Source organism: Micrococcus sp. IITD107, from assembly GCF_041927415.1.
Lineage (GTDB): Bacteria > Actinomycetota > Actinomycetes > Actinomycetales > Micrococcaceae > Citricoccus > Citricoccus terreus.
In genome coordinates this window covers 225,569-283,239 of sequence record NZ_JBHFFN010000001.1, presented here as the reverse complement: position 1 = coordinate 283,239, position 57,671 = coordinate 225,569, and the positions used below count along the sequence as shown (strand labels likewise).

Below are 57,671 nucleotides of genomic sequence, written 5' to 3'. Positions count from 1 at the left end.
GTGGGACCACGAAGACGTCCAATGCTGAGTGATAGGCCCTGGCCAGAGAACGGTCGACCCGCCCCGTGACGATCAGGCGATCGTCGATGCCCAGCTGCTGGGCCCGGGCCTGGATCGAGGGCAGCGCCGTGCCGTCCCCCACGATCAGCAGGCGCAGGTCCGGCCTGCCCGGGGCCAGGACGGCCACGGCGTCGACCAGGGTGTCCAGCCCCTCGTAGGGGACGATCGAGCTGACCGTGCCGACATAGTGGCACTCCGGGTCCAGTCCCACGGACTCGCGAGCCGCCCGCTGCGGCAGCGGCTCCTCCAGGAACGCTCCTCCGACGGCATTGGGGCAGACCACGAGTCGCTCCGGGCTGACCCCGGCCTCCAACAGGGTTCGGCGCATGCTCTGAGCCAGGGTGATGACGGCGTCGGCTGACCGGGCCGCCTCGGCCTCACGCTCGGTGAAGAGCCGGTACCTCTCGGAGGACAGCGCCTCCTCGCCGCGCAGTGACGCCCAGGTGTCAGCTCGCTGCCCGCGGACCTCGTACACCCAGGGGATGCCCAGGGCCTCGGCCACCGCCCGGGTCACCACGGCATTGGTCCATTCGGTGGTCGTGTGCAGGATCTGAGGGCGTTCGTCCAGGCAGATCTGCAGCAGCAGCTCGGCGTGCTGCTGCAGCCGTGGTCCGAATCCCTCCTGGAGTCGTGCCGGCAGGAGTCGTCGGTACTCGATGCCGTCCACCCGGTCGCGCGGCCCGGCGGTCAGGACGCCGGTCTGGACCGGCCAGCCCAGGCGGGTCACTCCGGAGACGTCCCAGCCCAGATCGCGCAAGGCCAGCAGGGTGGAATGCGTGCGCTGTGCATAGCCGGCCCCGGTGTGCGGAAGCGAATTGGTGAGCACATGCAGGACGCGTCCTGGGACAGGACGGTAGTGCGGCACCGCTGTCAGCTGTGGCCGCTGCCCGAGGTAGCCGGAGTGCTCGGACTGCAGTCGGCTCCGCAGCCGGTCCATGCGCGGGCCCGGTGGGAGTGCCTGGATGGCCGCGCTCATGTCTCCGCGGAAGGCGAGCGCCCGCGATCGGACCTGGGCGGCCCCCGGAGTGCCGTCAGGCACCCGGGACAGGACGGCCTCGGCCTCGGCGACCTGGCCGTCGGCGACCAGGACGTCGGCCAGGGAGATCAGGGTCCGCGATGATGCCCCGTCCTGCAACGCGGTTTGCGCACGGCGCATCAGCTCCTCGGACTGTCCGCTCATCGCCAGTCCCAATGAGCTGGGCCCGGGCGAGACGCCCCGCAGCCATCTCGCCCCCAGCCGTCCTGCTCGCGCACGCACCCCGCTGGGCATCCTTCTGGAGATCTGCAGACCCAGCTCCACAGGATCACGGTCCAGGTGCTCGCGGACCGTGGCGGCCATCAGGCGCAGGTTGGTCCCACCTTGACGCAGCCGGTCCAGAGGCCCGTCCGTGCCCCCGGTCGCTGCCGGCACGGGTGATCGGTCTGCTCTCTCCGCGGCTGCGCCGGCCAGATCCACGAACCGGTCCCCCAGCAGGCTCAGGTCGGCATGCTGCTCGACCCAGGCCCGGCCGGTTCCTGCGGTGGTGACCTGCTGCTGCTGGGCCAGCCGGCGCCACAGGGCGGCCAGGGCCTCGGGTGAGGGATCCACCAGGTCGGCCTCGGTCTGCTGCAGGATCTCCGCGGCCTCACCCGTGACGATGCCGGTGATGTGCCGTCCCACCGCCAACAGGTCATAGGTCTTGGACGGAACCGTCCAGGCGAAGCTCGGCCAGTCCGGTCGCAGCGAGATCACGCAGGTGTCGGACCAGGCGTACTGGGCCTGGAGCCCCTCGCCATGCACAGGGTCCAGCATCTGCACCGGCGATCCCAGTCGTTCATTGAGCTCGGCCAGGGCCTCTTTCCGGGTGCCGGACCCCACCAACCGGACGACGATGTCCTCGGGTGCGTCGACCAGCAGTCCAGCCGCCTGGATCACGGTCTCCAGCGCCTGGCTCTCACCGTGGTTGCCGAGGTAGAGCACGTGCAGCTCGCCGGGTTCACGGTCTCTCGGCGGCACCGGAGTGACCTCGTTCAGGTCCACGCCGTTGCCGACCACCTCCACCGGGTGGATGCCTCGTTCCCGCAGGCGCTCGGCGAAGCCGCGCGTGACGGTGACGACGAGATCGGCGGAGGTCTGTGCCCGCGTGACCAGCCGCTCCATCACCAGACCCAGCGGACCCGGGCCCACACCAGCCTCACGGGCCAGGTCCGGCCAGGCGTCACGCATTTCCACGATCATCGGCGTGCGCCGCAGAGCCCTCAGGACCAGGCCGGACACCACGGTGGGCAGTGCCGGGATGGTCACGACCATCAGGTCAGGACGAGGCAGAGCCATCGAGACGGGGACGGCGGCGATCGCGTGGACCGCGTTGGCCAGGAACCTGCCGCGACGGGTGGACTGCCTTCCCGGGAGCAGCGGTGTGCGGATGATCCGTTCACCGGACGGTCCGACCGAGCTCGGCCGAGCCTGCCGGTCACCCTCTGCGCCCACCGTCGACGATCGGGACGGCAGGTGGGCCGGGTCCGGTGTCGGTGCGACGACGTCGACCTCCCACCCGGCGCGGCGGAACGCCGCCACCAGATGCTGCCACCGGCGCTGCGGAGGAGTCCTTTCAGGAAGATAGGAATGCGTGATCAGTACCAGGCGCATCGGTGCGCACCGCCTCTCTGCAGCTCCGGTCATGACCGGGGAGAGCTCTGTCGCTTCGCCCACAGCCCTCGGGTGTCCACGACCGGCTTCGAAGCCGCCACCTCCTGAAGTGCGGCGAAGTCGTCATGGTCCACGAGCATCACCACGATGTCTGCACGCTCGATGGCGTCTCTGCCATCGGCCAAGGTGACCCCAGGATGACCCGTCAGTGCCGGAGGAAGGCGGTCCACATGCGGCTCGACCGCAAGGATCTGGCTGTCGGAGAGCTGACGAGCCAAGGCGTCCACGATCGCCACGGCCGGCGACTCCCGCAGGTCGTCGATGTTCTTCTTGAACGCCAGCCCGAGGGCGGCGACGACCGGCGGACGGCCCGTCGACTGGAGGACGTCGTAGGCCCGAGCCTTCACCTGGTCCACGACCCAACCGGGCTTGGCGTCATTGACCTGCCGGGCGCTGCGGATCAGGCGGGCACTCTCCGGAGCCGCGTCCACGATGAACCACGGGTCCACCGCGATGCAGTGTCCGCCGACCCCGGGCCCGGGCTGAAGGATGTTCACCCGAGGATGATGGTTGGCCAGCTCGATCAGCTCCCAGACGTTGATGCCGAGTTCGGCGCAGATGACCGAGAGCTCGTTGGCGAAGGCGATGTTGACGTCTCGGAAGGAGTTCTCCACGAGCTTGGTCATCTCCGCAGTGCGGGCGTCCGTGAGCAGGATCTCGCCGCGGCAGAAGGTCCGGTACAGCTCAGCGGCCGCTTCAGCGGCCTCAGTGGTGACACCGCCGACGATCCGGTCGTTCTCCACCAGCTCCCGCATCACGCTGCCGGGGAGCACCCTCTCTGGGCAGTGGGCGAACTTCAGGTCGCCTGAGGTGGCCAGGTCGGGCCGTTCCTGCTGGATGACCTGCGCCAGACGCTCGGTGGCCCCGGGGGGCGAGGTGGACTCGAGGATCACCAGCTCGCCGCCGCTCAGGGTCGGTGCCAGGGCTCGCCCAGCCGACTCGATGAAGGACAGGTCGGGAGAAAGGTCCTCTCGGAACGGAGTGGGGACGGCGACGATGTAGGCCTCGGCTGACGGCGTCTGGGTCGAGGCCGTCAGTGTTCCACGGGCCACCGTCCGGCTGACGTACTCACCGAGCTCAGGCTCGACGAAGGGAACGGTTCCCGCACGGACAGCGGCCACGGTCTGGGCATTCACATCCACACCGGTCACCTGCAGACCGTGCTCGGCCAGGATGGCGGCCGTGGGCAGGCCGATGTAGCCGAGGCCGATCACGGCGACATGGGCGATGGAGGTCATTCCGTCAGTCCTTCTTTCACGAGATCCTGCACAGGGCGGTCGAGGCTCACCGTTGCGCTCAGCCGCAGACAGAGCGTGGCGCAGGTTCTGCACTGGCCGTCGACGAGGGATCGGCGTCGGTGGTCGATGAGGAGGTGGGGCTGGAGGACCGTCCACCCATGGTCGGAGAGGGTGAGGCCGTGCCACTCGGGGATGTGGTGGCCTCGGCCGGGTCCGTGGGGTCACCGGACGGGGACGGACTGGAGTCAGCGTCGTCACCGGTCGAGAGGAAGGTGTCCACCGTGCCGGACCGGAACGCCTCCTGCAGGCGTTCCATGGCCTCAGGATCCTGCTCCACGATGGAGGCACCGCCCTCCGTGGTGGCCGGCGGGCCATGCGGGACGGTGAACATCTCGATGTCACGAGGACGGATCTCACGCATGGACCAGGCGTGACCGGCGATGGTGGCGGCATCCAGCCCCTCGTCGACCGTGATGAAGGGCGTGAACCCGTTGACGACATCCATGATCCGCTTCGGGTTGGCCAGTGTCTCCACCGTGAGGATCCGACCGGCGATCGCGTTGACGAAGCGCTGCTGGTTCTGCACCCGTTCGAAGTCGCCGTCCAGGAAGGCCTTGCGCTCCCGGACGTACCGGAGGGCGTCGCTGCCGTTGAGGAGGATGTCGCCCTGCGGGAAGAAGGAGGGGTTGACCACGCCGGAGGAGAACGCATGGGGGTTGCACAGTTCGACCCCGCCCAGGGCCTCGGTCAGGCCGTTGAAGCCCTCGAAGTCGATCACGGCCAGGTGGTCGATGTCCATGCCCACCAGCTCCTCGACGGTCTGGGTCACCAGCGGGTAGCCGCCCAGACCCAGCGCGCCGTTGATCTTCCGCTCTCCATGGCCGGGGATGTCCACCCACAGATCGCGCACGATGGACATGACGTACACGCTCTGCCGATCCTCCGGCACGTGCATGAGCATCATGGTGTCGGACCTGATGCCGTCCTCACCCTTGACGTCAGCGGTGTTGCGCCCTTCGCCACGGGAGTCCGACCCGAGCAGCAGGACGTTCAGGACGCCGTCGTCCCCCGCGGTGATCCCGGCATCGACGGTCTGACGGCGATCGTTGAAGGCCGCCCCGATGAACCCGACATAGACGAGCACACAGATGATCAGAACCGCCAGCAGGCCGCCGACCAGCAGGAAGGCATTGCGCCAGGTGTGCCGCTTGGCGCGGTCGCGAGCGGCGCGTCGCGGCGAGAAGTGCTGCGAGTCAGACGACACAGTGGTTCCCATCGACGGATTCGGATCTGTCCCATGGTAGCGCGGGATCATCGTCGAGCTCGGCGCGGAACCGGCTGGCAGACGGGGCAGAAGGCCGAGGAGCGGTTCATGAACTTCTCTCGTCTGATCAGCGTCTCACGACCAGCACCGGCGCACCGTGAGCACAGCTTTCCGGCTCGGCCATAGACCTGCAGCGATCTGTCGAAGTATCCGGAGGCGCCGTTGACGTTGACGTACAGGGAGTCGAAACTGGTTCCCCCCTCCGCCAGGGCCTGCTTCATCACCTCTTGGACGGCGGCCAGCAGACGTGAGGACTCCGTGCGGTTGATGGTGTCCGTCGGCCGGGCATAGTGCAGACGTGCGCGCCACAGGGCCTCATCGGCGTAGATGTTGCCGATGCCGGAGACCAGAGACTGGTCCAGCAGCGCCCGCTTCAGTCCGGTCCGACGTCTCCGGAGGCGATCATGCAGAGTGGACAGGCTGAAGTGCTCGTCCAGGGGGTCTCGCGCGATGTGGGCGACGCTCGAAGGGATGCTCTGCCCAGCGACATCGCCAGCGGGGACCAGTCGGTCCAGGTAGAGGCCGCCGAACAGGCGCTGGTCCACGAACCTCAGCTCCGTCTCGGTTCGTTCCTCACCGTGCGGCGAGGCGGCGTCGGACACCTCGGGGCCGCTCAGCTGGAGTCGCACCCGCAGGTGCCGCTGATCGGGCGTGCTCGTTGTGTCCACGAGCAGCTGTCCGCTCATGCCCAGATGGACCACCAGCGCATGCTCAGGACGGTCCGTCGACGGACGGTGACCGGAGGCACCGTCGGCCAGCAGCGGGATCCACAGGTACTTGCCTCGGCGGCATGGCTCCTGCAGGACCCTGCCGATCAGCCCCGCCGTGAAGGACTGGACTCCACCGACCTGACGGCGCACAGACCGCTGATCCACCACCTCGAGGGAGTCGATCCGGGCTCCGGGGACCCACTGCTGAAGTCCACGACGGACGACCTCGACCTCGGGGAGCTCAGGCATCGGCCGCCGCGCGCACATCCTCCCAGGATGCCGCCGCAGCGCGCCGTTCGGCCTCCTTCTTCGACGGCCCGGTGCCCGAGGCATAGGAGACCCCGCCGACCACCAGGGTGGCGGTGAAGGTCTTGTCATGATCCGGGCCGATCGAGTCCATGCGGTACTCGATGTTGCCCAGATCCCCAGCGGCCACGGCCTCCTGGATATGGGTCTTCCAGTCCGTCCCGGCCCCCATGGCGGTCTCATCGTCCAGCAGGGGGATCACCAGGCGGTGGACCAGCGCGCGGGCCTCATCCAGCCCATGGTCCAGGAAGGTCGCGCCGATCAGGGCCTCCATGGTGTCGGCCAGGATCGAGTCCTTGTTCCGTCCGGCTGTCCTGATCTCGCCCTCGCCCAGACGAATGTGGTCGCCGACCTGGACCTGCCGTGCGACCACGGCCAGTGCCCGGGTGGAGACCAGGGCGGCGCGCATCTTGGCCAGCTCCCCCTCGGGCTGCTCGCCGAAGACCCGATACAGGTGATCGGTGACCACGAAACCGAGCACAGAGTCACCCAGGAACTCCAGGCGCTCGTTGGTCGGCAGTCCACCGTTCTCGTAGGCGAAGGACCGATGAGTCAGGGCAAGCTCCAGCGTCCCGGGGTCGATGACGACCCCGAGACGCTGAGAGAGCTCTTCAGTTGACGGGTGCCGGCGAGCTGCCGACGCCCCGTGGGATGCTCGACGCGGTGCCATGGGCACCTCAGGCGTCGGCGACCTTGCGGCCCTTGTATTCCAGGAACAGCGCGGTGCCGGCCGAGTCGGTGACCACCTGTGCCTGATGCGGCAGGCGGTAGGTGACTCGACCGTTCTCCACCGACTTCACCAGGGTCGGCGCGGTGGCCTTCCACTGAGAACGGCGGGCACGGGTGTTGGAACGGGACATCTTCCGCTTCGGAACTGCCACGGCTATCTCTTCTCTGTCTCGTCGGATGTGGTCTGGTCGGCATGGTCGGAGTGCTCCAACGACGCCATGGTGGACAGTGCGCTGAGCGCGGCCCACCGGGGGTCCACCTGGTCGTGCACGTGTCCGGGGGGCGCATCCTCCAGGCGGATGCCGCAGTCCGGGCACAGGCCCTTGCAGTCCGGACGGCACACCGGCTGGAACGGCAGGGCGGTGACCACGGCATCGCGCAGCACCGGCTCCAGGTCCACGGTGTCGTGGACCACCAGACGCTCTTCGTCACCGTCTCCGTCGGAGGCGGTGATGAACAGCTCCTGCAGGTCCACGGTGATCCCGTCGCGGATGGGGTCCAGGCACCGGCTGCACTCCCCCACCAGCTCCGCGTCGGCGGTGCCGGTGGCCAGGATCCCCTCGTGGACGGATTCGAGCCTGAGCTCGACGTCCACGGGTGATCCTGCGGGGATGCCCAGCAGGGGAATGGACAGCTCCTCCGGAGCCGGCCACGTATCCTCGAGGGTCCGCATGGACCCCGTGCTGCGCATCAGGTCCTGGACGGCCACGACCCACGGACTCTCGGAGCGGACTGACGACGATGCAGACACCAGCGTCTCCTTTCCAGACCGACAGTGTGGGCGGTGGTCCTTCTCCGGAACACCCCAAGGCGTTCCGGGCAGGGTGCACCCCAGGACCGACTGTCCAGTCTACGCGTTCAGCGTCGAGGCCGCCACACGGCTGACGCTCGGCGCGTCGACCGTGGCCCCGGCGTGGGCTGCGTCTCAGAGCTGCGCGGCGAACTCCTTGATCCAGGCGCGCAGGTCCGGACCCAGGTCATCACGGGCTGCGGCCAGGGTGATGACCGCCTTGAGGTAGCTCAGCTTGTCACCGGTGTCATACCGACGTCCACGGAAGACCACGGCGTGGACGCCGAAGCCTTCGCCTGTCCCCTCGGCGAGCACCTGGAGTGCGTCGGTGAGCTGAATTTCATTGCCGCGGCCAGGCTCGGTGCGCTCCAGGACGTCGAAGACCGCAGGATCCAGGACGTACCGCCCGATGATCGCCAGATTCGAAGGAGCCTCCCCCGCCGCCGGCTTCTCCACCAGTCCATGGACCTTCACCAGGTCATCGTCAGCACCCTGCACGGGCCTCGCCTCGGCCACGCCGTAGGCCGAGATGTTCTCCTCCGGGACCTCCATCAGCGCGACCACCGACCCCCCGTACTGCTGCTGCACGTCCAGCATGCGGGTCAACAGGTGGTCCTGTTCATCGATCAGGTCGTCTCCGAGCAGCACGGCGAACGGATCGTGGCCGACGTGGTTGCGGGCACACAGCACGGCGTGGCCCAGGCCCCGGGCGTCACCCTGGCGCACATAGTGGATGTCGCCGAGGTTGGTCGCCTCCTGGATCAGCGAGAGCCGGTCGAAATCGCCCTTGAGCTCCAAGGTCTGCTCCAGCGCCGGGACCCGGTCGAAGTGGTCCTCCAGGGCTCGCTTGGACCGCCCCGTGACCATCAACAGGTCATCGAGACCGGCCGCCGCCGCCTCGGCCACGACGTACTGGATCGCCGGCTTGTCCACGACCGGCAGCATCTCCTTGGGCATGGCCTTGGTGGCGGGAAGGAACCGGGTCCCCAGGCCGGCGGCCGGGATGACCGCCTTGCGGGCGCGAGGGCGTCGAATCTGGTCCATGGCTGTTCCTGTCTGGCGAGCGGATGGGGAAGGAGGCTGGGTCAACCGGTCACTGTTCACTGAAGCGGCGCATGACGGCACGCGGCACGAACTCGGAGATGTCTCCTCCGAGCTGGCTGATCTCCTTGATCAGCGACGACGACAGGTGCGCATACCTGCCGTCTGCAGGCAGGAAGACCGTCTCCACGCCCGTGAGGTGTCGGTTCATGGTCGCCATGGGCATCTCATAGTTCAGGTCCGTGGAGTTGCGCAGCCCCTTGACCACAGAGTTCGCACCGACCTTCCGGCAGAACTCCGCCAACAGGCCCTCCCCCATGGCCACCACGCTGATGCCCTGCAGGGACGAGACGGTCTCCTGGATCATGGCGATGCGCTCGTCCACGTCGAAGCGGTGGGTCTTGTTGTAGTTGGTGGAGACGGCCACGATCACCTCGTCGAAGAGACTGGTGGCACGGGCGATGATCTCCACATGACCGTGGTGCAGCGGGTCGAAGGATCCAGGGCAGACGGCGCGGCGCATGTCTCGAACATACTATGGACCGCATGGCAGACGCACAGGAGCATCCTCGAACGTCATCTCCGGAGTCGGTGCCCCTCGCCCACCCGCCGGAGGGGCCGTGGCGGCGCGCCTCCCGAGCCACCGGTCTGCTGCGCGGAACGGCACCCACGCCGACGGTGTTCGAGACGATGACCGGCTGGGCCCGCGAGCACGATGCGGTCAACCTGGGTCAAGGCTTCCCCGACCAGGACGGCCCGGCCTGGATCCGGCAGATCGCCGCCCAGGCGATGCTGACCGAACCGACCTCCGGCGCCGCCTCTCTGAACCAATACGCCCCCGGGACCGGACTGCCCAGCCTGAGGGCCGCCGTCGGGCATCACCTGGAACGGCACCGCGGTCTGCAGCTGGACCCGGACCGCGAGATCCTGATCACCACCGGGGCCACGGAGGGGATCGCCGCCGCACTGCTCGCCCTGGTCTCACCGGGCGACGAGGTGGTCGTCTTCGAGCCGTTCTACGACTCCTATGCGGCGATGATCGCGCTGGCGGGCGCCGTGCAGGTCACGGTTCCCCTGAGCGCGCCGGACTTCCAGCCCGATCCGCTCGACCTGGAGTCGGTGGTCACCGAGCGGACCCGGATGGTGGTGCTCAACACCCCGCACAATCCCACGGGTGCCGTGCTGGCCCCCGGTGTGCTGGACCAGCTGATCCAGGTCTGCTCCCGGCACGACCTGCTGGTGCTCAGCGATGAGGTCTATGAGCACCTGGTGTACGACGGCGAGAACCACGCCGTGGCCAGCACCCCCGGAGCCTGGGAGCGGACGATCACGGTCTCCTCTGCCGGCAAGAGCCTGTCCCTGACCGGCTGGAAGGTCGGCTGGCTGACCGGCCCCGCTGAACTGGTGTCAGCGGTGCGCGCCGTCAAGCAGTTCCTGACCTACTCCTCCGGTCCCGCGTATCAGGAGGCCGTGGCCGAGGCACTCCTGAATGACCGGGGATTCCTGGCGGACCAGCGTGACCGATTCCGCAGCACCCGCGACCTGCTGGTGGACGGGCTGCGCCAGGCCGGTCTGGACCCCGTGGTGCCCGCCGCCGGGTACTTCACCGTGGTGGACCTGGCGCCGTGGGGAGTCCAGGATGCAGCCCATGCCGTCCGAGAGCTGACCGTGCAGGCAGGCGTCACCGGGATCCCCGTCAGTTCGCTGTGCCGACCGGATCAGCCGGGGCCGCTCCACAGCTGGGTGCGGCTGGCCTTCTGCAAACGACCGGAGGTGCTGCAGGAGGCGGTCCGCCGGCTCGGAGCAGCCGCAGACCTGGCACAGGACGGGGCCTTCGCTCAGCCCACCCGCTGACAGTAGAAGACCGAGGTCTCTCCGTAGGTGCGCTGTTCCACCGGCTCCAGACCGGCTGGCCAGGACGGTTCCGCCGAGCGGGCCGAGCGCTCCAGCACCAGCAGCCCGTCCGTGACCAGCGCCCGGACGACCCGCTCCAGGGTGGCATGCAGCTCCTCCCCCTCGACCGGGTACGGAGGGTCGGCCAGGATCAGATCCCAGGGACCGGCAGGCCCGGTGGCGGCCTCGGCGGGGTGCCCGGCCGCGATGAGCTGGTCCAGCACGGCGTCCACCGGGCGGACGATCACCTGCGGGACCGGGGAGCGCAGTGCCTGTGCCACCGCCCGGACATTGGCAGAGCACACCGACGCTGCACGTCGATCCTTCTCCACGAACAGCACCGACGCGGCCCCACGGCTCCACGCCTCCAGGCCGAGGGACCCTGAGCCTGCGTAGAGATCGGCCACGGCGGTCCCGTCCAGCCAGCCGCGGGAGGAGAGCCAGGAGAACATCGCCTCCTTGGTGCGGTCCGTCGTCGGGCGCGTGCCGGTGCCCGGCACCGACCGGAGCGGGAGGCCCCCCGCTCGTCCGGCGATGATCCTGCTCACTGTGACCGCCCTTCCACTCAGCCTCGCTCCAGATAGTCTGCCGCCTCGGCGTGCCCCTGCTCCCAGCGGCGCACTGCGGTGAGTAGTGCTGGGTGCCCGTCCAGCCCCCCGTCCTGCTCGAGTCGGACGGCGACCCAGTCAGCGCACAGCTCGATCACCGCCGCATGCCGCAGCACGGAGAGCACCTTCAGTCGGCTGCCTCCGTGTTGTGCGGCACCGGTGATGTCGCCCTCACCACGCTGGTGCAGGTCCGCGCGAGCGATCTCCAGTCCGTCCTGGGTGCCGGCCAGGACCTCCAGACGCTCCAGTGCCGGATGACCGTCCGGACGGCGCGTGGCCAGCAGGCACACCGATGCGGCCCCACCCCGACCGACACGTCCCCGCAGCTGGTGGAGGGTGGACAGGCCGAACGCATCGGCATCCAGCACCGCCATCACCGTGGCGTTGGGGACATCCACGCCCACCTCCACGACCGTGGTGGCCACGAGGACGTCCAGGTCTCCCCGCACGAAGCTGCCCATCACCTCATCCTGGTCGGCGGGCGACATCCTGCCGTGCAGACCCGCCACGCTCACCCCCTGCAGGACAGGCAGGCCCTGCAGCCGAGGCACCATGTCCTCCACGGAGGCATCATGACGACGGTCCTCCAGTCCCCCGCCATCACCGGAGAACTCTGGGTCAGCAGGGGCGGATGGCTCGGCGTGATCCTCGAGGGTGTCGGTGGGGTCGATCTTGGGGCAGACCACGAAGGCCTGATGGCCGGCCGCCACCTGCTCGGCGATCACCTCCCAGACTCGGGCGATGACACGGGGACCGTGGGACATCCGGGCCACATGGGTGGTGACCGGCTGCCGCCCGGACGGCAGCCCCTCCAGGACCGTGAGGTCCAGATCGCCGAAGACGGTCATGGCCACGGACCGTGGAATCGGGGTGGCGCTCATCACGAGCAGATGGATCCCCGGATTGGCCTGCCGCAGTGCCTCCCGCTGGTCCACACCGAAGCGGTGCTGTTCATCCACCACAGCCAGTCCCAGCTCAGCGAACTGGACGTGGTCGGCGAACAGCGCATGGGTGCCCACCACGATCCCGGCCTGTCCCGAGGCGATCGCGAGCAGAGCCGTGCGGCGCTGGGCCGTTGACATGGACCCGGTCAGCAGCACCACCGTGGTGGACGGTCCGTCCGGTGCAGACAGCGTCCCGCCCTCGGCCAGCGGCCCCATGGCCTGGAGCAGGGAGCGATGATGCTGCTGGGCCAGGACCTCGGTGGGCGCCACCAGGGCCGCCTGTCCACCACCGTCGACCACCTGCAGCATGGCACGCAGGGCGACCAGGGTCTTGCCGGATCCGACCTCGCCCTGCAGGAGACGGCTCATGGGATGCCCGGCTGACAGGTCGGCAGCGATCCGCTCGCCCGCTCGACGCTGGCCAGGAGTGAGGTCGAAGGGCAGTCGATCGTCCAGGGCCTGGCGCAGTCCGTCGGGCCGATCAGGCCACGGCCGCGAGGTCGCGTCCGCACTCGCGGCACGCCGCAGTCCGAGCGAGGCCTGCAGGATCAGCGCCTCCTGCACGGCGAACCGCTGCAGCGCGCGGCGGGCCTGGCCGATGGAGGACGGCCGGTGCACCTGCCGATAGGCTTCGGACAGCGGAGGCAGCGGCTCCCCGCCGTCCGGGGCCGCCTCGGCCAACAGCTCAGGGGGAACCGGATCAGTGATCGCCGACCAGTTCACGGCGCCCAGCACGGTCTCCACGCTGCTGCGTACCACCCAGCTGGGAACCTTGCCCGTCGCCGGGTAGACCGGCACCGGCCCCAGGTCCTGGGTGGACGGCGCCGAGTCCTCGTCCAGCACGGTGAAGTCCGGGTTGTTCAGGGTCAGCTGCCCTCGATACATCGCGGTCTTGCCATGGAACATGGCCCGGGTCCCGGCGGACAGCCGACGCAGGGCGTCGTGGCTGTTGAAGAACGCCATCGCCAAGCTCACCGGTCGGCCCGGGTAGTCATCGGTCACCGTGACGTCCACCAGGAATCCGCGTCGGCTGCGCATCTGGCGTCGACTCACCGAGATGACTCGGGCCACCACGGTCACCGGCTCCCCCACCGGCAGGGCGGCGATGGGAGTCAGCTCGCCACGCTCGATCCAGCGCCGAGGGAAGTGGTCGAGCAGGTCTCGCACCGTGGACATGCCGAACTCGCGCTCCAGCCGCTGGGCCGTGCGGTCCCCCAGCAGACGGACCAAGGGCTGGTCCAGCGGCTCAGTGGACGCGGGCCCACGGGGAACGGTCCGATCACTCACCCGGCTGGCCCGTCCTGACCGCGGCCGTCCGACATGCAGGAGGCCTCATCCGAGCCGGCCAGCGGCTCCAGGACCAGGTTGGTCGGCGATCCGGCGGAGCGCAGCATCGACAGCGCCTCGTCAGCATCGACCACGTGGGCATGCAGCCGCCACGTGACCGCACCGTCCGGGCCCGGATCGGTGTGCAGGGGACTCATGATCACCGAGTCGCCCACCTCGTTCAGACCGAAGCGCAGCGTGGCCGCGGCCAGCGGATCAAGCCGGATGCTGCACATCAGCTCATACCCCTCGACCGGGTCGATCTCTTCGTGGATGTGCGGCGACTCGGGCCCGAACCCGTGGAGTCCGTCCACCAGATCGGGGTCCAGTGCGGTGTCCAGCACCGACGCTCGGAGGGCGTCCAGCACCAGCAGCAGGCCCATGCCTCCGGAGTCGACCACCCTGGCCTCGGTCAGCGGGGCCAACTGTTCCTCCGTGTGCTCGACCGCAGTCCAGGCCGCCGCCACCACGGCGTCCAGCGCCTCCGCCAGCACCCTGCGCCCGTCGCGCTCGGCTGCGCTGAGCCCCTGCAGGCCGGCCAGGTGATCAGCCGCCGTGGACGCCGCGGAGGCGAGCACGGTGAGCATCGTCCCCTCCTGCGGGTCCGAGAGCGCGGCCCATGCCGCTGTGCGGGCGCGCTCCAGCGCCACGGCCAGGGCGGGGGCGGTGAGTCGGTCCAGTCCGGACAGCGAACCGGACATGGCCGTGAGCATGACCGCCAGCAGGGTCCCCGAGTTGCCCCGAGCCTGGTCCAGGGCGGCGCGGCCGGCCAGCGCCAGGACCTCACCGAGGTCCTGTTCGTCGCCGGTGAGCGAGCCGCCCTCGTCCACGGCCAGACGGGCGGCACGCACCGTCTGGTACATGTTCGTCCCGGTGTCGCCGTCGGCCACGGGGAAGATGTTGATCGCATTGAGCCGGTCCGAGGCGTTGCCCAGCGTGGTCTCGGCCAGCGCAAGCCAGGACCTGACGCTGTCCGCTCGTCGACGCGCCGCTGACGCGGTGGCTGCCATCATCGGTGCCCCCTCACCGGAAGCGCATGCCCGTGACGGACGCGCGGCTCCTCTGCCGGGCCCGCTTCCGGGAACCGCCGGAGCGGTGAGATGCCGTCGACTCGGCAGCATCAGGCTGGTAGTCGTAGTACTGGTAGCCGCTGCGCTTGATCGGGACGCGGGTCAGCACCAGCCCGAGCAGCCGCGATCCGGTCGCCTCCAGGTTCTCCAGGGCGCCCCGCAGCTGATCACGATGGTTGTATCCGTCCACCCGGCACACCAGGATGACCCCGGAACATTGGGCGGCCAGCACGGTGGGGTCGGTCACCGGCTGCAGCGGCGGCGCATCGAGCAGGACGATCTCGTAGTTCTCGCGGGCCCAGTCAAGGAAGCGCCCCATGGCCTCGGCGCCCAGCAGCTCGGACGGGTTCGGCGGGACCTCTCCGGCGGTGATCACGTCCAGCTCGGCCGAGTCTCCCCACACCTGGACGGCGTCCTCCACGTCGATCTGACCGGAGAGGATGGTGGAGAGCCCGACGGCGCCCTCGACTCCCAGGGTCTTGGCCACGCGCGGACGGCGCAGGTCCGCATCGACCAGCAGCACGCGGGTTCCGGACTCGGCGAGCATGACGGCGAGATTGGTCGTCGTCGTGGTCTTGCCCTCGCCCGGCACGGACGAGGTCACCACCACGGTCTGAGTGCCACCGTCCACATTGGTGAACTTCAGGTGGGTGCGCAGCTGGCGGTAGCTCTCGGCCCGGTGGCCCCAGGTGGAGTCATCCACCGTCAACAGCGGTTCGTCCTCGGCTGACTTGTCTTCGGCCACCACCCCCAGCACCGGCGCGTCGGTGATCCGCTCGATGTCCTCTCGGCGGCGGATACGGGTGTCCAGGATGGTCTTGAGCAGGGCGTAGGCGACGCCCAGCGCGGCACCGACCACGAGCCCGAGGGCCAGGTTCAGCAGGGTGCGGGGGCTGGAGGGCGAGGTCGGCACCCCGGCAGGATCCACGATCGACAGGTCCACGAGCGGCTCGCGTTCGTCGCCCGGAGTCTCCACCTCTCCGACGGTCCTGATCAGCGAGGCCGCCGTGGCGTCCGCGATCTGCGCGGCGGTCTCAGGATCGGTGTGGGTGGCCGAGAGATTGATCAGCACGGTCTGCAACGGTGCGTTGGCGGTGACGGTCTCGGCCAGGTTCCTGGGGGTGGTGTCCAGGTCGAGCTCCTCGATCACCGGCTGGAGCACGCGGGGGCTGGTGGCCAGCGAGACGTAGGAGGTGACCCGCTTCTCTGAGAAGCTGGAGCCCTGAAGGATCTCGGTGGCGCTGTCCCCGCCGCCCACGGCCACGAAGACCTGAGTGGTGGCGGTGTACTTCGGCTTGGTCAAGGCGGTGGCCCCGGCGGCCACTCCCAGGCCGAGCAGGGTGATCAGCAGGATCGGCAGCCAGTTCTCCCGAAGGATGCGCAGATAGTCTTTCAGGTCCACCGTGGATTCTCTTTCGATAGTGTCAAGGCCAGCGGCCCTCAGTGCATGGTCACTGACGTCCCAGCGTCAGGATGCAGGCTGGATCCGTGCCAGATCGTCGTCCTGCAGGGCGGCGCCGATCTCCTCGATGCCTTCCCAGTCCGGCCACACCACGGACTGGCTTCCTGCTCGCCCGATCCCCTTCGTGGGGACAGTGAACATCTGCACGTCGTCACGGCGGATGCCGGTCAGCGTCCGGCCGATCTCCACGAGTTCTCCGGAGTCCAAGGTGTCGTCCACCGTGAGGTAGGGCGACATCGTCTCCACCATATCGGAGATGAGACCGGGGTTGGTCAGTGTGCGGGTGTTGAGCACCTCGGAGATCACGGCCCGCAGGAACAGCTGCTGGTTGCGCACGCGACTGTAGTCTCCGTCGGCGAACGCGTACCGCTCACGCACGAAGGCCAGGGCCGTGTCACCGTCCATGGTCTGTGGTCCGGCGGCGAAGTCCTTGCCGCCGTTGCCGGAGCTGAAGGCCCGCGGGTTGTCGATGGTGACGCCGCCCAGGGAGTCCACGATCCCTCGGAATCCCTCCAGGTCCACCGCGGCCACATGGTCGATCCGGGTGCCGAACATGCTCTCCAGCGTCTGGACGGCCTTGGGGACCCCGCCGAAGGAGTAGGCGGCGTTGAGCTTGTGCTCCCCTTCACCGGGGATCTCCACCCAGAGGTCACGCATCACCGACATCACGAAGATGTCTTCCCGATCGCCGGGGATGTGGACCCACATCATGGTGTCGGAGCGTCCGGCCTGGGGGACGTCGGGCAGGTTCTCCCGCTCGCCGGAACCGCCTCCGGAGTCCGAGCCCAGGAGCAGGATGTTCAGCGGCTCGTGCTGACCCTCCTGGGTCGGAGCCTTGGTCGGTCGCTGGTCTTCCGCAGGGAACGCCGTCTCGAACTTCTCCGTGGAGTCGTCGAAGGTCGAGGCCAATCCGGACAGATAGACCACGGCCACCGTGCCTGCGCCCAGCACCAGGACGAGCAGGACGCCCAGGATCCACCGGCCGGCCCTGCGGCCGCGCTGGGGGCGCCGAACGCCCTCCGAATCCTCATGTGGCGTGGTTGCGGGCACCAGTTCCTCCAGGGTGGGGTCGTCTCCGCTCGCACCTGGCAGGACGGCGGCGAGAGGCCGTGCATGCGCGGAGCGGACTGTGACGCCGGAACCGCAGACCATACGAGTTCGGCTCGTCTCATGGTACGGTACCGCGCCAGCGCCCTGCGGCAGCACGTACCCTGGATGCCATGTCCCCCACTCTGCACCCCCTGCCTGTCCGCGCCCGCCTGCTGGCGGCAGGACTGGTTCTCTCCCCGATCGGACTGGCCCTGGCTGCCTGCGGCGCTCCCGTGGCGGACGTGGAAGCGGCGCCCGGGGCCACGGATCCGGTCTGCGCCGAGGCGATGGTCTCGTTGCCGGACCAGGTGGCCGGGTTCGATCGTCGCGAGACGGACAGCCAGGCCACGGCCGTCTGGGGTGCCCCCTCAGCCGTGGTGCTGCGGTGCGGTGTCCCCACTCCCGGCCCCACCACGGAGCACTGTGTCACGGCCAACGGGATCGACTGGGTGACCCGGGACGACCAGACGCATTGGACACTGACCACCTACGGCCGCTCCCCTGCTGTCGAGGTCGTCTTCGATGACACGCGCGCCGCCTCCAGCTCGGTGATGGTGGATCTGGCCTCCGCGGTGGGACGGATCCCTGCCAGCGGTGCCTGCACCTCCACGGGCCCGACGACGGCTCCTCCCCTGCCCAGTGCAGGGGCACCTGACGCGGGGCGTCAGGACGAGGGCGACTGACTCGCCCGTTGGGCTGCTCAGCGCAGGCCGGTGCCACGCTCCAGCGCGAGGTCGATCAGCTCGTCCAGCAGTTCTGCGTAGGGCAGGCCGCTGCGCTCCCACATGGCCGGGTACATGCTGATCGGAGTGAAACCGGGCATGGTGTTGATCTCGTTGATGATGAACTCGCCGTCGGGCGTGTAGAAGAAGTCCACCCGGGAGAGGCCCTCGGCTTCCACAGCGTCGAAGGCCACCACGGCCAGCTCTCGCACGGTCTGGATGGCCTGCTCGGGAAGCTCGGCGGGGCAGGAGAGATCAGCTGCGCTGCTGTCCTGGTACTTGGCGGCGAAGTCGTAGAAGTCATGGTGGTCGGCGCCATCATGGACCACGATCTCACCGGGCAGAGAGGCTCGGGGCATCTGGGTGCCGTGTCCGTCCAGGACGGCGCATTCGATCTCTCGGCCCACGATCCCGGCCTCCACCACGACCTTGGGATCGTAGCGTCGGGCCTCCTCCACGGCCGCCCGCAGACCGGCCGGCTCGGTGACGCGGGTGATGCCGATCGATGAGCCGGCACGCGCTGGTTTGACGAACACCGGGAACTCCAGCCGGGCGGCCCGGTCCAGGGCGGCCTGTGGATCGGTGAGCCACTGCCGGTCGGTGATCGTCTCCCAGGGTCCCACGGTGAGCCCGGCGGCCCGGAAGGCGACCTTCATGAAGTGCTTGTCCATGCCCACAGCCGAGGCGAGCACTCCGGGGCCCACATAGGGGATCCCGGCCATCTCGAGCAGGCCCTGCAGGGTCCCGTCCTCACCGTAGGGCCCGTGCAGGACGGGGAAGACCACGTCCACGCCGCCGACACCGGGGATCGGGTCCGTCTCCTGCTGTCCCACTGGTCCGGACGTCGCGCAGGTGCGTGCCGGCAGCAGCTCATGGCCGTGTGGCGTGCTGGAGAGCACCAGCGGGATCTCCGGTTCGGGCACGCGGGGCAGCTCGGTCCCGCTCAGGGACCAGAGATCCGGATCTGACTGCACGGCGGCCCACTGTCCGGTGGAGGTGATGCCGACCGGGACCACCTCGTACTTCTGTGGGTCCAGGGCGCGCAGCACGCCTGCCGCGGTCACGCAGCTGACGGGGTGCTCGCTGGAGCGTCCCCCGAACAGGACCATGACGCGCAGCCGGCCGTCTGTGCCTGACCCTCGATGAGCAGGGGGCGTTGCCGCGCGGTCCGCGCCGATGGGTCCGTCGGTCTCGGCGGGGTTCTGGCTCACTGGGGTCCTTCCGGTTTCAGATCTCGTGCCAACAGCAGTCCGGCGATCGATCGTACATCCAGCTGCCCGTTGACCACGGCGTTCACGGCCTCGCTGATGGGCATCTCCACACCGACCCGCCGGGCCAGGTCGACCACGGCGGAGACCGACTTGATGCCCTCTGCGGTCTGGCTCATCTGCTCGGAGACCTCGGCGGTGGTCAGTCCCTGGCCCAGCAGACGCCCGGCGCTGCGGTTGCGGGAGAGCGGGGAGGCGCAGGTCGCCACCAGGTCGCCCAGTCCGGCCAAGCCAGAGAGCGTCTCGGCATGGGCCCCCAGCCGTGCGGCCAGCCGCGTGGTCTCGGTCAGCCCCCGGGTGATGACCGAGGCCTTGGAGTTGTCCCCCAGCCCCTGTCCGTCACAGATCCCCACGGCCAGCGCGATCACGTTCTTGACGATCCCGCCGATCTCCACCCCCGGCACGTCCGTGTTGGTGTAGGGACGGAAGTATGGCGCCGAGGTCCGGGAGACGAGCAGGGCGGCGGTGGGCTCATGGGCGGAGGCGATCACCGTGGCGGTGGGCTCCTCACGAGCGATCTCCAGAGCCAGGTTGGGACCGGAGACCACGGCGAACCGCTCCGGCGGCAGCCCCAGCACCTCGGCGCACAGCTCGCTCATCCGGGCATCCGTCCCCCGCTCGAGTCCCTTGACCAGGGACACCACGACGACGGCCGGGTCCAGGGCGTCTTTGACCTCCAGCAGGGTGGCCCGCACCTGCTGGGCCGGGACAGCCACGACCACCACATGCGCATCGCGAACGGCTTCATTCAGGTCCGAGTTGGCGGTGAGCAGTGAGGGCAGCTCGATCTCCGGCAGATACTGGCTGTTGCGATGCTCCTGGGTGATCTCCTGTGCCACCGCCTCACGGCGCGCCCACAAGGTGATCTGGGTGCCGTCGTCGCCCCGGTGACGGGCGCTGTCGGCGAGCACCTTGGCGAAGGTGGTCCCCCAGCTGCCGGCGCCCAGCACCGCCACCTTCAGTGCGGTGGTGTCGTCCGGCAGCCTGAACGCGGGCTCCTGGGCGGACTGGGTCACGCGGAGTCTCCGTTCCGCGTCCCGGTACGGGGGTCGAAGCGTCCCACCTGCATGGTCTCGCCCCTCAGGTCCTCCACCTGGGTGGTGATGGCCGTCATGATCCGTTCGGTGGCCTCCTCCAGCACGGATCGGGTGTGCGGCACGGTCCTCAGGTCGTCCAGCTGGACCGGTGGGCCGACCTTGATGCGCGCGTTCTTCCGGGGCCATACCCGGGGGTAGCGGCCATGGCGGGGGAACATCTCCTGGATGCCCCACTGGCCGACCGGGATCACCGGCGCCCCGGTCTTCAGGGCCAGGCGAGCCGCACCGGTCTTCGCCTTCATCGGCCACAGCTGAGGATCGTGGGTGATGGTCCCCTCGGGATAGATCAGGATGGCTCCGCCCTCGGCCAGGACCCGCTCTGCCGCCTCCAGCGAGGCGCCCCCGCCACGGGTTCGCTCCACCGGGATGTGGTGCATGCCGTGGAGCATCTTCCCCACCACCGGGATCCGGAACAGCTCGGCCTTGGCCAGCACGTGGGGCAGGTGCCCCTGGTTGTAGACCATGTGGGCCAGTGCCGGCGGGTCCAGCTCGGAGATGTGGTTGGCCACCAGGATGAACCCTGTGTCCGGGATGTGCTCCAGACCGGACCAGTCCTTGGCCGTGAGCAGATTCATGGCGGGACGGACCACACTGGCCGCAGCCAGGAATCCCGCCCGCAGGGAGAGGGGAGCCTTCACCGGGACTACCGCGCGGTCTCGGAGAGTTCGATGTCAGCGCCGAGGCCGGTCAGCTTGTCCATGAACTTCTCGTATCCGCGGTTGATGATCTCGATGCCGGTCACCGTCGAGGTGCCTTCGGCGGCCAGTGCGGCGATCAGGTGGGAGAAGCCGCCTCGCAGGTCGGGGACGTCGATCTGGGCACCCTGCAGGGTGGCTGGTCCGGAGATGACCGCTGAGTGCAGGAAGTTGCGCTGGCCGAACCGGCACGGCACCGAGCCGAGGCATTCGCGGTGCAGCTGGATGGAGGCGCCCATCCGCACCAGGGCGTCGGTGAAGCCGAACCGGTTCTCGTACACGGTCTCGTGGACGATCGAGACGCCTTCGGCCTGGGTCAGCGCCACAACCAGCGGCTGCTGCCAGTCGGTCATGAACCCAGGGTGCACGTCCGTCTCCAGCACGAGGGGGCGCAACGTTCCACCACCGTGCCAGAAGCGGATGCCTTCATCATCGACCTCGAACTCTCCGCCGATCTTGCGGTAGGTGTTCAGGAAGGCCGTGAGGTCGCGCTGCATGGCTCCCTCGACATAGATGTCGCCCTTGGTCACCAGGGCAGCCGACGCCCAGGATGCTGATTCATTGCGGTCCGGGATTGCCCGATGGTTGTACCCGGACAAGGTCTTGACGCCTTCGATCCGAATGGTCCGATCGGTCTGGACGGTGATGATCGCACCCATCTTCTGGAGCACGGCGATCAGATCATGGATCTCCGGCTCCACGGCGGCGCCCTGCAGCTCGGTGATGCCCTCTGCGCGCACGGCGGTCAACAGGACCTGCTCGGTGGCTCCCACGGAGGGATAGGGCAGCTCGAGCTTGGCACCGTGCAGACCCTTGGGAGCGGAGATGTGGATGCCGCCCGGGCGCTTCTCCACGACCGCCCCGAAGTGCCTGAGCACGGCCAGGTGATAGTCGATCGGTCGATCGCCGATCTTGCAGCCGCCCAGATCCGGGATGAAGGCCTCGCCGATGGAGTGCATCAGGGGACCGCAGAACAGGATCGGGATCCTGGAGTCTCCGGCGTGGGCGTCGATCTCCGTGGAGCCGGCCGACTTGGTGTCCGCGGGGTCCAGGGTCAGGTCCCCGGTGTCCTCGTCTTTGGTCACCTTGACGCCGTGCAGCTGCAGCAGGCTGGTGACCACGTCGACATCCTTGATCTCAGGGACGTTGCGCAGGACCGAGGGACGGTCGCCGAGCAGGGCGGCGACCATGGCCTTGGGCACCAGGTTCTTGGCGCCACGGACGTGGACTCGTCCCTGCAGCGGCTTGCCGCCGTGGATGGTCAGGAGTTTTCCCATGGTCAGTGACTGTCCTCCGCGCTCGACGGTGCGAGCTCTGTATCGACTCTGGATCCTCGGGGGTGCCCTCAGGCGCGGATCCGCCTCCCCAGCATACGACCCGACGCCGGTCCCGGCAGTGATCAGGCAGTGCGGGCAGGCAGCGTGGCGGGCTTGAAGGCCGGCCGACTCTGCTCGAACTCGGCGATCCGATCCTCGCTGCGCAGGGTCAGCCCGATGTCGTCCAGACCCTCCATCAGACGCCACCGTGTGTAGTCGTCGATCCTGAACCCGGTGCTGAAGGAACCGCAGGTCACCGTGCGGTTCTCCAGGTCCACGGTGACCTCGGTGCCGGGGTGGTTCTCCAGCTCCTTCCAGATCAGCTCGATGTCCTGCTGATCGACTTCAGCGGCCACCAGCCCCTGTTTGCCGGAGTTGCCGCGGAAGATGTCGGCGAAACGCGCCGAGAGCACGGCCTTGAAGCCGTAGTCCTTCAGCGCCCAGACCGCATGCTCTCGAGAGGAGCCGGTGCCGAAGTCCGGGCCGGCCACCAGCACCGAACCGGTGGTGTAGGGCTCACGGTTCAGGATGAAGTCCGGTTCTCGACGCCATCCTGCGAAGAGAGCGTCCTCGAAACCGGTGCGGGTGACCCGCTTGAGATAGACGGCCGGGATGATCTGGTCGGTGTCGATGTTGGACTGCTTCAACGGGACTCCGACGCCTGTGTGGGTGGTGAACTTCTCCATGGATCAGACCTCCTGAGGGACGGACGGGACCTGCAGTCCGAGATCTGCAGGCGCGGAGAGGGTGCCGCGGATCGCGGTGGCGGCGGCCACCACGGGAGAGACCAGGTGGGTGCGCCCACCCTTGCCCTGGCGTCCCTCGAAGTTGCGGTTGGAGGTGGAGGCGCAGCGCTCTCCGGGCGCCAGCTGATCCGGGTTCATGCCCAGGCACATGGAGCAGCCGGCGAAACGCCACTCTGCACCGAAGTCCTTGAAGACCCGGTCCAGCCCCTCCGCCTCGGCCTGCAGCCGGACACGGGCCGAGCCCGGCACCACGATCATCCGGACGTCCTGGGTCTTGGTCTGTCCGTCGATGATGGCGGCGGCGGTGCGCAGGTCCTCGATCCGAGAGTTGGTGCAGGAGCCCAGGAAGACGGTGTCGACCCGGATCTGCTTCATCGGCGTGCCCGGCTCCAGGTCCATGTACTCCAGGGCGCGCCGGCAGGCGGCCTGATCGTTGAGGTCCTCGAACTGCTCCGGCGCGGGGACGGACTCGTTGAGCGAGACTCCCTGGCCCGGGTTGGTGCCCCAGGTGACGAAGGGATCGAGCTGGTCGGCGTCCAGGAAGACCTCGGCGTCGAAGACCGCGTCGTCATCGGTGGCCAGCGTGCTCCAGTACTCCACGGCGGCATCCCAGTCGGCCCCCTGCGGAGCGTGCGGGCGTCCCTGGATGAAGTCGAAGGTGGTCTGGTCAGGAGCGATCATGCCGGCCCGCGCGCCGGCCTCGATCGACATGTTGCAGATGGTCATGCGCGCGTCCATGGACAGCGATCGGATGGCCGAGCCACGGTACTCCAGGACGTAGCCCTGGCCTCCGCCCGTGCCGATCTTGGCGATCACGGCCAGGATGATGTCCTTGGCGGTCACCCCTTCGCGCAGGGTGCCCTCGACGTTGATGGCCATGGTCTTGAAGGGCTTGAGCGGGAGCGTCTGGGTGGCCAGCACATGCTCCACCTCCGAGGTGCCGATGCCGAAGGCCAGTGCGCCGAAGGCTCCGTGGGTGGAGGTGTGGGAGTCTCCGCACACCACGGTCATGCCCGGCTGGGTCAGGCCCAGCTGCGGTCCGACCACGTGCACGATCCCCTGGTCGGCATCGCCCAGCGAGTGGATGCGGATGCCGAACTCCTCGGCGTTCTCGCGCAGGGTCTCGATCTGCTTGCGAGAGATCGGATCGGCGATCGGCTTGTCGATCTCCAGGGTGGGCGTGTTGTGGTCCTCGGTGGCGATCGTCAGATCAGGTCGGCGCACCGGACGGCCGGCCAGACGCAGACCCTCGAAGGCCTGGGGGCTGGTGACCTCATGCACCAGGTGCAGGTCGATGTAGAGCAGGTCGGGCGTCTGAGCGTCTCCCGCCCCTTCGCCGGGAACCACCACGTGGTCCTGCCAGACCTTCTCGGCCAACGTGCGCGGGCGGTGTGTCCTGGGGGTGCCCGCGGCTGCTGTCTCAGTCATCCTGTGTCCTTCCCTGACGGTCCGACCACTGTGACATCCTGGACCGCGGTGCCTCCACGCCACACAGCGACATCTCACATATTGAGACGCTAGTATCGAATGATGGACACTTCACCAGGGGACCTCCGGCCCGACGACGACACCCCAGGACTGCACGCACTGCATCGTCCCAGCGGGGTCGGGGTGGTGGACAAGACCGCCGCCATCCTGGATGCACTCGAGGCCGGACCCACCAGTCTGGCCCAGTTGGTGGCCGCCACCGGCATTGCCCGCCCCACGCTGCATCGTCTGGCGGCGGCGCTGCTGCATCACCGTCTGGTCGGACGGGACCTGCAGGGTCGCTATGTGCTCGGCAGCCGCCTCTCCGAACTGGCCTCGGCCGCCGGTGAGGACCGGCTGACCTCGGCGGCCGGTCCGGTGCTGGTCTGGCTGCGCGACGCCACCGGAGAGAGCGCCCAGCTCTTCCGCCGTCAGGCGGACAGCCGCATCTGTGTGGCCAGCGCCGAGCGGCCGGTCGGCCTGCGGGACACCATCCCGGTGGGGACGCGCCTGTCCATGAAGGCAGGCTCCGCCGCGCAGGTCCTGCTGGCCTGGGAGGACCACGAACGGCTCGTGGAGGGACTGGCGGAGTCGGTCTTCACGCCCACCACGCTCTCGGCGGTGCGTCGCCGCGGCTGGTCCCAGTCCTTGGGCGAACGCGAGCCCGGCGTGGCCTCGGTCTCCGCACCGGTGCGCAGCCCCACCGGGAGGGTGATCGCCGCGGTGTCCATCTCCGGCCCCATCGAACGCCTGTCCCGTCAGCCAGGGCGCGTCCATGCAGACACCGTGGTGCGGGCCGCCCGGCATCTGACCGAGCTGCTGCGCCAGGCGGACGGTCCCCTGAGTCCACCGACCTCGCTGCCTGATCCGGTCAGCAGCGGTCAGATGCCCTGGTCGGACGGAACAGGGCGTCGTCGCTGAACCGGGCAGCGCCATCTGCGGTTAATGATTCGCTCATCCAGGTGTCCTACTGTTCACCGCAGACCGTGCAGGCTCTGCACATCCCGCGAGACGGAGGACCATGATGACCGCTGCAGCACCGACCCCCCACGCCCAGCACCGCTCCCTGCGTCTGTCGGTGATCGGGACGGGGTATCTGGGTGCCACGCATGCGGCGTGCATGGCCGAGCTGGGGTTCGAGGTGCTGGGCCTGGATGTGGATCCGGCCAAGATCGATGCCCTCTCCCGCGGGGAGCTGCCCTTCCACGAACCAGGCCTGTCCGAGCTGCTGGTCAAGCACGTGGACTCCGGCCGGTTGCGCTTCACCACCTCCTACCAGGAGGTCGGAGACTGGGCCGATGTCCACTTCATCGGCGTGGGCACACCCCAGAAAGCCGGAGAGACCGCCGCGGACATGCGCTACGTGGACGCCGCCGTGACCTCCCTGGCCCAGCACATCACCCAGGACGCGCTGATCGTGGGCAAGTCCACCGTCCCGGTGGGCACCGCCACCCGCCTGGCCAGCCTGATCGAGACCACCCGCGCCGAGAACGGTCTGCCCGGCACGGTCGAACTGGCCTGGAACCCCGAGTTCCTGCGTGAGGGCTTCGCCGTGAAGGACACCCTGCACCCAGACCGCCTGGTCGTGGGAGTGAGCTCCGACCACGCCGACCAGGTGCTGCGCCAGGTCTACGCCGCACCGCTGGCCGAGGCCACCCCCTGGATCAGCACCGACTTCGAGACCGCGGAACTGGTCAAGGTCGCCGCCAACGCCTTCCTGGCCACCAAGATCTCGTTCATCAACGCCTTCTCCGAGATCACCGAGACCGTCGGCGGAGACATCACCACCCTGGCCGACGCCATCGGACACGACCCGCGCATCGGCCGCCGGTTCCTCAACGCCGGCGTCGGCTTCGGCGGAGGCTGCCTGCCCAAGGACATCCGCGCCCTGCAGGCCCGAGTCTCCGAACTGGGCCTGGACCGCACCATGGCCTTCCTCAACGACATCGACGACATCAACCTGCGCCGCCGCGACCGCGTGGTCGACCTCGCCGTCCAGGTCCTGGCCGCCGTGCGCACCGGGCGCACCGACTCCACGGGGCCGGCCGAGGTGCGCTCGCACGGCGGCACCGCGCCCACTCCCACACCGACGGCGGTGCACACCCTGGTGGGCACCCGCATCGCCATCCTCGGTGTGGCCTTCAAGCCGGACTCGGACGATGTCCGTGACTCTCCCGCCCTGGATGTGGCCAATCGGCTCTTCACCGCCGGGGCCGACGTCGCCGTCTATGACCCCCAGGGCAACCGCAACGCCGCCGGACGCTTCCCACGCCTGGACTACGTGGACTCCCTCCAGGAGGCCGTCACCGGAGCCGACCTGGCGATCCTGCTCACCGAATGGGACGAGTTCAAACAGATGGACCCCGCCCAGCTGGCACCGCTGATGAAGCACCCGGCGATCATCGACGGCCGCAACGTCCTGACCGCCCAGGACTGGATCGACGCCGGCTTCACCCACGCCGCACTCGGCCACCGCTTCGACCCCGGTCAGGCCTGATCCGGGGCATCCCGGCTCGGACCTCAGCCGCCGAAGTGGTCCCATCCGATCCTGGCCCCTGGAGGGTTCAGGGACTGCGAGGTCCCGCCGGGAGCCACCAGCCGGCCGACCCTGGTGAAGCCGGACGGCAACGCTGCTCCCCCGGTGAACACCGCCAGCAGCCCGTAGTCCTCTCCCCCGGTGCGGACCCAGTCTCGAGCGTCCTCCCCCAGAGCGAACGCCAGGGGGGCGAGCTCGGCGGCCTGACCCCTCACCCACTCCTCGTCCAGCTCCACGGCCAGGCCGTTGGCCGAGCCCAGTCGGCCGGCGTCCCGCACCAGGCCGTCGGAGACGTCCAGCATGGCCAGAGCGCCGTGCGCTGCGGCTGAGGGACCTGCCGTGAGGATCGGACGGGGACGCAGCTGCGCGGCCGCGGCACGGGCCGCGAGCCGATGGGCGCCCGTCCGGTCCAGCGCCCGGTCCAGGTCCGTCCGGGGTGTCTGCAGCACACTCAGACCCGCTGCCGCCCAGCCGGCCCTCCCGCAGAGCGCCAGGTCCAGCGGTCCGGTCCCGCCCCGATGCTCCCGAGGGATCGTGCGCCGCACAGCACGGCGGCCGTCCAGATCTCCGGTGACGGTGACGCAGACGGTGATGCGATCGTCGCCGCCCAGGTCTCCGCCGGCGATCCGGCAGGTGTCCGCCCCCAGATGATGCACGGCACCGGCGATCCCGGCGGCGAACCGGTCCAGCCACCGCACCGGCGTGTGGCCGGGCATGGTCAGCGCCAGCAGCAGGCTCGAGGCCCGCGCCCCCATGGCGTTGATGTCGGAGAGGTTCTGTGCGGCCGCCTTCCAGCCCGTGGAGTATCCCGAGTCGACCGCCCCGCTGGGCCAGACCAGCCGGAAGTCCCGGTCCTGGGCCATGGCGTCGGTGGAGATCACGAAGCGCCCGTCCGGTGCCGGGACCACGGCGGCATCGTCTCCCGGGCCCAGAGAGCCCTCCGGCCAGTCCTGGGCCGCCGGGACCGTCCGGAAGCGCCGGTGCAGCACCTGCAGGATCCCGGCCTCTCCCAGGCCGCTGACCGTGGGTGAGGTCATCGGCGTCCCCGTGCCATGCCGACTGCCTGCCGGAATGCCCGGTACCGGTCGATCTCAGCGCGCACCGGGGCGACCACGCGCCGCTCCGCGACCTCGCTCAGGGAGTCTCGCAGCCGGCGTCGGGCCCTGGCGGACCGCTGGGAGGCGCCCAGCCGGACCAGCGGCGCCGTCAGCAGGGCCAGCAGGATCCCGAACAGCAGTCCCCCGGCCACCAGGAGCGTGGGGATGGGGAAGCCCTCCACCGAGGGAGCCGGCGGCAGCTGGAACTGCAGATAGGCCGCCCCCGCCAGCACGCCGAGCCAGCCCAGTCCCACCACGGCCGCCAGCAGGGCCAGCCACTGCAGGACGTTGATCACGTGCCACCACCAGGAGCTGCGTCCGGCCTGCAGGTCCGTGGCCGAGATGGCCTGGTCCAGATCGTCCGGCAGCGTGTCCATGTGGGTGCGTGCCGAGCGGCGGATCGAGGCGCGCCAGGCCTCCGGCGCCCCCTGTGAGGCGGTCTCGGCAAAGGTGCGGATGGCGCCGTCCACCGCCGCGCGCTGCGCCGGAGAGCGCTCCGGCAGAGAGGTGCGGTGCAGACGGGGGTCATCGGTGGAACCCTCCCGGCGCAGGTTCAGTCGTCGCAGCGGATCACGGCGGACCTTGGCCAGCCAGCGCACCACGGGCCAGCCCGTGCGTGAGCCGGCCTCCAGTCGGTAGGACTGCCCCACCGCCTGGGCCACCGTCTCCGCCCCGGAGGCCTGGGCCAAGGCGGCAGAGAGTCGGCGGACCTCGGCAGTCCCGACGTCGGCCACCTCACCCGAGCCGGTCGGCTCACCGGGGCCTGGGGTCGAGTCCACCAGGCCGGTCTCCAGGAGGGCTGCCGCTGAGCGGACGTCGGAGAGCATCCGTTCGGTGGCGGCATGGCGGTCGGTGGCCACCCGGGCGATCTGCTCGCGCACCCGGTCCACTCCTGCCCCGGTCCGGGCCGAGGCCGGCATCACCGTGACCTGCGTCAGTCCGTCCTGGGCCAGGATCTGCTCCAGCGAGGCCACCACGCGCGGCACATCCTGGTCGGCCAGCCGGTCCACCTGGTTGAGCACCACGAGGGTGACCCCCTGGTGCGAGGCCATCGGCTCCAGGAAGTCCCGGTGCAGGGCGGCGTCGGCGTACTTCTGGGGATCCAGCACCCAGACCAGCACGTCCACCTGGCCGGCCAGCCGTTCCACGATCTGCCGGTGGGCGGTGGTGATGGAGTCGAAGTCGGGCAGGTCCAGCAGGATCAGCCCGCCCTGCTCCTGCACCCGTCCCCAGGCGGTTCCGGGATCCACTCCCGGGGCGACCCCCTCGAGCTGGTGCCGCTGGCCGACCTGGAGCCAGTCCAGCAGCGGTCCGGAGCCCTCGGCACCCCAGACGGCGGCCAGCGCCTCGCTGGTGGTGGGCCGGGTGGCGGCGGCTCGAGCGAGCTCCACACCGGAGACGGCGTTGAACAGGGAGGACTTGCCGGACCCGGTGGCCCCGAAGAAGCCCACCACGGTGTGCTCGGCGGAGAGCCTGCGGCGCTCCCCGGAGCGGCCCACCACGGACAGCGCCTGGTCCAACACCGGCTCCGGGATGCGGTCCCGGCCCAGACGGACGGCCTCCTCCAGTGCCTGGAGCTGACGCTCCAGTGCGGACTGGTCGGTGGCGGATGCGGTGCGCGCGCTCATCGGGATCCCTCCTCGGACAGTCGCTCCAGCGCCGGGACCAGATCACGCAGTCGCTGGGTGTCCTCCGGAGTGCGGACCTCGCCCAGCAGCTCGGTGAAGCGTCGGGAGTCCTGCTCCAGCAGCGCCTCGACCCTGGCGTGCAGGTTCTCCTGGGATCGCCTGGCCAGGCGGCGCACGGCATCTTCACCGAAGATGGACTCCAGCAGCTTCTGTCCCACCACGGCGGTGCCGCCGGCGATCCCCACCTCGATGCCCAGCAGGCCGCCGGTGGAGGCGAAGGAGACCACCATCAGGGTCACCGCCACACTGTTCACGCCCAGGGCAGAGATGCGGGCCATAGTCCGCTTTCCCGCCCCCTCGCTCTCGATCAGGCGCATCAGGTCGCTCTGCCATCCACGCACCTCTGCGGCGGCCTGCTCGGAGAAGTCCTCCGGGAGCCGTCCGAGGTCCCGGCCCTGCACCAGGGGGCGCCCGGCTGCGTCCTGCCGCCAGCGCTCCTCGGTCTCTTCAGCGGCCGCGGCGGCCTGCTCCACGATGACCGCATGCAGCCCGGTCTCGATGGCGACCTCGACGTCCTCAGCGGGGGCGGGTCTGCCTCGCAGCAGCGCCCCGAGCCGGTCGCGGAGCCGCCCGATCCCGGACTCGAGCTGACGGAAGAACTCTCCGGTGCCCACGAAGTCCTGCCACCGGTGCAGCACCTCGCCGCGCAGCAGCGTGCCGTCCTGGGTGGCCGCCAACACGTTGGTCTGCGCCCGGGCATAGGCCGACTCGGCGTCGGCGGCCAGGCGCGCCGCAGCAGAGCGCTGGTCGTCCTCAGCGGCGGCCAGCTCCTCAGCCCGTCCGGCCAGCTGCCGGACCACGCCGTTGAGCGTCCTGCGGGCCACGTCCGAGCGCGTGCCGCTCGTGGAGGCCAGGGAGCCCAGCCATCCCCGCAGGGGATTCACGACGCCGGCCGGCAGCATCCCGCGCTCGTCCAGTCGCGCTTCGGGCACCACGAAGAGCTCGGCGTGGGCCAGCCCCTGGGCCGTGAGCATCCGTCGCAGGTCCGCGGCGACCTCTCCCTCGGTGCCCGGTGGCACGCGGTCCAGGACCACCGCCACGGTGATGTCCCGTGAGGCGGCGTCCAGCAGCAGCTGCCAGGGCACGGCGTCGGCATACCGGTTGGCGGTGGTGACGAAGATCCAGAGGTCCGCGGCGGAGAGCAGCTGACCGGCCAGACGCCGGTTGTCCTCCGAGATGGAGTCGATGTCCGGGGCATCCAGCAGCGCCAGACCGGCCGGCAGACCGGTCTCGGCCACCAGCACCACGGAGTCCATGGCGCCAGGGTCCGGGTCCACGCCGGCCCGGTCCGCGGACACGGTGGACTCGGCATCGTCCGCGGAGACCCGGTGCCCGGTGATACGCGAGAGATGCGGCAGGATCCGCGCGGTGGTGAACCATTCGGTGTCCTGTGGATGGTGCAGCAGGATCGGCTGCCGGGTGGTGGGCCGGATGGCACCGGCGCGGGTGACCGGATGACCCACCAGGGCGTTGACCAGGGTGGACTTGCCGGCGCCGGTGGAGCCGCCCACCACGGCCAGCAGCGGCGCGTCCAAGGAGCGGTACCGCGGCAGGACGTAGTCCTCCACCTGGTGGACCGCTGCATCTCGGGCGGTTTCGGCGGCGGGGGCTCCGTCCAGGCGCAGTGGATAGCGTGCGGCGGCGAGCTGCTGATGCAGGGACTCGAGCAGGACCACGGCGTCGGCGGAGATCTCCGCCGCAGTGCGGTCAGCAGAGGCAGGCTCAGGGACGGCAGCGGAACCGGAGCTTGGTCGGCGCAGTGGCCGTGGCGGGACAGGAGGTGGTGTGCTCACCGTCCCATCATGGCACTGGCGGCAACTGCCCGGTAACCCGCGTGGGCACAGTGCCCGATCGGAGGGGAAACGCAGAAGGTCCGGATCGTGGTGACGATCCGGACCTTCTGTACCTGGTGACCCCAGCGGGATTCGAACCCGCGTTACCGCCGTGAGAGGGCGGCGTACTAGGCCGCTATACGATGGGGCCAGGCGCTGCGAAACAGCTTCTTCAGTTGTCTGCCTCATCCAGTCTCCTGGCCGAGGCAACCCGGATAGCTTATCAGCCTCCGGTGGATCCTGCCAAATCGGCGTTCTCCGCTGGGGTACCAGGACTCGAACCTAGAATGACGGTACCAGAAACCGTTGTGTTGCCAATTACACCATACCCCAAGGTGTGTCAAGGGCTCCTCGCTCCGACGGAACGGAACCCCTGGGTCATACCTTGTTTTTCGTCCCGGATCTCTCCGGCACAGGTGATGACTATAGCAGGGGTTTCGCGCCGGTGACAAAACGAGCCACCGCCGCCAGTGAGTCCCCGGTCCAGATGCCAGCAGGCACTTGGGAGGTGGAGGTTCCGCCGTCCCCACCGCCCAGGTCGCCGGGCACCGCGGAGGGACGCAGGATCAGCAGGGAGACCAGGCCGGCGTCCCGCGCTCCGAGCCCGTCCTTGAGCGGATTGTCGCCCACATAGAGCACATCCGCCGGGTCCAGGCCCAGGCCGGTGCAGCCGGCGAGGAAGGGAGCCGCGTCCGGCTTGGGCGCACCCGCGGTGTCCGTCCCGACCACCACCTGCACCCGGTCCAGACCCACCGCGGCGAGTTTGCCGCGCTGATACTCCTCTGTGTTGTTCGTCACGACTCCCCAGGGGATCCGGGAGTCATCGAGCAGGCACAGGAGCGGCCCGACGTCCTCGAAGAGCGCCCACCGGGACCGCACCTGCTGCTCATAGACCCTGCCCCACAGCTCCGGGTCGGGATCTGCGGCCAGGCCCAGCAGCTCCAGGGCGTCTCGCGCCCGGGCCAGGCGCTGCCCCAGGAAGTCCAGTTCGCCGTCCACATACCGCTGATAGTGCCCGTTGGCGTCGGCCGCGAAGTGCAGGGCCGCGGCGTCCACCCGGTCCTGCTCCGGGAGACGGCCGCCCGTCAGTTCTGCCTGACGGGCGGCAGTCTCCTCGAAGGTGACCAGCTGGGCGGACTTCAGGTCCACCAGGGTGTCGTCCAGATCGAAGAGCACTCCTCGGACCCGGGGAGGTTCTCCCACCCCTCAGACGCCCTGCTCGGCGGCGAAACGGGTGAGACGCGCCAGCGTGGAGGCCTTGCCCAGGATCTCCAGAGACTCGAACAGCGGCGGCGAGACCTTCTTGCCGGAGACCGCCACGCGGACGGGGCCGAAGGCCTGACGGGACTTCAGGCCCATCTGCTCGATCAGGGCCTCGCGCAGGACAGCCTCGAGGTTCTCCACGGTCCAGTCGGACTCGGACACCGACTCCAGCGCACCGTGCGCGGCGCTCACGGCCGCTACCAGGTCGGCGGGCATGCCCTTCAGGGCACCTTCCGCCGTCGTGATCTGCTCATCGGCCTGGAACAGGAAGGCCATCATCTCCACGGCCTCGCTGAGCACGGCCACGCGCTCCTGCACCAGGGGCGCCGCCGCATCCAGGATCCGCTGCTCGCGCGCAGTCAGCGGCTTGCCCACCAGCTCGGCGGACTGCAGGTAGGGCACCAGGCGGTCGCGGAAGTCCGCGCCGTCCAGCATGCGGATGTGCGTGCCGTTGATCGCCGTGGCCTTCTTCTCATCGAAGCGCGCTGGGTTGGCCAGGACGTCGTGGATGTCGAAGGCCTCGACGAACTGCTCCCGGGTGAAGATGTCCTCGTCCGCAGAGAGCGACCAGCCCAGCAGGGCCAGATAGTTGATCAGGCCTTCGGGGATGAAGCCGTGGTCGCGGTGCAGGAACAGATTGGACTGCGGATCGCGCTTGGAGAGCTTCTTGTTCCCCTCCCCCATCACGTAGGGCAGGTGACCGAACTCAGGCATGTACTTGGCCACGCCGATCGCGTACAGGGCGCGGTACAGGGCGATCTGCCGGGGCGTGGAGGAGAGCAGGTCCTCGCCGCGCAGCACGTGGGTGATCTCCATCAGGGCGTCGTCCACCGGATTCACCAGCGTGTACAGCGGGGAGCCGTCGGCGCGCACCACCACGAAGTCCGGCACCGAGCCGGCCTTGAAGGTGATCTCTCCGCGCACAGTGTCCGTGAAGGTGATGTCCTCGTCCGGCATGCGCACCCGCAGCACCGGCTCACGGCCCTCCGCCCGGAAGGCGGCGGCCTGCTCCGGAGTGAGGTCGCGGTCGAGGTTGTCGTAGCCCAGCTTGGGGTCGCGACCGGCGGCACGGTGCCGGGCCTCGACCTCCTCCGGGGTGGAGAAGGACTCGTAGATGTACCCGGCGTCCTTGAGCCGGGCGATCACGTCCTGGTAGATCTCCCCGCGCTGGGACTGACGGTAGGGCTCGTGCGGTCCACCGACCTCCACACCCTCGTCCCAGTCGATGCCGAGCCAGGCCAGGGCCTGCAGCAGCTGCTGGTAGCTCTCCTCGGAGTCACGCTTGGCGTCGGTGTCCTCGATCCGGAACACCATGGTCCCGCCGGTGTGACGGGCCCAGCCCCAGTTGAACAGAGCGGTGCGGATCAGACCCACATGGGGGGTGCCGGTGGGCGACGGGCAGAACCGGACGCGGACCGGCAGATCGGAGGAGACAGCGGGGACGTCAGAGGATGCGGCCCGCGCAGGGGCCGTGGAAGGCATGTCAGTCATGATGCCCCCAGTCTACTGAGATCAGGGCGCGGCCCGGCTCAGCGGCGGAACACCGTGGCCAACGACCCGATCGCGTCCACGGCGCACTCCACCCGCTGTCCCTCCCGGACCAGCCCGACGCCGGCAGGGGTGCCGGTGAGGATGACATCACCGGGCAGCAGGGTGAACGCCTCGGACACGGTGGAGACCAGCTCCGCCACGCCGAACACCATGTCCGCCGTGGTGCCGTCCTGGACCAGCTCGCCGTCCAGACGGGTGGTGATGCGCAGGTCCTCGGTGTCCGCGACCTTCAGTCCGGTCTCGATCCAGGGACCCAGCGGGCAGGCGCCGTCGAAGCCCTTGGCCCGCGCCCACTGGCCGTCACCGCGCTGGGCATCACGGGCGGTGAGGTCATTGGCCACCGTGTACCCGAACACCACATCGTCCACCCGTTCGCGCGGAACGTCCTTGCAGATCGTCCCGATCACCACGGCCAGCTCGGCCTCGTAGGAGATCTCCTCGGACCAGCTGGGCAGGGTCACCGGCTCGCCGGGACCCACCACCGAGGTGTTGGGCTTGAGGAACATCATGGGCCGGGAGGGCACCTCGTTGCCCAGCTCGGCGGCGTGATCGGCCCAGTTCCGGCCGATCCCCACCAGCTTGGAGCGCGGGATGATCGGCGCGACCAGGCGCACCTCCTCCAGCGCATGGGTGCGCGAGGTGGGCTGGATGCCCTGGAAGAACGGATCCCCGTGCAGGGCGGTGACCGTCAGCTCCTCCAGGGGTGCGTCGGCCTCCCCCTCCACGAGTCCGTACTGAGGTTCAGCGTCAACAACGAATCGGGCAATGCGCATGGGCACCATCCTACGGAGGTGAAAGAGGTCCCGACGTCGGCCGCTCGAGGTGAGCGGGCCGGCGTCGGGAGGCCCTGGGGTCATCAGCCGGCGCTGCGCGCCGGTCAGGCCAGACGATAAAGCCAGCCGTGGCGGTCCTCACCGCGGCCGGTCTGCAGCTCCAACAGCTCACGGCGGATGTCCAGGGTGACCTCGCTGCCACCGGCGGACTCGATGACGTCCTCACCGTCGAACAGGCGCCCGATGGGGGTGATGACCGCAGCGGTGCCGCAGGCGAACACCTCGGTGATCTCCCCGCTGGCCACGCCCTCGCGCCACTCGTCCAGGGTGATGGTGCGCTCCTGGACGTCCAGTCCGCGGTCCTGTGCCAGCTGGATGACCGAGCGGCGCGTCACCCCCTCCAGGATGGTGCCGGTGAGGGCGGGAGTGACGATGCGGCCGTCCCGGAACACGAAGAACACGTTCATCCCGCCGAGCTCCTCGACAGCGTTGTCCCGCGTGGGATCCAGGAAGAGCACCTGGTCGCAGCCGTGGGCCGCGGCCTGCAGCTGGGGGGCGAGCGAGGCCGCGTAGTTGCCGCCGCACTTGGCCGCCCCGGTGCCGCCGTGGCCAGCTCGGGCGTAGTCCCGGGAGACCCAGATGGAGACCGGCTTGAGCTCGCCGCCGAAGTAGTTGCCGGCGGGCGAGGCGATGACCTTGTAGGCCACTTGGCGGGACGGACGCACGCCCAGGAAGCTCTCCGAGGCGTACATGAACGGGCGCAGGTACAGGGCCTGACCGTCGCCGGCAGGCACCCAGGCCCGGTCCGTGGAGACGAGCAGGCGCAGCGACTCCAGGAACATCTCCTCCGGCAGCTCCGGCAGGGCCAGACGGCGGGCCGACTGGTTCAGGCGTGCGGCGTTGGCCTGGGGACGAAAGGTCCAGACCGAACCGTCCTCGTGGCGGTAGGCCTTCAGCCCCTCGAAGATCTCCTGGGCGTAGTGCAGCACCGCCGCGGCAGGTGACATCTGGATGGGACCGAAGGGCTCGATGCGGGCATCATGCCAGCTGCCTCCGGACCCACCGGTCCCTTCGGCGTCCCTGGTCCAGTCGATCGAGACCATGTGGTCCGTGAAGTGGTCGCCGAAGCCGGGGTCAGCCAGGATCTGCTCCCGCTCTGCGTCGGAGAGCGGTGCGGGGTGGGGATGGACGGCGAAGTCGGGGGTCACGGAAGGTGCCTTTCTCTGGTCACGGGTCGCACCGGACGACCGGTGGGTCAGGGTGGGACGGTCCGCCGAGGCGTCAGCAGGGTCCCTGTCAGGGCGCCACGGTCCTGACCATCATAGGTGGCCGTCACAGCGCGGGTGATCTTGATCACGTGCTGTGGGCGACCCCGGGGGCCTGGGGATCAGCCGGTCACGCGGGCGGCGATCGCGTCGCCGATCTGCCCGGTGCTGCGCGACGAGCCGTTCGAGCGCTCGGCGATGTCCGCGTGGACCGCCTCCTCGATCCGGCGGGCCGCCTCGGTGCGACCGGCCTGCTCGAGCAGCAGCGCGGCCGAGAGGATGGCCGCCGTGGGGTCGGCCTTCTGCTGCCCGGCGATGTCCGGAGCCGAACCGTGGACCGGCTCGAACATGGAGGGACCGGTGCCGGAGATGTTCAGGTTGCCGGAGGCGGCCAGGCCGATCCCTCCGGTCACGGCGGCGGCGAGGTCGGTGAGGATGTCCCCGAACAGGTTGTCGGTGACGATCACGTCGAACCGGGCCGGATCGGTGGTCATGAAGATGGTGGCGGCGTCCACATGCAGGTAGTCGTGCGTGACCTCGGGGAACTCAGCGGCCACCTGCTCCACTGTCCGCCGCCACAGGTGACCGGCGTGGACCAGGACATTGTGCTTGTGCACCAGGGTGACGTGGCGGCGAGGCCGCTGCTGGGCGCGCTCGAAGGCGTGGCGCACCACGCGTTCCACGCCGTGCGCGGTGTTCACCGAGACCTCGGTGGCGATCTCCTGGGGGGTCCCGGTGCGCAGGGCGCCGCCGTTGCCCACATACGGACCTTCCGTGCCCTCGCGCACCACCACGAAGTCGATCTCCCCGGGATCGGCCAGCGGGCTGGGCACGCCCGGATAGAGCTTGGCCGGGCGCAGGTTGGCGGCATGGTCCAGGCTGAAGCGCAGCTTCAGCAGCAGCTCACGCTCGATCAGACCGGAGGGGATCCTGGTGTCGTTCGGGGCCGCGCCCACGGCACCGAACAGGATGGCGTCGTAGCCGCGCAGCTGCTCCAGGGTCTGCTCGGAGAGGGTCTCCCGGGTCTGGAGCCAGTGGTCTGCCCCGAGCTGGAAGTCTGTGGTGGTGACCTCCGGGTCCCCCGCGGCCTCCGTGGCCGCCAGCAGCACCTTCAGCGCCTCCGCCGTGACCTCCGGGCCGATGCCGTCCCCGCCGATCACGGCGATGGACAGCGGACCGGGCTGCGCCGACGCTGCACCGGCAGGGCTGACAGGGGCAGAGGTCTCAGGAGTGCTCACCATGACGGTGATCGTAGACCCGCCCTCCGCCACCGTTCCAGCATGTGGTCTCAGTGTCCACGATGTGGACTCCTGGCCGATCGCGGGGCAAGGGCCGAGCCGGGATCAGGCCTCGGCGGGGTCCTCATGGCGCGGGAAGACGCCGGACGGGGCCGGAAGCTCGCTGCCCGGCACCAGGGCGTCGTCCCAGGCGGCGAACGAGCGCGGCCCGGTCCCGGAGGCAGCGGTGCGTCCGGCATCTCCCCCGGCATCCACACCCAGCAGATCGAGCAGGCGGGTGGCCGAGGCGGGCATGACCGGCTGCACCAGCAGCACGACCCGCCGCACCGCCTCCAGGGTCACGTACAGCACGGTGGCCATCCGCTCCGGGTCGGTCTTGCGCAGCACCCAGGGCTGCTGCTCGGCGAAGTACGCGTTGACGTCGCCCAGGAACCCCCAGGTCCGCTCCAGCGCATGGTGGAAGTCCTGTTCGGCGTACGCCGCGCGGGAGATCTCCAGCAGCTGCGCGGCCTGGTCCAGCACCGCACGGTCGGGATCAGTCAGCTCGCCGGGTGTGGGGACCTTCCCGTCCAGGTTCTTGGCCACCATGGACAGCGACCGCTGCGCCAGGTTGCCCAGGTTGTTGGCCAGGTCGGCGTTCTTGCGGCCCACCACGGCCTCATGGCTGTAGGAGCCGTCCGCTCCGAAGGGGAACTCGCGCAGCAGGAAGAAGCGCACGGCATCCAGGCCGTAGCGGGCCACCCAGTCGGCCGGGGCCACCACATTGCCCAGCGACTTGGACATCTTCTCCCCGTTGTTGTTCAGGAAGCCGTGGATCATCACTCGCCGCGGCAGCTCGATCCCGGCGCTCATCAGGAAGGCGGGCCAGAAGACACAGTGGAAGCGGGAGATGTCCTTGCCGATCACGTGCAGATCGGCCGGCCAGTACCGCTGGAACTGCTCGGACTCCTCGTCCGGGAATCCGGCGCCGGTGAGGTAGTTGGTCAGGGCGTCCACCCACACGTACATCACATGGTCGGCAGAGGGTGCCTCGCCGGTGGCCGGCGCAGGGACGTCGATCCCCCAGTCGAAGGAGGTGCGGGAGATGGACAGGTCCTCCAGTCCGGACTCCACGAACCGGATGACCTCGTTGAATCGGTACTGCGGCGCGGCGAAGTCCGGACGGGTGCGGTAGAGATCCAGCAGTCGATCCTGATACTGGGAGAGACGGAAGAACCAGCTCTCCTCCTCGGTCCAGGTCACCTCGGTGCCGGTCTCCACGGCATAGCGCTGACCGTCCTCGCGGACCTCCGTCTCCTCCTCGGTGAAGAAGCGCTCGTCACGCACGGAGTACCACCCCGCGTAGCGGTCCAGGTAGATGTCTCCGTTGGCCTCCATTCGGCGCCAGATCTCCTGGCTGGCGGCATGGTGGTCCCGGTCGGTGGTGCGGATGAAGCGGTCGTAGGAGACGTCCAGCACCTCATCGTCCATCCGCTGGAAGGCCGCCGCGTTGCGCGTGGCCAGCTCCATCGGGGTGATGCCCTCCCGCTCGGCGGTCTGGGCCATCTTCTGACCGTGCTCGTCCGTCCCGGTCAGGAAGAACACGTCTCGTCCGTCCAGCCGCTGGAACCGGGCCATCGCATCGGTGCCCACCATCTCGTAGGCATGGCCGATGTGCGGCTCCCCGTTGGGGTAGTGGATGGCGGTGGTCAGGTAGTACGGCGCAGAGGAGGTCACCGCAGAAACATATCGCACTCCCACCGGCGGTCGCCTCCTGTGGCCCAGCACGACGACGGCCTGTCACCTGAGCAGGCAGGTGACAGGCCGATGCCGGTGCAGACGCTCCCTCAGCAGCGCCCTCTCAGTCCTCCAGATCGATCCCGGCCACCTTGGCAGCGCCGATGGCCTCGCCGACCTGCTGAGCCACCCCGGCGGGCAGCGCGGCGTCCAGGGTGAGGATGGCCATGGCCTCCCCGCCCTCCACCTGACGGGAGACGTCCATGCCGGCGATGTTCACGCCCTGCTCCCCCAGGACCTGGCCGATCGTGCCGATCACGCCAGGACGGTCGGTGTAGCGGAACACCAGCAGGTGCTCAGCCATGGTGACCTCGAGGTCGTAGCCGTCGATGCCCACGACCTTCTGGATCTGCTTGGGTCCGGTGAGCGTGCCGGAGACCGAGACCTGGGTGCCGTCCGAGGTGGCGCCCTTAAGGGTGACGGTGTTGCGGTAGGCCGGGGACTCGGGAGTCGTGGTCAGTCGGGTCTCGATGCCGCGCTGCTCGGCCAGGACCGGAGCGTTGACATAGGAGACCTGGTCGGAGACGACATCGGTGAACAGGCCCTTCAGGGCCGCCAGCTGCAGGGACTTGACGTCCTTGTCGGCGATCTCTCCGGCCACCACCAGTTCCACGGCCGTGAGCGAGTCTCCGGCGGTGAGCGCCGTGAGGATCCGGCCCAGCTTCTCGGCCAGGGGGATGCCCGGGCGCACATCAGGGTGGATCACGCCACCGGCCACGTTGACCGCGTCCGGCACCAGCTCGCCGGCCAGGGCCAGCCGCACGGACTTGGCCACCGAGATGCCGGCCTTCTCCTGCGCCTCGGCGGTGGAGGCGCCCAGATGCGGGGTGACCACGGCGTTGTCATGGGCGAAGAAGTCCAGATCCGTGGCGGGTTCGGTGGAGAAGACGTCGATCGCGGCCCCGCCGATCGCGCCGGCCTCCAGGGCGCGGGCCAGGGCGTCCTCGTCGATCAGGCCGCCGCGGGCCACGTTGATCACGAAGGCGGTGTCCTTCATCGTCTCGAACTGTGCGTCCGAGATCATGCCGACCGTCTCGGGGGTCTTGGGCATGTGGATGGTGATGAAGTCGGCCTGGGCCAGCAGCTCGTCCAGCTCCACCAGCTGCGCGCCGATCTGCGCCGCACGGGCCGAGGTGACGAAGGGGTCGTACGCCAGGATCTCCATGCCGAAGGACTTCATGCGCTCGGCCACCAGGGTGCCGATCCGTCCCAGCCCGATGATGCCCAGCTTCTTCTCGTAGAGCTCCACGCCGGAGTACTTGGAGCGCTTCCACTCCCCCGCCTTCAGGGCACGGTTGGCCGGGGCGATGTTGCGGGCCACGCCCAGGATGTGACCGCAGGTCAGCTCAGCGGCCGAGAGGATGTTGGAGGTGGGGGCGTTGACCACCATGACGCCGGCCTGGGTGGCGGCCTTGGTGTCCACGTTGTCCAGGCCCACGCCGGCCCGGGCGATGACCTTGAGTCGGGACGCGGCGGCGATCGCCTCCTGATCCATCTTCGTGGCCGAGCGGATCAGCACGGCATCGGCCTCCGGCAGCTGCGCCAGCAGCTTCGCTCGGTCCGCTCCGTCGGTCTGGCGGATCTCGAAGTCCGGCCCCAGGGCCTCGACCGTGGCTGGGGAGAGCTCTTCGGCGATCAGGACGACGGGCTTGGTTGCTGACACAGGGATTCCACCTTCGGGGGTCATGGAGGGTGGCCGGAGCAGATGTCGGCCGGGCGAGTTGAATTCTATGACGACGACGACGCCTCACCCGCCGGGGCAGCGAACGTGACGCTGGACCCCACCGGGTGCGACGTCGTCGGGAATCCCCAGGTGCCCCGCCGCGCAGGCCGCAGCGGGGCACCCGGGGAGCTCACGCGGATCAGCGCGCTGCAGTGCCCTCGGTGTAGTCGTCGTCCGAGTCCTTCAGCCAGGAGAACATCTGGCGCAGTTCCCGGCCGGTCTTCTCGATCGGGTGGGCCTCGCCGGCGGCGCGCAGCTTCGAGAACTCCGGCGCCCCGGCAGCCTGGTCGTCCATGAAGCGCTTGGCGAAGGTGCCGTCCTGGATGTCGGCCAGCACGGCCTTCATGTTCTCCTTGACGCGCTCGTCGATCACGCGGGGGCCGGAGACGTAGTCGCCGTACTCGGCGGTGTCGGAGACGGACCAGCGCTGCTTGGCGATGCCGCCCTCGACCATCAGGTCCACGATGAGCTTCAGCTCGTGCAGCACCTCGAAGTAGGCGATCTCGGGCTGGTAGCCGGCCTCGGTCAGGGTCTCGAAGCCGTACTGGATCAGCTGGGAGGCACCGCCGCAGAGCACAGCCTGCTCACCGAACAGGTCGGTCTCGGTCTCCTCGGTGAAGGTGGTCTCGATGACGCCCGCACGGGTGCCGCCCACACCCTTGGCGTAGGCCAGGGCGAGATCCTTGGCCTGACCGGAGGCGTCCTGCTCCACGGCGATCAGCGCCGGCACGCCACGGCCGGCCTCGAACTCGCGGCGGACCACGTGACCGGGGCCCTTCGGGGCCACCAGGGCCACGTCCACACCGGCCGGCGGCTGGATGAAGCCGTAGCGGATGTTGAAGCCGTGGGCGAAGAACAGGGCGTCCCCGTCCTGCAGGTTCGGGGCGATGTGCTCCTTGTAGACCTCGGCCTGGACCTGGTCCGGGGTGAGGATCATGATCAGGTCGGCCTCGGCGGCAGCCTCTGCCACGGTGACCACACGCAGGCCCTCGGCCTCAGCCTTGGCACGGGACTTCGAGCCCTCGGCCAGGCCGATGCGCACATCCACGCCCGAGTCGCGCAGGCTCAGCGAGTGGGCGTGGCCCTGGGAGCCGTAGCCGATGACGGCGACGGTGCGGCCCTGGATGATCGAGAGGTCGGCGTCGTCCTCGTAGTACTTCTTGGTCACAGCGGTTCTCCTTGCGGTGAGGTGTTCTTCAGGTTCAGGGGGTCAGAAGTCTGGGGTCAGGACTTGTGGATGGCACGGTCGGTCATGGACTTGCCGCCGCGCCCCACGGCGATGGTGCCCGAACGGACGAGCTCGCGGATGCCGAAGGGCTCCAGCACCTCCAGCAGCGCGGTCAGCTTGTCCGCCGCACCGGTGGCCTCGATGGTCACCGAGTCCGTGGAGACGTCCACCACCGCGGCACGGAACAGCTCGACGGCCTGGACCACCTGGGAGCGGGTTCCGGCATCGGAGCGGACCTTGACCAGCAGGTGGTCCCGCTGGACGGAGGCCTCCGGCGCCAGCTCCACGATCTTGATCACGTTGATCAGCTTGTTCAGCTGCTTGGTGACCTGCTCGAGCAGGTCGCCTTCGGCGTCCACCACCACGGTGATGCGGGAGACGCCCTGCAGTTCGGTGGGCCCCACGGCCAGGGAATGGATGTTGAACGCCCGGCGGGCGAACAGGGAGGAGACCCTGGTCAGCACGCCCGGGACGTCCTCCACCAGGACGGACAGTGTGTGTCGTGCCATGGCTCAGTCCTCCTCGTTCCAGTCCGGTGAGATGTCGCGGGCGACCTGGATGTCGTCGTTGCTGACGCCGGCCGGCACCATCGGCCAGACCATCGAGTCCCGGGAGACCACGAAGTCGATCACCACGGGCCGGTCGTTGATGGCCAGGGCCTGTTCGATCACCGCGTCCAGGTCCTCCTCGCGTTCACAGCGCAGACCCGCGCAGCCGTAGGCCTCGGCCAGCTTGACGAAGTCGGGGATGCGCACGGTGTCGTGACCGGTGTTCAGGTCGGTGTTGGAGTAGCGGGACTCATAGAAGAGCGTCTGCCACTGACGGACCATGCCCAAGGAGGAGTTGTTGATGATGGCGACCTTGATCGGGATCTGGTTGATCACGCAGGTGGCCAGCTCCTGGTTGGTCATCTGGAAGCAGCCGTCGCCGTCGATCGCCCAGACGGTGCGGTCCGGGTTGCCCACCTGGGCGCCCATCGCCGCCGGGACCGAGAAGCCCATGGTGCCCAGTCCGGCCGAGTTCAGCCACTGGTGGGGGCGTTCGTAGCCGACGAACTGGCTGGCCCACATCTGGTGCTGCCCCACGCCGGCCACGTACACGGCCTCGGGTCCGGAATGCTCGGAGAGCTTCTCGATGACCTTCTGGGGGGCCATGAGACCGTCGTCCGGCGCGGTGAAGCCCATGGGGTAGGTCTCAGTGATGCTGTCCAGCACCTTCCACCAGTCGGAGAGGTCGACCGGGCCGTCCTCCTCCTGGCTCTCCCGCACGGCGCCGGTCAGTTCGGGGATGATCTCCTTGACCGAGCCCACGATCGGCACGTCAGCGGACCGGTTCTTGGAGATCTCCGCCGGATCGATGTCGGCGTGGATGACCTTGGCCCCCGGAGCGAAGCTGTCCAGCTGTCCGGTCACGCGGTCGTCGAAGCGTGCACCCAGGGTGATGAGCAGGTCTGACATCTGCAGTGCGGTCACGGCCCCGACAGACCCGTGCATGCCGGGCATGCCCAGGTGCTGGCGATGCGAATCCGGGAACACGCCACGTGCCGTCAGCGTGGTGACCACGGGCGCCCCCGTGGCCTCGGCCAGCTCCATCAGCTCCTGGCTGGCATGTCCCCGCGAGACTCCGCCGCCCACATAGAGCACGGGTCGCTGAGACTGCTGGATCAGCCGTGCGGCCTCACGCACCTGCTTGGAATGGCCGCGCACCACGGTGCGGTAACCCGGCAGGTCGATCTTCGGCGGCCACGAGAAGTCCATGCTGCCCTGCTGGGCGTCCTTGGAGATGTCGATCAGCACCGGACCGGGCCGACCGGTGGTGGCGATGTGGAATGCCTCGGCCAGCGCCTGCGGGATGTCCTCAGCGCGGGTGACCAGGCGCGAATGCTTGGTGATGGGCATGGTGATGCCCACGATGTCCGCCTCCTGGAAGGCGTCGGTGCCGATCACGGCCGAGGAGACCTGGCCGGTGATGAAGACCACGGCTTCGGAGTCCATGTGGGCATCGGCGATCGCGGTCACCAGATTGGTGGCTCCGGGTCCGGAGGTGGCGATCGCCACCCCCGGCCGTCCGGTCACCAGGTAGTAGCCCTGGGCGGCATGCCCGGCACCCTGTTCGTGACGGACCAGCACGTGACGGATCTGGCTGGAGTCCATCAGCGGGTCATAGGTCGGCAGAATGGCTCCGCCGGGCAGACCGAAGACGTCGGTGACGCCCAGTTCCTCCAGGGAACGGACGATGGCCTGCGAACCGGTCATCGGCGTCGGCTCGACGACGCGGTTGGGCCCCGGGACCAGGCTGTCGGTCGACGCCTCTGACCTGGACCGGTTCTCTCGGGACGGATGCGCGGGCATCACCGAGGGGGTGATGCGTGCTCCTGTGCTCATGTGCTCTGCCCTCGACTTCAGATGTACGTGTGATGTACCTGGGTCCGACCGGGTGTTGCCCGGTCCGGCCGCCTGGCGGCGGTGCATGCTGTGCGGCCCAGGCCGACCGGGTGGTCGACCTGCACTGCGGTCCAACAGAAAACCCCCGACGACGGCCGGTCGGCCTGCTCGGGGGTGGGCGCGTGGCGGCGGGCTCACCCGCCGGACTGAGGATTCCTCAGGCCACGCGCTGGATAACGACGATGCGTCGGGAGCATCCGGTGCTGAACATGGATCCAGTATTCCTGAGCGTCTGCACCGAGTGTCAATCACCCCACCGCGCGTCTCGCATAGTGAGACGCATGTCCACCTGGTGGACGGCGTGCGGGTGGACCCACACGCCGTCCTGGGGTCACCCGCAGTAGGCGCCCTCAGCGGCAGAATGGACCAGCTTGGCGTACTTGCCGAGCACGCCGGTGGTGAACTTGGCCGCCATCGGCTGCCAGCCCTCACGGCGTCCGGCCAGCTCCGACTCGTCGACCAGCAGGTCGATGGTGCGGGCGGCGATGTCCACCCGGATCCGATCCCCGTCACGGACGAAGGCGATCGGGCCGCCGTCGGCCGCCTCGGGAGCGATATGGCCGATGCACAGACCGGTGGTGCCGCCGGAGAATCGTCCGTCCGTCAGCAGGAGCACGTCCTTGCCCAGGCCAGCGCCCTTGATGGCACCGGTGATGGCCAGCATCTCGCGCATGCCGGGACCACCCTTGGGGCCCTCGTACCGGATGACCACCACGTCACCGGCCTGCAGCTCTCCGGCCTCCAGAGCGTCCATGGCGTGGCGCTCCCGCTCGAACACGCGGGCCGTTCCCTCGAAGACCTCGGCATCGAAGCCGGCCGACTTCACCACGGCACCCTCAGGGGCCAGCGATCCGTGCAGCACGGCGATGCCTCCGTTGTGGTGCATCGGGTTGTCCAACTGACGCAGGACCTTGCCGTCCAGGGCGGGAGGATCGATCTCGGCCAGGTTCTCCGCCACGGTCTTGCCGGTGACGGTCAGTGCATCCCCGTGGATCAGTCCGGCGTCCAGCAGCGCCTTCATGATGACCGGGACGCCGCCGACCTGGTCGACATCGAACATGACGTACTCGCCGAAAGGCTTGAGGTTGCCCAGGTGCGGGACCTTGTCCCCGATCCGGTTGAAGTCCTCCAGCGTCAGGTCCACCCCAGCCTCACGGGCGATGGCCAGCAGGTGCAGGACGGCGTTGGAGGAGCCGCCGAAGGCCATCGTCACCGCGATCGCGTTCTCGAAGGCCTTCTTGGTCAGGATGTCTCGGGAGGTGATGCCCAGTCGAAGCAGGTTCACCACGGCCTCGCCCGATCGGCGGGAGAAGGCGTCGCGGCGACGGTCAGCCGAGGGCGGAGCGGCAGAGCCGGGCAGGGACATCCCGAGGGCCTCACCGATGCAGGCCATCGTGTTGGCGGTGTACATGCCGCCGCAGGCACCTTCTCCGGGGCAGATGGCCCGCTCGATCGCATCCAGATCCTTCTCGCTCATCAATCCGCGAGCGCAGGCGCCGACCGCCTCGAAGGCATCGATGAGCGTGACCTCCTTGGTGGTCCCGTCCTCGAGCTGGGCATAGCCGGGCATGATCGTTCCGGCGTAGACGAAGACGCTGGCCAGGTCCAGGCGCGCAGCCGCCATGAGCATGCCGGGCAGGGACTTGTCGCAGCCGGCGAGCAGGACGGACCCGTCCAGTCGCTCGGCCTGCATCACCGTCTCCACCGAGTCGGCGATGATCTCTCGGGAGACCAGAGAGAAGTGCATGCCATCGTGACCCATGGAGATGCCGTCCGAGACGGAGATGGTCCCGAACTCGAGGGGGTATCCGCCTCCGGCATGGACGCCGTCCTTGGATGCCTGCGCCAGGCGGTCCAGGGAGAGGTTGCAGGGAGTGATCTCGTTCCACGAGCTGGCGATGCCGATCTGCGGCTTGGCGAAGTCGTCGTCGCCCATGCCCACAGCGCGGAGCATGCCGCGAGCGGGGGCTCGCTCCATGCCGTCCGTCACCTGGCGTGAGCGAGGCTTGATGTCGATCGAGGGCTGAGTGGCGTCGGCGGTGCCGGAGTCTGCGGTGGAGCTGGTCATGGCGCCCATCCTAGATCCGAGCTCCGTCCGGCCGACCAGAGTGACTGGTGCATGACGCGGACAGAGGCACGACGACAGCCTCCCGGTCTCCCAGCGGACCGATGGACCGCGCCGCCGCCGTCCGCTCTCAGCGGAGTCCGGCCTGTCCAGGAGATCCGCATCACAACGTTCCCTAAAATACTGGGCATGGACAGCGGGGACCTGAAACGTGCGCTGCGCCGGGTCTTCGACACCCAGGTGCTCAATCACGGCGACTACAACCTGGTCTACGGTCAGCCCTCCGGCTCCGGTCCGGCGCTGGTCATCGGCTACCGACGTCAGCCGCTCGAGCTGCTGCTGTGCCCCGTGGATGTGGCGTCAGCCGCCGGGCAGGAATCCTGTGGTGCAGCACCTCCGTCAGCTCCGCTGGCCAGCGTCGCGCTCACCAACGTCGCCACCCTCGCGGACACGGGCCACGGGTATCAGGTGGAGACGGTCACCGGATATCGCACCTGGTTCGAGGTCTCGCCGACTCCCGCCGTCCCCGTCGGCGCCGCTCGTGACCACGAGGAGGGCTTCGTGGTGCTGGACCAGGCCGATGACTCAGAGGACTTCCACCAGTTCATGGGGCATTTCATGGACACTTTGGACGCCTTCTACTCCGAGACCCCGGAATGACCACCGGAGCCGTCCTCCTCGAGCCCACCTAGGGGTGACCGAGATCGCATCCAGCGGATTGGCGGTCGCTGAGATGCTCTGGTACAGTTTTTCCTCGTTGCACAGACCGGAAACGGTCTGGAGAACACTGCGCCTCTAGCTCAACTGGCAGAGCAATTGACTCTTAATCAATGGGTTCCGGGTTCGAGTCCCGGGGGGCGCACCACGGCTTCACCACACGGCATCCAGACCTGACGGTCCGGGTGCCGTTCGTGCTTCACCCCAGCTTCACCCACTGTTCCCACCCGGCGCTAGTCTCCGCCCACTCATCCGTGACAGGATGTCCTCAGATGTGGGGAACATCACCGCCCGTCGGCCCGGCTGGGTCCGTGTGGGCGTCGTTCCCATGAGCTGGAGGAGCTGGGTTCGTGTTCCATCACTGGGTGGCCGCTGTGGCGGCCTCGGTTTTGGCCCTCTCGACCTCAGCGATCTTCCCTGCCGTCCAGGAGCAGGCCGAGACGGCGGCAGACTCCTCCGTCCTGTCCTCAGCCGTCACCGCTGTGCACTCGGACTACTCTCCCCAGGCCAGCCCTAGCTGGCCGCGCGGGCGCAGCACCGGTGAACGGATCATCCGCACCGTCTCCTCCGAGCGGACGGCGGCTCACGGAGCGTTGGCCCCCTCCGCCATCGTGCAGGGTGGCACTGCCCTGGCCCATCCGATCGGCCCAGATGCCCCGATCTCCTCCGTCTACGGGTGGCGCACCAATCCCACCGGTCTCGGAGACCCTGTCCAGTTCCACATCGGCCAGGACTTCGCCGTTCGCTGCGGAACTCCCGTCCGAGCCGCCGCCGACGGCACTGTCACCTGGTCGGGATGGAAGGGCACGGGTGGGCTGCGGGTGGACATCGACCATGCCGACGGTCTGGCCACCGCCTATCGCCACAATTCGCTCATCCTGGCCCAACCCGGCGACCAGGTCGCCCAGGGTGACATCATCGCCCTGGTGGGGACCACCGGGAACTCCACGGGGTGCCACCTGCACTTCGAGGTGACCGTGGACGGCACCTACGTGAACCCCGCTCATCTGCTGCCAGGAGGACGTGGACTGGCGCCGATCCGGGTCAATGCTCCCGTCCACGCCACGCGCCCGTCCGCATCGAGGCGAGTCTCCGGCCCTGTGGTGCAGGACTCGACCAGACCTCAGGTCCCGACGACGCCCCGCACCCACCAGCGTGAGGAGACCTGGCGCTCCGCCCAGGCCGAGATCGCCCCTCGGAGCCAGCGCACCGCACGGTCGTCCAGCCCCGTCCCGGGCACCCGGTCACCCGCGGCGTCGTCTCAGGCCAGCTCAGCACCGACACCTGCAACGCCCTCGCCGACGCGTCCCGAACCTCAGCGGCCGGCCCCTCGCCCCACACCGGTCAAGGAGCCCTCGGCACCCCCGGCTCCGAAGCCGACCCCGGCCCCGGCAGCGAGCCCTCTCGACCCTGTCCAGGCCGTCCCGGCCCCCACACCGTCGGCGCCCGCGGCTCCCACACTCCCTGCCGTGCCTGCCGAACCTGCCGAACCGACTGAGCCGGCCGAGACCATCCCGTCCTCACCGCAGCCTGAACCAGCTGAGCCGTCGTCACCGGCAGCGCCGGCAACCCCCTCGGAGCCCGCGGAGCCCGTCGCTGCGCTGCCACCCAAGCCACTCACCGCCGCCCAGGCCGCACAGTGGTGTCTGATCCAGGCGGAGGAGGAGGACTCCGAGCACGCCGACCCGGTGGCGGGACATCTCGATGCCGAGGGTGTGCCCCGGGCCGCCTCCGAGGAACTGCTGGCGATGCTCGCTCCCGAACCGCTGTGGCTGACCGAGCTGCCCGACTGCACGGACCAGGATTTCCTGGACTCCGCGGCCGAGGTCCGCAATGAGGATCCAGCCGCTGCGGCACAGCCGCGGGTGAGCGAGGACGATGAGATCGCCTCCTCCGAGTCCAGCGCACAGGATGAGGCTCCGACGTCCTGATCGGTTTGTCCACGTTTGCGGCACCTCGGCGGCAGTGCCAGAGTGGGTCCATGACCACCCCTGAACGTCTCTCGCCGGGCCAGCCCGCTCCCGCCTTCACCCTTCCGGACCAGGACGGATCGCCCGTCTCCCTGAGCGACTTCGCCGGACGTCAGGTCATCGTGTACTTCTACCCGGCCGCCGCCACCCCGGGGTGCACCAAGCAGGCCTGCGACTTCCGTGACTCCCTGGCGAGCTTCCAGGCCGAGGGATATGCCGTCGTCGGGATCTCTCCGGATCCCCAGGCCAAGCTGGCCCGGTTCCGCGATGCCGAGGGACTGACCTTCCCTCTGCTCTCTGATCAGGACCACACCGTGTCCGCCGCCTACGGAGCCTGGGGCGAGAAGAAGAACTACGGACGCGTCTACGAGGGCCTGATCCGGTCCACGGTGGTGGTGGCCGAGGACGGGACCGTCGCTCTGGCCCAGTACAACGTGCGGGCGACCGGACACGTGGCCAAGCTGCGGCGGGACCTGGGGCTGGACTGACCCACGGAGGCCGAGCCCCTTCACCCGGTACCATGGGTGCCTGTGCCCGGACGCTGTGCGGCCGGGGACTTCATGCGGGCGTGGCGGAATTGGCAGACGCGCTGGATTTAGGTTCCAGTGTCTCCGGACGTGGGGGTTCAAGTCCCCCCGCCCGCACCACTCTTCGACAGGGGGATGACGTCCATGGACCTCTCACGCCGGACCGTCCTCTCCGCCGCCGCCACCGCCCTGGCCTTCTCCTTCACCGGCTGTGCCCACACCCTCCGCTCAGCAGGCCAGCAGACCACTTCCCCGGTGCCGACGCCCACCACACCTGAACCCACCGTCAGCACGGTGCACCCCCTGCGGGTGGGCACTGCCGCACCACCGCGCACCCTGGACCCGGCCTGGGCCGATGACGCCGAGTCCCACCGCGTCACCCGCCAGGTCGCTGAGACCCTGGTCGGTGTGGACCCGGACACCGGGGCGCCGACTCCCCTGCTCGCCACCCGGTGGACCATCACCCCTGATGGCCTGCGGTACACCTTCACCCTCCGACCGGACATCCTCTTCCATGACGGCACGGCACTGACCGCTGAGACCGTGGTGGCCAATGTGGAACGGTGGTCTCGTCTGCCCGAGGAGCTGGGGGCGCGCCGCCTCGCCCAGATGCCGCGCCTGAGCTTCGACTCGGTGTTCGGCGGCTACGCCGGCGAGGACGGGTGCCGGTTCGACAGCGTCGAGGCGACCGACGAGACCACCCTGGTCATCACCCTGACCGACCCTGTCATCTTCCTGCTCGATGCCTTGACCGCCCCCTCGTTCGCCATCACCTCCCCGGCCTCCTGGGAGCAGGCCCAGACCCGCATGGCCCAGACGCCGGATCCCCAACTTCCCGAGACACGCGTTGCCGGCACCGGCCCGTACCGCTGGGCCGAGGCCGGGGAGCTCGACGAGGCCCCGCAGGATGACCGACGGCCTCTGCGCCTGGAGATCTGGGATCAGTACTGGGGAGGCAGGCCACAGATGGGGCCGGTCACCCTGCAGGTCTCGCCCCGAGCCGAGGACCGCCTGCGCGATCTGCGCCGTGACGAGCTGGACGTGTTCGACGTGGTCACGCCGGACCTGCTGCGTCCCCTCGTGCAGGGCGGTGCCCAGATCCTGCAGCGCGACCCGGTGTCCGTGCTGTACCTGGGCATGAACCTGAGCCACCCGGTGATGAACCGGCTCTATGTCCGACAGGCCGTGGCCCACGCGGTCGATCGGCGTGCACTGGCCACCGAGGAGTTCCTGGCCGGCACCTCCACAGCACACTTCTTCGTACCGCCGTCTCTGGGCGTGGACCCGGAGGAGCTCACCACCTACGAATACGACGGGGCTGAAGCGGAGCGGCTCCTGAGGCTGAGCTCCTATGAGGGAGAGGAACTGGAGTTCCTGTACCCGGTGTACACGGCTCGGCCCTACCTTCCCTCCCCCGAGCGGATCTATGCCCGGATCTCGGCCGATCTGGGTCGAGTGGGCATCAGGGTGCGGCCCGTCCCCGTGCCGTGGGACGAGGACTACGCCCACCGGGTCCGCTCCCACTCGACACGAGCGTTCCACCTCGGTGGACGGACGGCCCAGTTCCGAGATCCGCACAGCTTCATCGAACCGCTGTTCGGACGGGACAACGCTGAGTTCGCCTACCAGAACCGGCGGGTCTCCGAGACGATCGACCTGGCCCGCGGTGCCGCTGATCCCAGTGCGCGGCGGGACCTCTACGCCCAGGCTGCCGCGTCGGTGGCGCTGGATCTGCCTGCCCTCCCGCTGGCATTCCCGATCTCCGCTCTGGCCGCCGGACCTCGGATCCAGTCCTATCCGGTCTCCCCCGTCCTGGATGAACGTTTCGACCGGGTGGTCCCGGTCCCGGAACAGGGATGACGGGGCGCACACCCTCGCGGCAGTAGTAGAGTCAGGGGGTGGCCGAGGTCTGCAGAACGCCGCTGTGACGCGCCTGACAGCCGGCCCCCGACACCATCACCAGCCTTCCCAGGAGAAGATCGTGACCCAGCAGAGCCCGAACACCACCTACGACGTCGTCCTGGTGGGCGGTGGCATCATGAGCGCCACCCTGGGCGCGTTCCTGAAGGAGCTGGAGCCGAACTGGTCGATCGCGCTCTACGAGAACCTGCATCAGGCCGGACTGGAGTCCTCGGATCCCTGGAACAACGCCGGCACCGGTCACGCCGCTCTCTGCGAGCTGAACTACGCCCCGCTGGGTGCCGACGGAACGGTCGACCCGGCCAAGGCCGTGGGCATCAACGAGCAGTACCACGTCTCGCGCCAGTTCTGGTCCTACCTGGTGCAGCAGGGGCAGCTGGGTGACCCCAAGACCTTCATCAACCCGCTGCCGCATATGAGCTTCGTGTGGGGCGATGCGCACGCGGACTACCTGCAGAAGCGCTACGAGGCGTTGAGCAGCCAGCCTCTGTTCCAGACGATGGAGCACTCGGAGGACCACGAGGTCATCCGCGGATGGGCACCGCTGCTGATCGAAGGCCGTGATCCCAGCCAGCGGGTGGCTGCCTCGCGCGTCGTGGGCGGCACCGATGTCGACTTCGGCTCCCTGACCCGCCAGCTGACCACTCACCTGGGCGACGCCGGCGTGGACCTGCGCTTTGGCCACAAGGTGACCGGCCTCATCCGCGGCACGGACGGACGCTGGGAGCTCAAGGTCAAGAACAAGGCGGCCGGAGAGACCTTCACCTCGCGTGCACGGTTCGTGTTCGTCGGCGCAGGCGGCGGAGCACTGCACCTGCTGCAGTCCTCCGGCATCCCAGAGGCCAGGGGCTTCGGCGGCTTCCCCGTCTCGGGCCAGTTCCTCAAGTGCACCGACGAGGCAGTCGTGAGCCAGCACATGGCCAAGGTCTACGGACAGGCCTCCGTGGGCGCCCCGCCCATGTCCGTGCCTCATCTGGACACCCGGTTCGTGGACGGACGTCGTTCGCTGCTGTTCGGACCCTACGCCGGGTTCTCCACCAACTTCCTCAAGACCGGGTCCTACCTGGATCTGCCGCTCTCCGTGCGTCCGCACAACCTGCTGCCGATGCTCAACGTGGCCAAGGACAACCTCTCCCTGGTCTCGTACCTGGTCAAGGAGGTCGCCAAGACGCAGGGCAAGAAGGTGGACTCCCTGCGTGAGTTCTACCCGGAGGCCGAGGGCGGAGACTGGGAGCTCATCACCGCCGGCCAGCGGGTGCAGGTGATGAAGAAGGATCCGAAGAAGGGCGGCGTGCTGCAGTTCGGCACCGAGGTGGTCACCTCCGCCGACGGCTCGATCGGCGGCCTGCTCGGCGCCTCCCCCGGTGCGTCGACCGCGGCCCCCATCATGGTCAACCTGCTGGGCCGCTGCTTCCCGGCCAAGATGGCGGCCTGGACCCCGAAGCTGCGGGAGATGATCCCCTCCCTGGGGCACCAGCTCAACCACGAGCCGACCCTGTTGGATGAGATCACCCGGGCCACGGATGCCACCCTGCAGCTGGCCTGACGGCTGCCTCTGACCCGACAGGACGATCATGGGTGCCTTGGCACGTTTCTCCCTGGCCAATCGAGCCCTGATCGCGCTGATCACCGTCTTCACGGCGGTGTTCGGCGTCCTGTTGGCCGGGCAGCTCAAACAGGAGCTGATCCCGTCCCTGGAGTTCCCGGTGGTCTCCGTGACCACCACCATGCCCGGTGCCACCCCCGAGGTCGTCGACCGGCAGGTCGGTGAACCATTGGAGACCGCCCTGCAGGCCGTGGAGCATCTGGAGTCCTCCACCTCGACCTCGGCCACGGGCCTGAACACCATCGCCCTGCGCTTCGAGTACGGCACCGATCTGAATCGGGCACGGTCCCAAGTGGACCGGGCCGTCTCGAACGTGTCCGGGCAGCTGCCGGAGGACACCCAGACCAGCTCCTTCGCCGGCTCGGTCTCGGACTTCCCGGTGATCTTCATGGCGGTCAGCGGGGGCGAGACGGGCCTGAACGAGCTTCGCTCCGAGATCGAACGCCTCGCGGTGCCTCGTCTGCAGAAACTGGACGGAGTCCGCGGAGCGTCCGTGACCGGTGGCACCGAGCAGCACATCTCCATCCTTCCCGACGACGACGCCATGGCCGATGCCGGCCTGACCGTTGCGGACATCCGGACCGCGCTGGAGGAGAACGCCGGCCTGTTCCCGATCGGGCAGATCCCCGAGGGATCCCTCACCCTGCCCATCCAGGCCGGCGCTCCGATCGAGACGCTGGAGGATCTGCGTCAGGTCGCCGTGATCCCCGCTGACGACGCCGCACAGCCTGCCTCGGACGGCAGCACGGCGGCACCGGGAACAGCGCCACCATCGGCCCCGGACGGTGGCGCCGCCCCCACCCGGCCGGACGAGCAGCAGTCGCCTGCAGCACCGACACCGCCAGCGGCCGGCGTGCTGTTGGGAGAGCTGGCCACCGTGGAGCTGGCCGATGATGTGGCCACCTCGATCACGCGCACCGACGGGGTGGACACCCTCGGCCTGGCCGTGACCAAGACCCCTGATGCCGACACCGTCTCCGTCTCGCAGGCGGTACGTGAGCTCGTTCCGGAGCTGGAGGCCCTGCTGGGCTCGGACGCCGCCATCACGGTGGTCTTCGATCAGGCGCCGTTCATCGAACAGTCCATCCAGACCCTCGTGCAGGAGGGCATCCTCGGACTGGGATTCGCCGTACTGGTGATCCTGGTGTTCCTGGCCTCGGTCCGGTCCACTCTGGTCACGGCCGTTTCGATCCCGCTGTCACTGCTGGTGACGCTGATCGGCATGCGGGTCTCGGACTACTCCTTGAACATGCTCACCCTCGGAGCACTGACCATCTCGATCGGCCGTGTCGTGGACGACTCCATCGTGGTGGTGGAGAACATCAAGCGCCACCTGGCGGCCGACGTCGGGAAGAAACGTGCCATCCTGGACGGCACCGCCGAGGTGGCCACCGCCATCACCTCCTCCACCCTGGCCACCGTGGCCGTGTTCGCCCCCGTGGCCCTGGTCGGCGGGATGGCCGGAGAGCTGTTCCGACCCTTCGCCGTGACCATGTCCATCGCCCTGCTGGCCTCCCTGTTCGTGGCACTGACGATCGTCCCCGTGCTGTGCTGGTGGTTCCTGGGGCATCAACCACGCACCCAGGCACAGCACCGTGCCGAGCCCACCGCCGCGGCAGACGGATCCACCGAGACGGATCCAGCTCCCAACACCACAGTGACCCGTCGACTCGGACCGATGCAGAAGGTCTACCGACCGGTGCTCCGGGTCACCCAGCGCAGGCCGGGCCTGACGCTGGTGGCCGCTGCGCTGCTCCTGGGCGGAACGGTGGCGGCTGTTCCGCTGGTGCCCACCAACCTCCTGGGCGACACCGGCCAGAACACCTTCACGGTCACCGCCACTCAGCCTGCAGGGACATCACTGGAGACCACCGCTGAGGCCGCCGATCAGGTCGATGAGGTCCTGCGCGGCATCGAGGGTGTCCACCATGTGCAGTGGACGGCGGGTTCAGCCGGATTCATCCCCGGGATGCGGGGAGCATCCGACGAGGCCACCTTCACCGTGCTGACCGATCCCGAGGTCGATCAGCAGCTGCTGCAGCAGCAGGCCCGCGATCAGTTGGCCGAGCTGACGGGCGTGGGCGAGGTCCGTCTCTCCGCCGCCGGCGGCATGGGGATGTCCTCCGACATCGAGGTGCGCATCACCGCCCCGAGCCCGGAACTGCTCACCCAGGCCGACGCCGTGGTCCGTGAGGCCATGGCCACACTGGACGGCGCCCAGGAGGTCAGCTCCAACCTCTCCCAGGCCCGCCCCACCGTGCAGGTCACCGTGGACCGTGCCGCCACCTCTGCAGCCGGGCTGACCGAGGAGCAGGTGGCACTGCAGGTCGCCGCGGCGCTGAACCCGGTGCCGGCCGGATCGATCCGCCTGGGGTACACCGACTATCCCGTCCAGATCGGGGACCCGGCTCCCGTGGAGAGCACCGAGGCCCTCTCCGGGGTGGAAGTGATGACCGGGTCCGGGCCCCGACCGCTGGATGAGTTGGCAGAGGTCAGCCGCGAAGAGGTCCTGGCCACCGTCACCTCCACCAATGGAGATCGGACGGCCGTCGTCTCGGTCACGCCGGCCGACGATGACCTCGGCGCCCTGTCCGGACGTGTCTCCCAGACTCTGGAAGACCTCGACCTGCCTGAGGGCACCTCAGCCGAGCTCGGCGGGGCGGCCACTCAGCAGCAGGAGAGCTTCAACGACCTCTATCTGGCCCTGCTGGCGGCGGTGGCGATCGTGTATGTGATCATGGTGGCCACCTTCCGGTCGTTGATCCAGCCGCTGGTGCTGCTCGTCTCGATCCCCTTCGCCGCCACTGGTGCGATCGCCCTGCTGCTGGTGACCGGCTCAGCGCTGGGGCTGCCCTCGCTGATCGGCTTCCTGATGCTGGTGGGTGTGGTGGTCACCAACGCGATCGTGCTGATCGATCTGATCAACCAGTACCGGCGCATCGAGGGCATGGACCTGGACACCGCCATTGAGCGGGGCGCCCTGAACCGTCTGCGGCCGATCGTGATGACCGCTCTGGCCACGATCCTGGCCCTGGTGCCCATGGCGCTGGGGATCACCGGCCACGGAGGATTCATCTCCCAGCCACTGGCCATCGTGGTGGTGGGCGGTCTGGTCTCCTCCACCGTGCTGACCCTGATCCTGGTGCCGGTGCTGTACCGCCTGGCGGAGGGGTTCGGGCAGCGACGCCGAGAGCGCCTGGGGCTGTCCGAGGACTGATGCCGCCGGGCGTCGGGACGAGGGCTCAGCCCTGCTGATCCTCCAGCAAGTGTGCGTCGACCTTGATGTGCTCGAGCGTGATGCCGCCCTGCACGGTGGACAGGAACGCGGTGTCGGAGGCGTCGGCGCCGGTGGAGATGCGGGCCAGGGAGCTCATCTCTGCCAGGCCGGTGGCGTCGATGAGCTGCCAGGCGCCGTCCACCCAGGCTTCGGCGACCGCGTGGAAGTCCATCGGTCGCAGGCCCGGAGCATATCCGGCGACGACTCGGGCAGGGGTGTTGCGTGCACGCAGCAACGCCACCACCAGATGCGCGAAGTCACGGCAGATGCCCTGGCGGGCCAGGAACGTGTCCACCGCCCCGTCCGTGCCGCGGGAGAACCCCGGCACATAGCTGATGTGGCTCTGCACCCAGGAGGAGACGGCATCGACCAGCTCCTGCCCCGTCAGGGAGCCGAAGAGCTTGCCGGACGTGGGGAAGAGCTTGTCCGACTCGGCGTAGCGAGAGGGGCGCACATAGCGGATCAGGTCTGCCTCATCCCCGACCGGAGCCGATTCGGCTCCTCGCACGAGGCTGCGGTAGTCCACACGCACGGTCCCTGGCGCGACAGACCCCCGGGGGAACCCGTCGGCGTCGGTGTCGCGTT

General features: G+C 69.1%; 45 protein-coding genes and 4 tRNA genes (2 of these 49 running past the window's edge). 12 read left to right on the top strand and 37 right to left on the bottom strand.

Going from position 1 to position 57,671, the window contains the following annotated elements; all coding sequences use genetic code 11:
- The 9 genes from ACEXHE_RS01300 to coaD form a co-directional block, all read right to left on the bottom strand.
- Positions 1-2,689: the 5' portion of a glycosyltransferase gene (locus ACEXHE_RS01300; RefSeq protein WP_374784438.1), read on the bottom strand. 308 nt of this gene lie to the left of the window's left edge; 2,689 of the gene's 2,997 nt are visible here — the first part of the coding sequence; its start codon is at positions 2,687-2,689; its stop codon lies off the left edge, out of view.
- A 29-nt stretch (positions 2,690-2,718) separates the two neighbouring features.
- On the bottom strand, positions 2,719-3,987 hold the full coding sequence (gene wecC / locus ACEXHE_RS01295) for a UDP-N-acetyl-D-mannosamine dehydrogenase (RefSeq protein ID WP_374784437.1): 1,269 nt from the start codon (positions 3,985-3,987) through the stop codon (positions 2,719-2,721).
- Positions 3,988-4,045: 58 nt separating this feature from the next.
- Positions 4,046-5,263: an LCP family protein gene (locus tag ACEXHE_RS01290; protein ID WP_374784436.1), complete on the bottom strand. Its 1,218-nt coding sequence runs from the start codon at positions 5,261-5,263 to the stop codon at positions 4,046-4,048.
- A gap of 35 nt (positions 5,264-5,298) precedes the next feature.
- Positions 5,299-6,270, bottom strand: a complete 972-nt coding sequence (mutM, locus tag ACEXHE_RS01285; protein WP_374784435.1) for a bifunctional DNA-formamidopyrimidine glycosylase/DNA-(apurinic or apyrimidinic site) lyase — start codon at positions 6,268-6,270, stop codon at positions 5,299-5,301.
- On the bottom strand, positions 6,263-6,997 hold the full coding sequence (gene rnc, locus ACEXHE_RS01280; RefSeq protein WP_091695289.1) for a ribonuclease III: 735 nt from the start codon (positions 6,995-6,997) through the stop codon (positions 6,263-6,265). The genes mutM and rnc overlap by 8 nt, the downstream gene beginning before the upstream one ends.
- A 7-nt stretch (positions 6,998-7,004) precedes the next feature.
- Positions 7,005-7,208: a 50S ribosomal protein L32 gene (rpmF, locus tag ACEXHE_RS01275; RefSeq protein ID WP_091694458.1), complete on the bottom strand. Its 204-nt coding sequence runs from the start codon at positions 7,206-7,208 to the stop codon at positions 7,005-7,007.
- Between the two features lie 2 nt (positions 7,209-7,210).
- Complete coding sequence (locus ACEXHE_RS01270; RefSeq protein WP_374784835.1) at positions 7,211-7,729, bottom strand: DUF177 domain-containing protein; 519 nt, start codon at positions 7,727-7,729, stop codon at positions 7,211-7,213.
- Between the two features lie 252 nt (positions 7,730-7,981).
- Positions 7,982-8,890, bottom strand: coding sequence for a UTP--glucose-1-phosphate uridylyltransferase GalU (gene galU, locus ACEXHE_RS01265; RefSeq protein WP_356966023.1), 909 nt, complete (start codon positions 8,888-8,890; stop codon positions 7,982-7,984).
- Between the two features lie 49 nt (positions 8,891-8,939).
- Positions 8,940-9,410 (bottom strand): pantetheine-phosphate adenylyltransferase, encoded by a 471-nt coding sequence (gene coaD, locus ACEXHE_RS01260; protein WP_091694465.1) that lies wholly within the window; start codon positions 9,408-9,410, stop codon positions 8,940-8,942.
- A gap of 23 nt (positions 9,411-9,433) precedes the next feature.
- Between coaD and ACEXHE_RS01255 the strand changes: the two genes are divergently transcribed.
- Positions 9,434-10,741 carry an aminotransferase class I/II-fold pyridoxal phosphate-dependent enzyme gene (locus ACEXHE_RS01255; protein WP_374784434.1) on the top strand — a complete coding sequence of 436 codons (1,308 nt, stop codon included), beginning with the start codon at positions 9,434-9,436 and terminating at the stop codon, positions 10,739-10,741.
- Here ACEXHE_RS01255 and ACEXHE_RS01250 read toward each other — a convergent pair.
- The 5 genes from ACEXHE_RS01250 to ACEXHE_RS01230 form a co-directional block, all read right to left on the bottom strand.
- The gene (locus tag ACEXHE_RS01250) at positions 10,726-11,328 is read right to left on the bottom strand and encodes an RsmD family RNA methyltransferase (RefSeq protein ID WP_091694475.1); all 603 of its coding nucleotides are present in this window, start codon (positions 11,326-11,328) and stop codon (positions 10,726-10,728) included. The two genes, ACEXHE_RS01255 and ACEXHE_RS01250, sit on opposite strands and share 16 nt — an antisense overlap.
- 17 nt (positions 11,329-11,345) lie before the next feature.
- The gene (locus ACEXHE_RS01245) at positions 11,346-13,619 is read right to left on the bottom strand and encodes an ATP-dependent DNA helicase RecG (protein ID WP_374784433.1); all 2,274 of its coding nucleotides are present in this window, start codon (positions 13,617-13,619) and stop codon (positions 11,346-11,348) included.
- The gene (locus ACEXHE_RS01240; RefSeq protein ID WP_374784432.1) at positions 13,616-14,671 is read right to left on the bottom strand and encodes a DAK2 domain-containing protein; all 1,056 of its coding nucleotides are present in this window, start codon (positions 14,669-14,671) and stop codon (positions 13,616-13,618) included. The genes ACEXHE_RS01245 and ACEXHE_RS01240 overlap by 4 nt, the downstream gene beginning before the upstream one ends.
- A gap of 10 nt (positions 14,672-14,681) precedes the next feature.
- Positions 14,682-16,130, bottom strand: a complete 1,449-nt coding sequence (locus ACEXHE_RS01235) for a polysaccharide biosynthesis tyrosine autokinase (protein WP_374784431.1) — start codon at positions 16,128-16,130, stop codon at positions 14,682-14,684.
- A 66-nt stretch (positions 16,131-16,196) separates the two neighbouring features.
- Positions 16,197-17,240: an LCP family protein gene (locus ACEXHE_RS01230; protein WP_374784430.1), complete on the bottom strand. Its 1,044-nt coding sequence runs from the start codon at positions 17,238-17,240 to the stop codon at positions 16,197-16,199.
- A 170-nt stretch (positions 17,241-17,410) separates the two neighbouring features.
- On the opposite strand from ACEXHE_RS01230, the gene ACEXHE_RS01225 reads away from it, so the two are divergent.
- Positions 17,411-17,962, top strand: coding sequence for a DUF3515 family protein (locus tag ACEXHE_RS01225; protein WP_277245172.1), 552 nt, complete (start codon positions 17,411-17,413; stop codon positions 17,960-17,962).
- Between the two features lie 17 nt (positions 17,963-17,979).
- Here the strand turns inward: ACEXHE_RS01225 and ACEXHE_RS01220 are convergent, their stop codons facing one another.
- The 6 genes from ACEXHE_RS01220 to leuC form a co-directional block, all read right to left on the bottom strand.
- Entirely contained in the window at positions 17,980-19,110 is a 1,131-nt protein-coding gene (locus tag ACEXHE_RS01220; protein ID WP_374784834.1) for a D-alanine--D-alanine ligase family protein, read from the bottom strand.
- 98 nt (positions 19,111-19,208) lie between these two features.
- Positions 19,209-20,285: an NAD(P)H-dependent glycerol-3-phosphate dehydrogenase gene (locus tag ACEXHE_RS01215; RefSeq protein ID WP_374784429.1), complete on the bottom strand. Its 1,077-nt coding sequence runs from the start codon at positions 20,283-20,285 to the stop codon at positions 19,209-19,211.
- A complete protein-coding gene (locus ACEXHE_RS01210; protein ID WP_374784428.1) occupies positions 20,282-21,004 on the bottom strand; it encodes a lysophospholipid acyltransferase family protein in 723 nt (240 codons plus the stop codon). Before ACEXHE_RS01210 ends, ACEXHE_RS01215 begins: the two co-directional genes overlap by 4 nt.
- Before the next feature lie 5 nt (positions 21,005-21,009).
- The gene (murA, locus tag ACEXHE_RS01205) at positions 21,010-22,338 is read right to left on the bottom strand and encodes a UDP-N-acetylglucosamine 1-carboxyvinyltransferase (protein ID WP_356966005.1); all 1,329 of its coding nucleotides are present in this window, start codon (positions 22,336-22,338) and stop codon (positions 21,010-21,012) included.
- Between the two features lie 122 nt (positions 22,339-22,460).
- Positions 22,461-23,063, bottom strand: coding sequence for a 3-isopropylmalate dehydratase small subunit (leuD, locus tag ACEXHE_RS01200; RefSeq protein WP_091694493.1), 603 nt, complete (start codon positions 23,061-23,063; stop codon positions 22,461-22,463).
- A gap of 3 nt (positions 23,064-23,066) precedes the next feature.
- Positions 23,067-24,551, bottom strand: coding sequence for a 3-isopropylmalate dehydratase large subunit (gene leuC / locus ACEXHE_RS01195; protein WP_374784427.1), 1,485 nt, complete (start codon positions 24,549-24,551; stop codon positions 23,067-23,069).
- Positions 24,552-24,710: 159 nt separating this feature from the next.
- Between leuC and ACEXHE_RS01190 the strand changes: the two genes are divergently transcribed.
- The gene (locus ACEXHE_RS01190; protein ID WP_091695322.1) at positions 24,711-25,511 is read left to right on the top strand and encodes an IclR family transcriptional regulator; all 801 of its coding nucleotides are present in this window, start codon (positions 24,711-24,713) and stop codon (positions 25,509-25,511) included.
- Between the two features lie 103 nt (positions 25,512-25,614).
- Positions 25,615-27,087: a UDP-glucose dehydrogenase family protein gene (locus tag ACEXHE_RS01185; protein WP_374784426.1), complete on the top strand. Its 1,473-nt coding sequence runs from the start codon at positions 25,615-25,617 to the stop codon at positions 27,085-27,087.
- 23 nt (positions 27,088-27,110) lie between these two features.
- On the opposite strand, the gene ACEXHE_RS01180 is transcribed toward ACEXHE_RS01185, so the two are convergent.
- The 16 genes from ACEXHE_RS01180 to ilvD all read right to left on the bottom strand — a co-directional run bounded on the left by ACEXHE_RS01180 (position 27,111) and on the right by ilvD (position 47,072).
- Positions 27,111-28,163 (bottom strand): thiamine-monophosphate kinase, encoded by a 1,053-nt coding sequence (locus tag ACEXHE_RS01180; protein ID WP_374784425.1) that lies wholly within the window; start codon positions 28,161-28,163, stop codon positions 27,111-27,113.
- Positions 28,160-29,851, bottom strand: coding sequence for a GTPase (locus tag ACEXHE_RS01175; protein WP_374784424.1), 1,692 nt, complete (start codon positions 29,849-29,851; stop codon positions 28,160-28,162). Before ACEXHE_RS01175 ends, ACEXHE_RS01180 begins: the two co-directional genes overlap by 4 nt.
- Positions 29,848-31,602, bottom strand: coding sequence for a dynamin family protein (locus ACEXHE_RS01170; RefSeq protein ID WP_374784833.1), 1,755 nt, complete (start codon positions 31,600-31,602; stop codon positions 29,848-29,850). The genes ACEXHE_RS01175 and ACEXHE_RS01170 overlap by 4 nt, the downstream gene beginning before the upstream one ends.
- A 216-nt stretch (positions 31,603-31,818) precedes the next feature.
- A tRNA-Glu gene (locus ACEXHE_RS01165) sits at positions 31,819-31,894 on the bottom strand.
- A 110-nt stretch (positions 31,895-32,004) separates the two neighbouring features.
- Positions 32,005-32,076: transfer RNA gene (locus ACEXHE_RS01160), tRNA-Gln, on the bottom strand.
- A gap of 90 nt (positions 32,077-32,166) precedes the next feature.
- Positions 32,167-32,946: an HAD family hydrolase gene (locus ACEXHE_RS01155; protein WP_374784423.1), complete on the bottom strand. Its 780-nt coding sequence runs from the start codon at positions 32,944-32,946 to the stop codon at positions 32,167-32,169.
- 3 nt (positions 32,947-32,949) lie between these two features.
- The gene (gltX, locus tag ACEXHE_RS01150) at positions 32,950-34,497 is read right to left on the bottom strand and encodes a glutamate--tRNA ligase (RefSeq protein WP_374784422.1); all 1,548 of its coding nucleotides are present in this window, start codon (positions 34,495-34,497) and stop codon (positions 32,950-32,952) included.
- A gap of 38 nt (positions 34,498-34,535) precedes the next feature.
- The gene (locus tag ACEXHE_RS01145) at positions 34,536-35,330 is read right to left on the bottom strand and encodes a fumarylacetoacetate hydrolase family protein (protein WP_374784421.1); all 795 of its coding nucleotides are present in this window, start codon (positions 35,328-35,330) and stop codon (positions 34,536-34,538) included.
- Between the two features lie 104 nt (positions 35,331-35,434).
- A complete protein-coding gene (locus ACEXHE_RS01140) occupies positions 35,435-36,538 on the bottom strand; it encodes a branched-chain amino acid aminotransferase (RefSeq protein WP_374784420.1) in 1,104 nt (367 codons plus the stop codon).
- A 179-nt stretch (positions 36,539-36,717) separates the two neighbouring features.
- Positions 36,718-37,836 carry a 3-isopropylmalate dehydrogenase gene (locus ACEXHE_RS01135; protein ID WP_374784419.1) on the bottom strand — a complete coding sequence of 373 codons (1,119 nt, stop codon included), beginning with the start codon at positions 37,834-37,836 and terminating at the stop codon, positions 36,718-36,720.
- A gap of 102 nt (positions 37,837-37,938) precedes the next feature.
- Entirely contained in the window at positions 37,939-39,549 is a 1,611-nt protein-coding gene (metG, locus tag ACEXHE_RS01130; protein ID WP_374784418.1) for a methionine--tRNA ligase, read from the bottom strand.
- Between the two features lie 124 nt (positions 39,550-39,673).
- Positions 39,674-41,296 carry a phosphoglycerate dehydrogenase gene (gene serA, locus ACEXHE_RS01125; RefSeq protein WP_374784417.1) on the bottom strand — a complete coding sequence of 541 codons (1,623 nt, stop codon included), beginning with the start codon at positions 41,294-41,296 and terminating at the stop codon, positions 39,674-39,676.
- A 175-nt stretch (positions 41,297-41,471) separates the two neighbouring features.
- Entirely contained in the window at positions 41,472-42,500 is a 1,029-nt protein-coding gene (ilvC, locus tag ACEXHE_RS01120) for a ketol-acid reductoisomerase (protein WP_091694540.1), read from the bottom strand.
- A 56-nt stretch (positions 42,501-42,556) separates the two neighbouring features.
- A complete protein-coding gene (gene ilvN / locus ACEXHE_RS01115) occupies positions 42,557-43,069 on the bottom strand; it encodes an acetolactate synthase small subunit (protein ID WP_260061885.1) in 513 nt (170 codons plus the stop codon).
- Between the two features lie 3 nt (positions 43,070-43,072).
- A complete protein-coding gene (locus ACEXHE_RS01110; RefSeq protein WP_374784416.1) occupies positions 43,073-44,944 on the bottom strand; it encodes an acetolactate synthase large subunit in 1,872 nt (623 codons plus the stop codon).
- Between the two features lie 391 nt (positions 44,945-45,335).
- Positions 45,336-47,072 (bottom strand): dihydroxy-acid dehydratase, encoded by a 1,737-nt coding sequence (gene ilvD, locus ACEXHE_RS01105; RefSeq protein WP_374784415.1) that lies wholly within the window; start codon positions 47,070-47,072, stop codon positions 45,336-45,338.
- Between the two features lie 186 nt (positions 47,073-47,258).
- Here ilvD and ACEXHE_RS01100 point away from each other — a divergent pair, with 186 nt between their 5' ends.
- From ACEXHE_RS01100 to ACEXHE_RS01065, 8 genes are all read left to right on the top strand, one after another.
- The gene (locus tag ACEXHE_RS01100; RefSeq protein WP_091694551.1) at positions 47,259-47,729 is read left to right on the top strand and encodes a hypothetical protein; all 471 of its coding nucleotides are present in this window, start codon (positions 47,259-47,261) and stop codon (positions 47,727-47,729) included.
- A gap of 129 nt (positions 47,730-47,858) precedes the next feature.
- A tRNA-Lys gene (locus ACEXHE_RS01095) sits at positions 47,859-47,934 on the top strand.
- 202 nt (positions 47,935-48,136) lie between these two features.
- Positions 48,137-49,717, top strand: coding sequence for a peptidoglycan DD-metalloendopeptidase family protein (locus tag ACEXHE_RS01090; RefSeq protein WP_374784414.1), 1,581 nt, complete (start codon positions 48,137-48,139; stop codon positions 49,715-49,717).
- A gap of 50 nt (positions 49,718-49,767) precedes the next feature.
- Positions 49,768-50,244 carry a thioredoxin-dependent thiol peroxidase gene (gene bcp / locus ACEXHE_RS01085; protein ID WP_374784413.1) on the top strand — a complete coding sequence of 159 codons (477 nt, stop codon included), beginning with the start codon at positions 49,768-49,770 and terminating at the stop codon, positions 50,242-50,244.
- Between the two features lie 74 nt (positions 50,245-50,318).
- A tRNA-Leu gene (locus ACEXHE_RS01080) sits at positions 50,319-50,403 on the top strand.
- Between the two features lie 24 nt (positions 50,404-50,427).
- Positions 50,428-52,143: an ABC transporter substrate-binding protein gene (locus tag ACEXHE_RS01075; RefSeq protein ID WP_374784412.1), complete on the top strand. Its 1,716-nt coding sequence runs from the start codon at positions 50,428-50,430 to the stop codon at positions 52,141-52,143.
- Between the two features lie 121 nt (positions 52,144-52,264).
- The gene (locus ACEXHE_RS01070) at positions 52,265-53,749 is read left to right on the top strand and encodes a malate:quinone oxidoreductase (protein WP_374784411.1); all 1,485 of its coding nucleotides are present in this window, start codon (positions 52,265-52,267) and stop codon (positions 53,747-53,749) included.
- Positions 53,750-53,777: 28 nt separating this feature from the next.
- Positions 53,778-57,026 carry an efflux RND transporter permease subunit gene (locus tag ACEXHE_RS01065; RefSeq protein ID WP_374784410.1) on the top strand — a complete coding sequence of 1,083 codons (3,249 nt, stop codon included), beginning with the start codon at positions 53,778-53,780 and terminating at the stop codon, positions 57,024-57,026.
- A 25-nt stretch (positions 57,027-57,051) separates the two neighbouring features.
- Here the strand turns inward: ACEXHE_RS01065 and ACEXHE_RS01060 are convergent, their stop codons facing one another.
- A protein-coding gene (locus ACEXHE_RS01060) for a transglutaminase domain-containing protein (RefSeq protein WP_356965966.1) crosses the window boundary here: on the bottom strand, positions 57,052-57,671 show its 3' portion. The gene runs 244 nt beyond the window's last position; the window shows 620 of its 864 coding nt (coding positions 245-864); its start codon lies beyond the right edge, outside the window — the gene reads right to left on this strand; the stop codon is at positions 57,052-57,054.

Bases quoted from the DNA above. Each gene is read 5' to 3' on its own strand.
- wecC (WP_374784437.1), bottom strand. From the start codon at position 3,987: ATGACCTCCATCGCCCATGTCGCCGTGATCGGCCTCGGCTACATCGGC.
- ACEXHE_RS01290 (WP_374784436.1), bottom strand. From the start codon at position 5,263: ATGGGAACCACTGTGTCGTCTGACTCGCAGCACTTCTCGCCGCGACGC.
- mutM (WP_374784435.1), bottom strand. From the start codon at position 6,270: ATGCCTGAGCTCCCCGAGGTCGAGGTCGTCCGTCGTGGACTTCAGCAG.
- rnc (WP_091695289.1), bottom strand. From the start codon at position 6,997: ATGGCACCGCGTCGAGCATCCCACGGGGCGTCGGCAGCTCGCCGGCAC.
- ACEXHE_RS01270 (WP_374784835.1), bottom strand. From the start codon at position 7,729: ATGCGGACCCTCGAGGATACGTGGCCGGCTCCGGAGGAGCTGTCCATT.
- galU (WP_356966023.1), bottom strand. From the start codon at position 8,890: ATGGACCAGATTCGACGCCCTCGCGCCCGCAAGGCGGTCATCCCGGCC.
- coaD (WP_091694465.1), bottom strand. From the start codon at position 9,410: ATGCGCCGCGCCGTCTGCCCTGGATCCTTCGACCCGCTGCACCACGGT.
- ACEXHE_RS01255 (WP_374784434.1), top strand. From the start codon at position 9,434: ATGGCAGACGCACAGGAGCATCCTCGAACGTCATCTCCGGAGTCGGTG.
- ACEXHE_RS01240 (WP_374784432.1), bottom strand. From the start codon at position 14,671: ATGATGGCAGCCACCGCGTCAGCGGCGCGTCGACGAGCGGACAGCGTC.
- ACEXHE_RS01225 (WP_277245172.1), top strand. From the start codon at position 17,411: ATGTCCCCCACTCTGCACCCCCTGCCTGTCCGCGCCCGCCTGCTGGCG.
- ACEXHE_RS01220 (WP_374784834.1), bottom strand. From the start codon at position 19,110: ATGGTCCTGTTCGGGGGACGCTCCAGCGAGCACCCCGTCAGCTGCGTG.
- murA (WP_356966005.1), bottom strand. From the start codon at position 22,338: ATGGGAAAACTCCTGACCATCCACGGCGGCAAGCCGCTGCAGGGACGA.
- leuD (WP_091694493.1), bottom strand. From the start codon at position 23,063: ATGGAGAAGTTCACCACCCACACAGGCGTCGGAGTCCCGTTGAAGCAG.
- leuC (WP_374784427.1), bottom strand. From the start codon at position 24,551: ATGACTGAGACAGCAGCCGCGGGCACCCCCAGGACACACCGCCCGCGC.
- ACEXHE_RS01185 (WP_374784426.1), top strand. From the start codon at position 25,615: ATGACCGCTGCAGCACCGACCCCCCACGCCCAGCACCGCTCCCTGCGT.
- ACEXHE_RS01180 (WP_374784425.1), bottom strand. From the start codon at position 28,163: ATGACCTCACCCACGGTCAGCGGCCTGGGAGAGGCCGGGATCCTGCAG.
- ACEXHE_RS01175 (WP_374784424.1), bottom strand. From the start codon at position 29,851: ATGAGCGCGCGCACCGCATCCGCCACCGACCAGTCCGCACTGGAGCGT.
- gltX (WP_374784422.1), bottom strand. From the start codon at position 34,497: ATGACTGACATGCCTTCCACGGCCCCTGCGCGGGCCGCATCCTCTGAC.
- ACEXHE_RS01145 (WP_374784421.1), bottom strand. From the start codon at position 35,330: ATGCGCATTGCCCGATTCGTTGTTGACGCTGAACCTCAGTACGGACTC.
- ACEXHE_RS01135 (WP_374784419.1), bottom strand. From the start codon at position 37,836: ATGGTGAGCACTCCTGAGACCTCTGCCCCTGTCAGCCCTGCCGGTGCA.
- serA (WP_374784417.1), bottom strand. From the start codon at position 41,296: ATGACCCCCGAAGGTGGAATCCCTGTGTCAGCAACCAAGCCCGTCGTC.
- ilvN (WP_260061885.1), bottom strand. From the start codon at position 43,069: ATGGCACGACACACACTGTCCGTCCTGGTGGAGGACGTCCCGGGCGTG.
- ACEXHE_RS01110 (WP_374784416.1), bottom strand. From the start codon at position 44,944: ATGAGCACAGGAGCACGCATCACCCCCTCGGTGATGCCCGCGCATCCG.
- ilvD (WP_374784415.1), bottom strand. From the start codon at position 47,072: ATGACCAGCTCCACCGCAGACTCCGGCACCGCCGACGCCACTCAGCCC.
- ACEXHE_RS01100 (WP_091694551.1), top strand. From the start codon at position 47,259: ATGGACAGCGGGGACCTGAAACGTGCGCTGCGCCGGGTCTTCGACACC.
- bcp (WP_374784413.1), top strand. From the start codon at position 49,768: ATGACCACCCCTGAACGTCTCTCGCCGGGCCAGCCCGCTCCCGCCTTC.
- ACEXHE_RS01075 (WP_374784412.1), top strand. From the start codon at position 50,428: ATGGACCTCTCACGCCGGACCGTCCTCTCCGCCGCCGCCACCGCCCTG.
- ACEXHE_RS01065 (WP_374784410.1), top strand. From the start codon at position 53,778: ATGGGTGCCTTGGCACGTTTCTCCCTGGCCAATCGAGCCCTGATCGCG.